We start from the raw sequence: 57,671 nt of genomic DNA on the forward strand, positions 1-57,671 counted from the left end.
TTATTTGTTTTTCACTTCAGAAGACATCATGACAACGAATCAACAAAATGCAGTTGTTTCACAACCACAAACTGTCGTTGTGAAACTGGGTACAAGTGTGCTGACAGGCGGCACTCTGGCACTCGACCGTGCTCACATGGTTGAGTTAGCGCGCCAGTGTGCTGAGCTTAAAAAACAAGGCCATTCAGTGGTAATGGTTTCGTCTGGTGCTATTGCAGCAGGCCGTGAGCATCTTGGTTACCCCGCATTGCCCAACGAGATGGCGAGTAAACAATTACTTGCGGCGGTGGGGCAAAGTCGCTTGATTCAAACATGGGAGTCTTTGTTTGGTATTTACGGCATCAAGATCGGCCAAATGCTACTAACTCGTGCTGATTTAGAAGATCGCGAGCGATTCCTAAACGCACGTGACACCATAAATGCGCTCGTTGCGAACGATATTATTCCTATCGTAAACGAAAATGATGCCGTTGCGACCAGTGAGATTAAAGTTGGCGATAACGACAACCTTTCCGCTTTGGTGGGCATTTTGTGTGGCGCAGATAAGCTCTTGCTTTTAACTGACCAAAAAGGTCTGTTTACTGCTGACCCTCGTAAAGACCCGAACGCAGAGCTGATCAAGGAAGTAAAAACCATCGACGATACGCTGCGTAAAATCGCAGGAGGAAGTGGTACAACATTGGGTACAGGCGGTATGGCAACGAAGCTGCAAGCCGCAGACATCGCTCGCCGCGCTGGTATCGAGGTTATTATTGCTGCCGGTAGTGCACCGAATGTTATCTTTGACTCTTTGAGCGCAGAGCCACAAGGCACACGCTTCCTACCTTGCGCTGAAGCTTTAGAAAACCGTAAACGCTGGATTCTGGCGGGACCTGCGGCATCGGGCGACATCATTATTGATGATGGTGCGGTAAATGCAGTGGTCGGTAAGGGCAGTAGCTTACTTGCTAAAGGGGTAATCAAAGTAAGTGGTGACTTTGCACGAGGCGAAGTGGCGCGTATAACAAATTCTCACGGTAAGTTGGTGGCTCGTGGCATTAGCGCCTACTCAAGTGATGACCTAACTAAAATTACTGGTAAGCACAGTAAAGATATCATCTCTATTTTGGGTCATGATTATGGCTCTGAGGTGATTCATCGCGATGATTTGGTTGTCATTCAGGAATAGAATTAGAGGGAAGCAAAGTGGATTTAACGAATATGGGTAAAGCTGCTAAAGATGCAGCTTTCGAATTAGCGACAGCGTCAACTGCGCAGAAGAACCAAGCATTAGCCATCATTGCTGATGAGCTAGAAGCAAACTCCGTTGCTATTTTGGCGGCAAACGCTAAAGACATCGAACTTGGCCGTGAAGCGGGTTTAACCGACGCACTGCTTGATCGCCTTTTGCTGAATGAAGAACGATTGACTGCAATTGCGAATGATGTTCGCAACGTCATTAGCTTGAACGATCCTGTGGGCAGCGAAATCGACAGTAAGGTACTGGAAAATGGGATGTCACTGTCTCGTCGCCGCGTACCACTGGGTGTTGTAGGCGTAATTTATGAAGCGCGTCCTAACGTGACTATTGATATTGCGGCGCTGTGCTTGAAAACCGGCAACGCAAGCATTTTGCGTGGTGGCAAAGAGACATTTTTCTCGAATATGGAATTGGTAAAGGTTATTCAGTCTGCGCTAGCAAAGGCGAACCTTCCTGCCGCTTCGGTTCAGTACATTGAAAAGCCAGATCGTGAGCTAGTCTCTCAACTGCTTAAACTGGACGATTACGTCGACATGATCATTCCACGCGGTGGTGCTGGCCTACACAAAATGTGTAAAGAAAACAGCACGATTCCGGTGATTATTGGCGGCTTTGGTATTAGCCATATCTTTGTCGACGAATCCGCTGATCTAGAGAAATCCCTGAATGTGGTTGAGAACTCTAAAGTTCAACGTCCATCTGCGTGTAACTCACTAGATACGCTGCTCGTGCATGAAAAAATTGCAGCACAATTCCTACCAATGATCGTAGAGCGCATGAACGATAAAGTGACGTTCGTGGCAGAGCCAAAAGCAAAAGAACTCATGGAGCAAGCGAAACAAGTTCGCGATGCTGTTGAAGGTGACTTTGATACGGAATGGTTGAGCTACACCTTTGGTGTAAAAGTTGTGTCTGATGTGAAAGATGCAATTGATCATATGCGTGTTCATAACGCGAGCCACTCAGATGCGATCATGACCAATAGTTTGGAAAACTCAGAACTGTTCATCAATTCTGTCGGTTCGGCGGCGGTTTATGTGAATGCTTCAACGCGCTTTACAGACGGTGCGCAATTTGGCCTTGGCGCAGAAGTCGCAGTATCCACGCAAAAGCTACATGCCCGTGGTCCAATGGGCTTAGAAGAGCTAACTAGCTACAAGTGGGTTGGTAAAGCGAATTACTTAGCACGCAGTTAACACATTCAACGAGATCTTGAGTGAAAAAGGGGCCTTTGGGCCCCTTTTTGTTTTGTCTAACATACCAATTCCGCTACACTACATGAGCTTTTATTTCGGTTTGAAAGCGTTATACCCAAATAGCTTTAATAGAGTCCGTATAACCATGAACGTGTGGTTATTCGTGATTGCTCATGAGGTTATTTTGGTATAGATATGGAGGTGATATGCATTGTCCTTTTTGTTCCGAGAACGATACCAAAGTTATTGATTCCCGATTAGTGGCTGATGGCCATCAAGTTCGACGTCGCCGTCAGTGCTTGGCGTGTAGCGAGCGTTTTACTACGTTTGAAAGCGCAGAGTTAGTGATGCCTAAAGTGATCAAATCGAATGGCAACCGTGAACCATTTGATGAAGATAAAATGGTTGGCGGTATTCAGCGCGCATTAGAGAAACGCCCAGTGAGTGCCGATTCTATAGAGTTAGCGATCAGCATGATCAAATCACAACTGCGTGCGACGGGTGAACGAGAGGTTCCGAGTGAAATGATTGGTAATTTAGTTATGGACCAACTCAAAGAGCTCGACAAGGTCGCTTATATCCGTTTCGCCTCAGTTTACCGCAGCTTTGAAGACATTCGCGAGTTTGGCGAAGAGATTGCCCGCCTAGAAGACTGAGTAGCTCATGACTCAACACACTCCTGAAAGAGCGTTTTCTGATTTAGATTTCGCCATGATGTCACGAGCTATTAAATTAGCGAGACGTGGCATTTATACCACCGCCCCAAATCCAAATGTGGGGTGCGTCATCGTTCGTGATGAAGAAATTGTTGGTGAGGGCTATCACCACCGCGCTGGTGAGCCGCATGCCGAAGTGCACGCGATGCGCATGGCGGGTGAAAAAGCAGTTGGTGCAACCGCTTATGTGACGCTCGAACCTTGCTCTCATTACGGCCGTACGCCGCCATGTGCTGAAGGGCTAATCAAAGCCAAAGTGGCACGTGTGGTTTGCGCAATGGTAGACCCAAACCCTAAAGTTGCGGGGCGGGGTATCCAGATGTTGCGTGATGCCGGAGTTGAAGTACAAATCGGCTTGTTAGAGCAAGATGCCCTTGCCCTTAACCCTGGTTTTATAAAGTACATGCGTACAGGCATGCCGTTTGTTCAATTAAAAATGGCAGCCAGCTTGGATGGGCAAAGCGCGCTCAGTAATGGGCAGAGCCAATGGATCACCTCCCCAGCGGCCCGCCAAGATGTACAGCGTTATCGAGCTATGAGTGGTGGCATTCTCTCTACCAGCAAAACGGTGATTGATGATAATGCATCACTCAATGTGCGTTGGGATGACTTACCTACCAGTGTTCAAGCGCAGTATTTACGAGAAGAACTTCGTCAACCAGTACGTGTAATCTTAGACCGTCAGAACCATTTAACGGATGCGCTCAAGCTGTTCCACACCGATGGAGAGCGAGTTATTGTTAGCCCAGATGGAGACTGTATCCCTCTATTGGACAGCGCTGACCAAATTGACTTATCAACAACATTAAAACGTATCTCGGATGAGCACCACATCAATCACTTATGGGTTGAAGCTGGAGCCACGCTAGCGAGTGCGATGATAAAGGCTAATCTTGTAGATGAGCTCATTGTTTACCTTGCGCCAAAACTCATGGGCAGCGATGGTCGGGGGCTTATCGGTGCTTTAGGATTAAGCGCTATGGCTGACGTCATTGATTTAAACATTACAGACGTTCGTATGGTCGGGGTAGACATTCGCATCACCGCCACCATCAAACGTAATGAACTTAGATAAGAAATAGTATGTTTACAGGAATAGTAGAAGCAGTTGGCAAGTTAGCTGCGATTACGCCGAAGGGCGAAGATATCACCGTCACGGTTGAAACTGGTACGCTTGATATGTCAGACGTTAAGTTAGGCGATAGCATCGCGACCAATGGTGTTTGCTTAACGGTAGTTGACTTCGGAAGCCACTATTACAGTGCTGATCTGTCATTAGAAACCTTGAAGAAAACTGGGTTTGCTGAATACCAAGTGGGCGATAAGGTGAATCTAGAAAAAGCCATGTTACCAACAACGCGATTGGGTGGACATATCGTTTCAGGCCATGTCGATGGGGTTGGTGAAATTGTCGAACGCAATTCAGTTGGCCGTGCGATAGAGTTTTGGGTTGCAATGCCAGCGGAAATTAGCAAGTACGTCGCAGAGAAAGGCTCGATTACTGTTGATGGTATTAGCCTAACCGTCAACGACTTACGTAAAAATGCTTTTAAACTGACGATCGTTCCTCATACGAGTGAAGAAACTACGATTGACCAGTTTCAAGTGGGGCGCAAAGTCAACTTAGAAGTTGATGTACTTGCGCGTTATATGGAGCGTTTACTGCAAGGACAGCAAGAAGATAAGGCCGAGTCTCGTATCACGATGGACTTTTTACAGCAAAACGGTTTTGCATAAGTCTGGGAGTGGCTGCGTGAGGCATGCGATAAAGAGCAGACTCACAGAACACCGCGAGATTCATTGACTTGCTTGGTGCAAAGCTCAAACTATTGACCTCACCAGCATTCACTGCAACATGATTTTTTCATTGCTGCCGCAATAATAAATTTAGAATAACGGGAAAACAGACTATGCCAATCAGTACGCCACAAGAAATTATTGATGATATTCGCGCAGGCAAAATGGTCATCCTAATGGATGATGAAGACCGCGAGAATGAAGGTGACTTGATCATGGCTGCCGAGCATATTACGCCGGAAGCCATCAACTTTATGGCAACCTATGGCCGTGGCCTGATTTGTTTAACCATGACCAAAGATCGTTGCGAAAGCCTAGGTCTGCCACCAATGGTGCAAGACAATAATGCGCAATACACAACCAACTTTACTGTTTCGATTGAGGCGGCAGAAGGGGTAACGACGGGTATTTCAGCCGCGGATCGCGCACGTACGGTTCAAGCGGCAGTCGCGCCAAACGCCAAAGCTGCGGATTTGGTGCAGCCTGGTCATATCTTCCCGCTCGCGGCCCAAGATGGCGGCGTACTGACTCGCGCTGGTCACACTGAAGCTGGCTGTGATTTGGCTCGCCTTGCTGGTTTAGAGCCTGCATCGGTGATTGTTGAGATCTTAAATGACGACGGCACCATGGCTCGTCGCCCTGATCTAGAGATCTTTGCAGAGAAGCACGGTATTAAATTGGGCACTATTGCCGACCTAATTGAGTACCGCAATAACACTGAGACAACGATTGAACGTGTGGCAGAGTGCAAGTTACCGACAGAGTTTGGCGAGTTCACGTTAGTCACGTACAAGGACACCATTGATAACCAAGTGCACTACGCAATGTGCAAGGGCGATTTGAAAGAAAAAGCGCCACTGGTTCGCGTACATCTTCAAGACGTTTTTACCGACTTACTACGTAGCGATCGTAATGCAGAGCGCAGCTGGACACTAGATAAGGCAATGAAACGCATTGGTGAAGAAGGCGGTGTGCTGGTTGTTCTTGGCCATGAAGAATCGACCGATCTACTTATTCATCGCGTGAAGATGTTTGAAGCGCAAGACAAAGGTGAAGCACCAACGCTTGCTAAAAAACAAGGCACGTCTCGCCGTGTTGGTGTGGGGTCACAGATTCTTGCGGATCTCGGTGTACATGATATGCGCCTTCTGTCATCGACCAACAAAAAGTACCACGCATTAGGTGGTTTTGGTCTGAACGTGGTTGAGTACGTCTGCGAGTAACAACCGAACAATAAGTTCCTAGTCTTTTACGTGCTTAACTCGTCAATGGCTAGGAACCGGTGATTTGCCTCCAATTTCCATTAGATATTGCTCACAAATTTGTGCTAGAATCCGGCGATTCTCACTTGATGAACATATTTCACTTATAAATAGAGTTAAAGGAAAGCTTATGAAAGTGATCGAGGGTGGCTTCCCAGCGCCAAATGCAAAAATTGCTATCGTTATTTCTCGTTTCAACAGTTTTATTAACGAAAGCCTACTTTCTGGTGCGATCGATACACTAAAGCGTCACGGACAAGTAAGCGAAGACAACATCACGGTTGTGCGTTGTCCTGGTGCCGTAGAACTACCTCTAGTAGCTCAGCGTGTTGCTAAAACTGGCAAATTCGACGCTATTGTTTCTCTAGGGTCTGTTATTCGCGGTGGAACGCCTCACTTTGACTATGTTTGTAGTGAAATGAACAAAGGTCTAGCACAAGTGTCTATGGAATTCAGCATTCCAGTAGCATTTGGTGTTTTGACTGTTGATACGATCGATCAAGCGATTGAACGCGCAGGAACCAAGGCTGGTAATAAAGGTGCAGAGGCTGCACTAAGCGCACTTGAAATGATTAATGTACTATCTGAAATTGATTCCTAATGGGGGCCAGTGTGAAACCAGCCGCACGTCGTAACGCACGTCAATTCGCTCTACAGGCGATCTACTCATGGCAAATTACTAAAGAGAATGTTGCCAAGATTGAAGAACAGTTTTTGTCTGGCGACAAATACGATGAAGAAGAACTTCATGCATCTGAGCCAGCGCTTGCTGCTCCAGAAACAGACGTAGCTTACTTCCGTGAACTACTAAGCGGTGTTGTACTTAGCCACGCTGAGCTAGATAGCAAAATTCGTCCATACATCTCTCGTCCTATGCAGGATTTAGATATGATGGAACTTGCTCTTCTTCGCCTTGCTATGTACGAGATGACTCGTCGCGAAGATGTTCCTTACAAAGTTGTTATCAATGAAGCGATTGAACTTGCAAAAGTCTTCGCAGCAGAAGATAGCCACAAGTTTGTGAACGGTGTACTTGATAAAGCAGCACCTCACATTCGTAAGAAATAACGATTTCTTCAATGAAAAGGTCAGCACATGCTGACCTTTTTTGTATCAAAAGCTTTTACATCAAAAAGTAAGTGAATTATGTCTGGTGAATTTAATCTGATAGACAAATACTTCGTCGGGCGTCAGAACCAACGTAAAGATGTCCACCTAGCGGCTGGTGATGATTGCGCACTCGTCAAAGCGCCGGCTAATGTTCAGATTGCGATTAGCACGGATACATTGGTGGCTGGAACGCATTTCTTATCCGACGCAAATCCGGCGTGGGTGGCGCACAAAGCATTGGCTTCTAACATCAGTGATTTGGCAGCGATGGGAGCAACGCCTGCGTGGGTGAGCTTTGCATTAACGATGCCCGAGCCAGATGAAGAATGGCTTGCACCTTTCTGTGATGCATTTTTCGAATTGGCTGATTACTATGGTATTCAGTTAATTGGCGGTGACACCACAAAAGGCCCATTGTGTCTGACTCTGACGGTGCAAGGTTTTGTTCCTGAAGGTAAAGCTCTCACACGTTCCGGAGCAAAGCCAGGGGACTGGGTGTATGTAACGGGGAACCTTGGCGATGCAAAAGCTGGCTTGGATGTGATTCTAGATGGCTCTCTACGTAGCAGAGCTGGCGCGGAAGTACTAGAGCGAGCTCATTACCTTAGTTCTCCGCGTGTGCTTGCTGGACAAGCTCTTGTTGGCTTAGCCTCGTCGGCGATAGATATTTCAGATGGTTTAATCTCTGATATTAAGCACATTTTACAGCGATCTCAGGTTGGGGTGAGTATTGATGTCTCTCAGCTACCGATCTCTTCAGAATTAGTCCAGTTTTTAGATGATAAGATCAGCGCGCAGCAGTATGCTTTAGCAAGTGGCGAAGAATACGAGTTGTGTTTTACCGTGCCGGAGCAAAATCGAGGCTCGTTACAAAGCGCTTTATCTCATACTGGCTGTAAGGTCACATGTATTGGTCAAATCCGACCAAATGGAACCTTCGAGCTGCATGATAACAATCAACCACTTGATTGGGACTTAAGTGGCTTCGACCACTTTAAATGATCTGAGCTAAGCTCTAGCCAAGAGCCTGTTACTATTGAGCCACTCACAGGCATGACGATTGAAACCAAACTAGCAGTATAGGTTTAAGGATATGACCAACCCTCTTTCTCTGATTTCATTAAAGAACCCGTGGCATCTATTGGCGACGGGTTTTGGCAGTGGATTATCCCCGTTTATTCCAGGAACAATGGGGACACTGGCGGCCGTGCCCTTCTTTTTGTTGTTGGCGCAATTGCCATTTACGGCGTATGTCATTGTTGTTCTGATTTCGTGTGTGATCGGCATTCAAATCTGCCAAGTGACGTCTGCAGACATGAAAGTACATGATCATGGTTCAATCGTATGGGATGAATTTGCGGGTTTTTGGATTACGATGGGTATCGTCCCTGCGTTAAATATTCCGTTGACCGAGTGGAAGTGGTTGCTCACTGGCTTCATCCTGTTCCGTTTTTTCGACATGGTAAAACCGTGGCCAATTGGGTGGCTAGATAAGCGAGTTCACGGTGGGCTGGGTATTATGGTTGATGATATCGTGGCGGGAATTATGGCCGGTGTTGCCCTGTTTCTAGTCGCAAAATACGCAGGCTGGATGAATTAAACGTTGGACATAAAAAAGGGATGCCATGAGCATCCCTTTTTAAATTCTATTTTGCTAAATAATCCAAGATGGATTGTTCAATCCCTTTTGCATCGAGACCAAGCTCTTCATGCAGTTCATCTTGTGTTCCCTGATGAATAAACTCATCTGGTAAACCTAGGTTCAACACAGGTTTAATGATTTTATCTTTCATCATGAACTCAACGACACCAGCACCTGCACCACCTGCGATAACATTTTCTTCTAACGTCACGAGCACATCATGATCTGCGGCTAATTGACGAATTAATGCTTCATCGAGCGGCTTCACAAAGCGCATATCAGCAACAGTGGCGTTAAGGTATTCTGCCGCTTCTAGCGCGTTACCCAAGAAAGTACCAAAGTTCAGAATAGCAACTTTTTCACCTTGGCGAACCATGCGTCCTTTACCGATTTCTAAAGCCGTAAACTCAGTTTCGATTTCTACGCCCATCCCGCTACCGCGAGGGTATCGAACCGCACTAGGGCCAGTATGTTTATGGCCAGTGTAAAGCATTTGTCGACATTCGTTTTCGTCACTTGGCGCCATGATCACCATGTTCGGAATACAGCGCATAAAGCTTAGATCGAATGCGCCTTGGTGAGTTTGGCCGTCTGCACCAACGAGACCTGCACGGTCGATAGCGAACATTACTGGTAAATCCATGATCGCGATATCGTGGATCAGTTGGTCATAACCACGTTGCAAGAAAGTCGAATAGATAGCTACGATTGGATGATCGCCAGCAATTGCCATACCTGTTGCAAGTGTCACAGCGTGTTGCTCAGCAATCGCCACGTCAAAGTATTGGTCTGGATATTCTTTTGAGAAACGTACCATACCAGAGCCTTCGCGCATTGCTGGCGTAATTGCCATTAGCTTAGGATCTTGGGCCGCCATATCACATAAAAAGTCACCAAAGATCTTTGAGTAAGTTGGCTTACCGCCACTGCTTTTCGGTAGACAGTTATGCGTTGGATCGAATTTAGGAACACCGTGGTAGCCGATAGGATCTTTCTCGGCAGGCTCATAACCTTTGCCTTTCTTGGTCATGATGTGCAGGAATTGAGGGCCTTTGAGCTCACGCATGTTTTTTAGCGTTTTGACGAGTTCATTGACGTCGTGTCCATCAATCGGGCCAATGTAATTAAAGCCGAACTCTTCAAACAGAGTGCCTGGCACTACCATGCCTTTTAGGTGCTCTTCCGTACGGCGAACCAACTCTTTAATAGGTGGAACACCAGACAACACTTTTTTACCGCCTTCACGGATAGAAGTGTACAAGCTGCCAGAAAGTACTTTCGCAAGGTGGTTATTCAGGGCGCCGACGTTTTCTGAAATAGACATTTCGTTGTCGTTCAAAATCACCAACATATCAGGATGAACGTCGCCAGCGTGGTTCATAGCTTCGAATGCCATGCCGGCTGTAATTGCGCCATCGCCAATCACACTGACAATTTTACGGCCTTTGCCTTCTTTTTGTGCGCTGATGGCCATGCCAAGACCAGCACTAATCGATGTCGAAGAGTGACCGACAGATAAGGTGTCATATTCACTTTCTTCACGCCAAGGGAAAGGGTGTAGACCATCCTTTTGGCGAATTGTTGGCATTTTATCGCGACGTCCGGTGAGGATTTTATGCGGGTAAGCCTGATGACCAACATCCCAGATCAGTTTGTCGATAGGGGTGTTGTAAACATAATGCAGAGCGACAGTTAGCTCCACGGTGCCTAAGCCAGACGCTAAGTGTCCGCTAGATTGGCTCACTGAATTTAGCAGATACGTTCGCAGTTCATCACACAGATTTGGTAATGTTTCTTTCGGAAGGAGACGTAATTCTTCCGGTGTATTTGCTAACGCCAGTGTTGGGTACTTTGAAATATCAAGAGTCATATAAATGCGCGCTTATAGTGTTAATTTTTGCGCTCGATGACATATCGGGCGAACTCTTCGAGTAACTGAGTATTGTATGGGATAGCTTCCAATGCTTGAAGTGCTTCCTGTAACAGAGTGTGAGCTTTCTCTATGGCTCCCTCTAAACCCAGCAGGGAAGGATAAGTGCTCTTATTCAGACCTTGGTCGGAACCTTGAGGCTTACCCAGTGTTTCTGTGTCACTGATGATATCAAGAATATCGTCTTGAACCTGAAACGCCAAACCAATTGCTTTTGAGTAGCGTTCCAAGTGAGGTAGAACCTCGATACCTTTCTCACCAGCAGCTAATGCACCTAATTTTACCGCACAATCAATCAGAGCTCCGGTTTTTTTACGGTGTATCTCTTCCATTTCTTCAAGAGAAACTTGGCGATTTTCTGCGCCTAAATCTAAGGCTTGCCCAACACACATGCCGTTGGCGCCAGAAGAATGCGCCAACGCTTTGATCATGTTGATGCGTTGAGTCTCGGCTGCCGGGTTTAATTGACCATCGGCAATAATGGTGAAGGCGAGAGTTTGTAGTGCATCACCTGTCAGTATTGCGGTTGCTTCATCAAACTTAATGTGACAAGTTGGTTGACCTCGACGCAGTTCATCATCGTCCATGGCTGGCAGATCATCATGAATGAGTGAGTAGGCATGTATACATTCGATAGCAGCGGCAGGAGTGTCTAAGTCTTCTGGTTTACAGCCGAGCATTTGACCTGTGATGTAAACAAGAAAAGGGCGAACGCGTTTTCCACCTAGCAAAAGGCCGTATTTCATTGCTTGAATCAATGGCTGCTCTTGATATGGAAGCTGATCGAGCCACAAATTCAATTGCTGATTGTTTCTTTGTTGAAAAGACGTCAATGTCTGTTGCATCACATTGCTCACTACTGATGGTTATTCTGAATCTGGTTTGAAGTCACTCAGTGGTGCTTCATCATCTTCGCTAAGAAGAATACTTACGCGCTGTTCGGCGTCGCTAAGTTTCGTTTGGCCAGCACGAGCTAAGGCAATGCCTCGTTCAAACTTACGTAGAGCATCATCTAGGGCAAGATCGCCATTTTCTAATTGATCAACCAAGCTATCAAGCTCTTCAATGGTTGCTTCGAAGGTCATGTTTTCTGGTTTCTTGACCGCCATCTTTTTTCTGCCTTAATCAAGCCTTGGAGAAGATGCACGAAAGTTACCTTAGCCTAGTAACTTGGTCAAATTTAACCTTATATAATTGTCACAAAATTAGCGTTAAACGAGCCTAAGCGCTGAAACCCCATATTTTGGTTAAGGTTGTTAAGTCTAATTTGTGATCCATTAGCTAAGATTTTTCTAAAAATTCTGCGCGAGTTGTCGATACAGGTAATAATCCGCCCAATGGCAGTATTTGAGTATAGCGTGAGGAGTGCTTTGTGGATTTAGCAACCCTATTAGGTTTGATTGGTGGTTTTGCATTCGTCATTATGGCGATGGTGCTTGGTGGCAGCATCGGCATGTTTGTCGATGTCACGTCGATCCTTATTGTCGTTGGTGGCTCAATATTTGTAGTACTGATGAAGTTCACAATGGGACAGTTCTTTGGTGCAACCAAGATCGCAGGTAAAGCCTTCATGTTTAAAGCGGATGAACCGGAAGACTTGATCGCAAAAATTGTGGAAATGGCCGATGCGGCACGTAAAGGTGGTTTTCTTGCTCTTGAAGAGATGGAAATTAATAACACTTTTATGCAAAAAGGCATTGATTTACTAGTTGATGGTCATGATGCCGACGTGGTAAGAGCGGCCTTAAAAAAAGACATCGCGCTTACGGATGAACGACATACTCAAGGCACTGGCGTATTTCGCGCCTTTGGTGACGTTGCCCCTGCAATGGGGATGATTGGTACCTTGGTTGGCTTAGTCGCGATGCTTTCAAATATGGATGATCCAAAAGCGATTGGACCAGCAATGGCGGTTGCACTCTTAACCACATTGTATGGCGCGATCCTGTCCAACATGGTGTTTTTCCCTATTGCGGATAAGCTTTCTCTGCGCCGTGACCAAGAAACGCTAAACCGCCGTTTGATCATGGATGGTGTATTAGCGATTCAAGATGGTCAAAACCCGCGAGTTATTGATAGTTACTTGAAGAACTACCTCAACGAAGGTAAACGTGCCCTTGAGATTGACGAGTAACTTGGAGAGTAGTGATGGATGATGAAGATAACAAATGCGATTGTCCGCCACCCGGTCTCCCGTTATGGATGGGGACATTCGCGGACTTAATGTCGCTACTGATGTGTTTCTTTGTTCTTCTGCTCTCGTTTTCTGAGATGGACGTGCTGAAGTTCAAACAGATTGCGGGATCAATGAAATTTGCCTTCGGTGTACAAAATCAACTTGAAGTGAAAGACATTCCCAAAGGTACTAGCATCATTGCTCAAGAGTTTCGACCGGGCCGACCGGAACCAACGCCGATAGATGTCATCATGCAGCAAACCATGGACATCACTCAGCAGACGCTCGAATTTCATGAAGGGGAGTCTGACCGAGCTGGTGGCACAAAGCGTGATGAAGGCAAGTTAACCGGTGGTCAATCGCCAGAAACGTCAACGCAAAACAATCAATCTGCAGAAGCGGACATGCAACAGCAGCAATCTGAAGAGATGTCGCAAGAGATGGAAACCTTGATGGAAAGCATCAAGAAAGCCTTAGAGCGAGAGATTGAACAAGGTGCCATTGAAGTTGAAAATCTCGGCCAACAGATTGTCATACGCATGCGTGAAAAAGGTGCATTCCCTGAAGGTTCGGCCTTCTTGCAGCCTAAATTCCGCCCTTTAGTTCGACAAATTGCAGAGTTAGTAAAAGACGTGCCAGGCATTGTGCGAGTATCTGGTCATACGGACAACCGACCGTTGGACTCAGAGCTTTATCGTTCTAACTGGGATCTCTCTTCTCAGCGCGCCGTATCGGTTGCACAAGAGATGGAGAAGGTGAGAGGCTTCTCTCATCAACGTTTGAGAGTGCGAGGCATGGCAGATACTGAACCATTGTTGCCGAATGATTCTGATGAAAATCGCGCGCTTAACCGACGGGTTGAAATCAGCATCATGCAAGGCGAGCCACTATACAGTGAAGAAGTGCCTGTAATTCAATAACTAGACTTTAGTTTCAAGTCAGTAGAGAGATAAGAAAGCGAGCAGATTGCTCGCTTTTTTTGTTTTTCCAATCCGCTTGGGTGTATAATCTTGCGCCTTAAAAGTGAGCTCAGACTACTTTTTGTGACTGAAACGCGGTTTTACTGCGTATGAAGTATTGAAGTTGAGTGTCACTCTTTGTTGATTGCGAAACTAACCTGCGAATTAGACTATGAAATTTATTGTAAAGCCCCATCCAGAAATTTTTGTAAAAAGTGAATCTGTGCGTAAGCGCTTCACAAAGATTTTAGAGTGCAACATTCGTAACATCATTAAGAGCCGCACGGAATCTGTCGCGGTATTCAACCGTCGTGATCACATTGAAGTGACCTCTGAGAGTAACGAATTCCACGCTGAAGTTCTTGAGGTTTTGACTCATACACCAGGCATTCACCACGTACTGGAAGTGAAGCAGACCGAATTTAAAGATTTGCACGATATCTTCGAACAAGTACTGGAGCTAAATCGCTCTGCACTCGAAAATAAAACCTTTGTTGTACGTGCGAAGCGTCGCGGTAAGCACGACTTTACCTCTATCGAACTAGAGCGTTATGTCGGCGGTGGTTTAAACCAAGCTATTGAGAGCGCAAGAGTTAAGCTGCAAAACCCAGACGTGACGATCAAGGTGGAAGTCTCGAATGATAAGCTAAACCAAGTGCTGGCTCGTCATAAAGGTTTAGGCGGCTTCCCACTGGGCACACAAGAAGACGTGTTGAGCTTGATCTCTGGTGGTTTTGACTCTGGTGTTTCTAGCTATCTGCACATCAAACGTGGCTCAAAAGTACACTACTGTTTCTTTAACCTAGGTGGTCCAGCACACGAAATCGGCGTTAAGCAGGTTTCTCACTACCTATGGAACAAATACGGTTCTTCTGCAAAAGTACGTTTCATTTCAGTTGATTTCGAACCTGTGGTTGCGGAAATCCTAGAGAAAGTCGATGACGGCCAAATGGGGGTTATCTTGAAGCGTATGTTCATGCGTGCAGCAGGCATGATCGCTCAGAAGATGAAGATAGAAGCATTGGTGACTGGCGAAGCGCTCGGTCAGGTATCGAGCCAAACGCTAACTAACCTCCGCCATATCGATAACGTAACGGACACGTTGATTCTGCGCCCACTTATCAACTGGGATAAAGAAGACATCATTAACCTAGCACGCGAAATCGGCACAGAAGACTTTGCGAAGACTATGCCAGAGTATTGTGGTGTTATTTCTAAGAAGCCGACAGTAAAAGCGATTAAAGCGAAGCTAGAAGCGGAAGAAGAGAAATTTGACTTTAGCATTCTTGAGCAAGTAGTTCGTGATGCACGCATGATGGACATTCGTGATATCGCGAAAGAGTCTGAGCAAGCAGCACCAGAAGTCGAGCAGGTTGAAGCGGTAGAAGAGCACGCGGTTGTGCTAGATATTCGTAGTCCTGAAGAGGAAGACGATAACCCGCTCGAAATCGAAGGTGTGGATGTGAAACATATCCCATTCTACAAGTTGGGTACACAGTTTGGTGATTTAGACCAATCTAAGACATATCTATTGTACTGTGACCGTGGTGTGATGAGCCGTCTGCAAGCACTTTACTTGCAAGAGCAAGGCTTCAATAACGTAAAAGTTTACCGCCCATAGTTGACTGATAAAAAGACGTTAAAAGGCGCAAATTGAGACATCAATTTGCGCCTTTTTTGTTTTTGATCGCGTTACAGCTAATCATTACTTAGCATAATGTTGAGGCTTATCGCAAAGCCATACACTTTGTGTTGATATAACGATAATTAATCCGAAAGAAGAGTAATAAAGTGATGTTGCTGCCAGATATACGGATGAGATTTTCGATAGATAAAAAAACACCGCCTAATTTAGGCGGTGTAACAAATTTGACAGACAGGTCAAAAATAAATACAGGAAGTATATGTTTTGTCACAGGGAGTGTGGACAAAACATTATGGTAGAAATCTACCTAACTCGAAATACGAGTTTGCAAACACAACATCGCAACAACGAAGCCAATTGATTTCCAAAGAAATCAAGCCGTTCAGGCTCGTGTTGCGGGGTGAAATATAGAATTTATCTGGCTGTTCGACAACGGACATTTTATAATGTTTCAGATTAAAAAAACTAATCCTATTTGAGGTCCCATATGTCTCGCAGATTGCCTCCATTAAATTCGCTTCGAGTCTTCGAAGCGGCTGCTCGCCATCTCAGTTTTACGCGAGCGGCAGAAGAGTTGTTTGTTACTCAAGCCGCGGTCAGTCACCAGATTAAAGCACTCGAAGAGTTCTTATCGTTGAAGCTCTTTCGTCGCCGTAATCGTTCGCTATTGTTGACAGAAGAAGGACAAAGTTACTTTCTCGACATCAAAGATATTTTCACCTCGATTGCCGAGGCGACAGATAAGGTATTGGAACGTAGTGAAAAAGGGGCATTGACGATCAGTCTACCACCGAGTTTTGCTATCCAATGGTTGGTGCCTCGTTTGGCCGACTTTAATGCTCAAGAGCCAGATATCGATGTACGTATTAAAGCTGTGGATATGGATGAAGGTTCACTGACTGATGATGTAGATGTCGCTATCTACTATGGCCGTGGGAATTGGCCGGGTTTGCGAGCGGATAAATTGTACCAAGAGTTTCTGATCCCACTTTGTTCACCTTCGTTACTTTTAGGCAACAAACCATTAGAATCTCTAAGTGACCTCAAATTACACACTTTGTTACATGATACTTCGCGTAAAGACTGGAAGCAGTTTGCGCGTCACTACAACATCGAAGGTATCAATGTAAACCACGGTCCTATTTTCAGTCACTCGACAATGGTGCTACAGGCTGCTGCGCATGGTCAGGGGGTTGCGCTTGGTAACAACGTACTCGCCAAGCCAGAAATGGAAGCTGGACGACTCATCGCGCCATTCGACGAGGTGTTGATCTCCAAGAATGCATTCTACGTGGTGTGTCATGAACAGCAGGCAGATATGGGCCGAATCGCAACGTTTAGAGACTGGATGTTGGCGACCGCGAGAAAAGAGCAAGAGGAAGTATTAGATGAGCCAATGGATAGTTGAGGGACCTGAGAGCGGTCCTCTATTTATCTTTGCCCATGGCGCAGGAGCGGGGATGGAACATGATTTCATGACCGCCGTTGCCAAAGGATTAGTTGAGCAAGGAATTCGCGTGGTGCGATTTAACTTCCCGTATATGATTAAGCGAGCGGAAGATGGGAAAAAGCGTCCACCAGATCGTGCGCCAAAGCTGCTTGAAGCCTATGAAGAAGTGATTGCTCACTTTACCTCTCAACCTATTGTCATTGGTGGTAAGTCAATGGGTGGCCGCATGTCGAGTTTACTGGCAGAAAATGAGCTGGTGGCGGGCATTGCCTGTTTAGGGTTTCCATTTCACCCACCGGGAAAGCCAGAAAAGTTCAAAGGCGATCACTTAGCGAATATCGAGAAACCTACGCTGATTCTACAAGGGGAGCGAGACACCTTTGGTAAGCGTGAGGAATTCGATGACTTTGTCCTTTCATCGCAAGTTAAGGTGAGTTTTTTACCCGATGGTGACCACAGCTTTAAACCGCGCAAGAGCTCAGGCCATACCGAGGCGGGTAACATCGAGCTCGCGGTAGAGCAGTTAGCGGCGTTTATCAAAGAGGTGTACCGTGAAAAGTAAGTGGTTACTCTCATTTTCTGGTTTGTCTGGGCTGGTTTCTGTCGCTCTAGGAGCCTTTGCTGCACATGGGCTAAAAGCTCAGTTGGCTCCGTATTTACTTGGCGTATTTGAGACTGGAGTGTTGTACCAATTTATTCACACGCTGGCGATTGTGTTTTGTGCGGTTTTATTGCTATTGAATTTGGGACAAAAAGCACAAAAATATTTTTTCATTGCAGCGATTTGCTTTATCATCGGCATCTTTTGTTTTAGCGGCAGTCTTTACGCGCTGGCGCTGACAGGCATTAAGTGGTTTGGGCCGATTACTCCAATGGGAGGATTGCTGTTCATGATTGGTTGGTGTCTGTTCTTTTTTGCTGCGTTCAATATCAAAGAGGTCTCCAAGTGAAACAACTAATGCTCTATTGCCGTTCTGGCTTTGAGAAAGAGTGTGCTGGTGAAATTCAGGACAAAGCGACACAGTTGGAAGTGTATGGCTTCCCTCGTGTGAAGAGAAACTCAGGTTATGTTGTCTTCGAGTGTTACCAAGATGGAGATGCGGACAAACTTGCGAGAGGTTTGGACTTTAAGTCGTTAATCTTCGCTCGCCAAATGTTTGCGGTAGCGGCTGAGTTTCAATCGCTGCCAAGTGATGACCGCATTAGCCCAATTTTGAATGAGCTAGCAGACATTGAAGCGTTTCCTCGCTGTGGGGATTTGAGAATTGAAACTCCGGATACGAATGAAGCGAAAGAACTACTGAAATTCTGCCGTAAATTTACTGTCCCAATGCGTCAAGCGTTGCGCGGTAAAGGTTTAATGTTGAACAAAGACAACGCGAAGAAGCCAGTACTGCACATTTGTTTTGTGGAGCCTGGCCACTGTTATGTCGGTTATTCTTACACTGACAATAACTCTCAGTTCTTCATGGGTATTCCTCGCCTTAAGTTCCCAGCAGACGCCCCAAGTCGTTCAACGCTTAAACTGGAAGAAGCATTTCACGTCTTTATTCCACGTGAAGAGTGGGATGAGCGTTTGGCTCCAGGAATGTGGGGGGTCGATTTAGGCGCATGTCCAGGCGGTTGGACGTACCAATTGGTGAAGCGCTCGATGTTCGTTCACTGTGTCGATAACGGCATGATGGCAGACAGCTTGATGGAAACCGGCCAGATCAAGCATCATATGGTGGATGGTTTTAAATTCGAACCAGACCGTAAGAACGTAACATGGATTGTTTGTGACATGGTAGAAAAGCCAGCTCGTGTTGCTCACCTTATGGGCCAGTGGCTGTTAAAAGGTTGGGCGAAAGAGGCAATCTTTAACCTTAAGCTGCCAATGAAAGGCCGCTATGACGAGGTGCTGCAAGACCTTGAAAACCTGAAGCAGTTCCTGATTGATAATAAGGTAAAGTTCAGACTACAAGCTAAGCATTTGTATCATGATCGTGAAGAAATCACGATTCATATCCAGTGTCTATCGAACATTTCGCCGTACTAATTCTATCTCCGAGTCATTTGGGGATAGTCCCGAGAATAGAAAAAAGCGCCTTCAAATGGCGCTTTTTTATTGTCTGAGAACTTTATGGTTTGAAATCATCATCAGACACTATTCCGCTTTATTTGGTCCTGTAAAGCGAATGTCCTGTAAGTTAAAGCCGAGTTCAATGTCGCACTTTAAAGCCGCGACGCGTTTACATAGGCGTGCAGACTCAATGTGCTCGTCTAATTTTTTACGGTATTTCGGTGCGAGGTCTTCACTGGCGTAGGCTGCTTCAATATTCTCAAACTGAGTAAGAATCTCTTTCGCCGCTTTCGGTCCAATGCCCGGAACCCCTGGCACTTGGCTAGAGCTGATCCCCGTTAACCCCCAATAATCGGCCAGTTGGCTCGGTTTTACGCCGAACTCTTTTTCGATAAACGGTTCATCTAACCAACGATGTTGGAAGTAATCACGGATCTGTAGGGTAGGAGAAAGCAGCTGACAGTAGCCTTTATCCGTAGAAACGATGGTGACCTTTTCACCATGACTGGCCACTTTCGTCGCGAGAGTAGCAACCAAGTCGTCCGCTTCGTCGCCTTCAGAAAGCAATGAGTCAATACCTTGTTCCCACCATGCTTGCTGAATCGCATCTAGACCTTGCATCAGTGGCTCCGGCATTGGTTTTCGATTTTGCTTATAGTCTGGGAGAATCTCAGCTCGCCATCCTCTGTCTTGTTCATGGTGATCGAAAACCGCGATGATGTGTGTCGGGTTGGCTTCTGACAGAATGCGAGTGAGGGTTCTTTGTGTCGTGGTGATGGTTCTTGCTATATCGGTTGGATCCGGTTGTGCAGAGTGCACACGGCGGATCAGGTTTAGGGCATCAATAATAACAAGGTGAATAGACATAATGACTTAGCAATAAAAAAGGGGCGTAATGCCCCTAGTGTAACGAATGCTAGCCTGACTATCGACCACCAATTTCTGGGTGAGCGATGCGATAACACGGTTCGTAGTCTGACCCGCCAGGTAATTTCATTCGGTGTTGTTCGACAAAGTCTTGTAGTAACTTATCGAGCTTTTTCATTAGCACAGGATCACCGTGAATGGTGAAAGGGCCTCGACGTTCGATTTCTCGAATGCCTTCGGCTTTTACGTTACCAGCCACGATACCGGAGAAGGCTTGACGCAGGTTGGCCGCTAAGACTTGAGGTTCTTGATCTAAGCTTAAATCCAATTGCTCCATCGACTCATGAGTTGGATCGAATGGTAACTGGAAGTTAGGCTCGATTTTTAATGACCAGTTAAAGCTATAAGCATCGCCTTTTTCTTTTCGGTGAAGGCGTACAGAGTCCATGGAGCGCTTCATGATACGTGCCACTTCTGCCGGATCGTCAATGACGATCTCGTAATGCTTTTGACCTTCTTCGCCAAGTGTATCGCGAACAAACTCGTCGATAGAGCGGAAGTACTCTTCACTCTCTTTTGGTCCTGTTAACACGATAGGCATTGGCTGATCGGCGTTGTCTGGGTGCATCATAATGCCAAGAATATACAGCAACTCTTCTGCAGTGCCCGGACCACCAGGGAAAATCACAATGCCATGCGCCATACGTACAAAGGCTTCCAAACGCTTTTCGATGTCCGGCATGATAACCAGCTCATTCACGATTGGGTTTGGTGGCTCGGCTGCAATAATCGAAGGTTCGGTTAAACCAAGATAACGTTGCTGAGTATAACGCTGCTTCGCATGTCCGATAGCGGCACCTTTCATTGGCCCTTCCATCGCACCAGGGCCACAACCCGTGCAGATATTAAGTTCACGCAAGCCAAGCTCGTTACCGACTTCACGTGTATATTGATATTCCACGCCATTGATAGAGTGACCACCCCAACACACGACGAGGTTTGGCTCGATACCTGGTGTGAGTGCTCTGGCATTACGCAGAATACCGAACACGAGGTTAGTGATGTGAATCGGGTTCGTCAGGTTGAGTCGTTGTGCGTCTGCTAAATGCATATTGACATAAACAATATCGCGTAACACGGAGAACAGATGCTCTTGGATACCTTTAATTATCTCGCCATCGACAAAGGCGTGCTCAGGTGGGTTAGTCAGCTCAAGCTTAATACCACGCTCGCGGCGCACTACGTTGACATCAAACGACTGGTGTTTATCGAGCAGCTCTTTCGAGTTATCGGTATGACTGCCGGAGTTCAACACCGCTAACGTGCAGTTGCGGTACAGTTGATAAAGTTCACTCGAGGCCGTGTTTTTTAAGCGCTCTACTTCTAATTGAGATAGCAAGTCCATGCTACCAGCGGGGCTTATATGGGTAATCATAACGCCTCCTTGTGTTGCATTATTTTGAGGGAAAGTACCAACTCACCTTTTTGGGTTATACGTATGGTTTGATGAAAGGCAGTTGGCCGATTTGGTTTTATGGTTATTGACTCCCAAGCAACCTCAAGATGGTACATTCGCGTTCTGTAAATGCATCATCTTGAAGTGACTTGGGTTTTTACAGCTTAGCAGACTGAAAGGGAAGAAATGTGATAACTCGTTGAAAATGGGTGGTTATAAAGCGTAAATTGCGCCAATTCTGGTTTGTTTGTTCGCTTTTTGTACGAAATCTAGCTCCAGTTAAGTTGATTTGTTCCACGTTTTTTAGCGTCCGCAAGCATCTTGCCGAGTCGATCGAGTACATACTCTGGTGTATCGGACTCTTTAAAAGAGGTCGACACAGCCGCTAGGGTGATCATGATATTTTGCTCACGGAACTTAAATGGTAATTGGCTAATATCACGCTGGATATGTTTAATGAGATCCAGTGTGTATTCTTCAGATTGTTCTGGAACGAGTAAAATAAACTCTTCACCACCAAAGCGAGCTACCGTCTCAGTTTCTGATACGCGTTTATTAATGGTGCGAGCGATGATCTTCAACGCTTTGTCACCAGCCGTATAGCCATAGCTGTCATTCACCGCTTTGAAGTTATCAACGTCAAACAACACTACACGCAGGTTCTGTTGAGAGCGAATCCAACGGCGATACTCTAGCTCTAGTCGATCATTAAATGCGGTGCGGTTATAGACTTTAGTCAGAGGGTCTAGCAACATGCGCTGAGCTTGGTCATCTAAGCGTCGACGATGATCTTGGGTGGTTTCAAACACGGCTTCGAGCTGGTTCTTACTGTAATTCAAACGCTCTTGCAGCGCTTGTTCTCGTTCTTCCGTCATTTTAAGTCGCTCTGTCAGCGACGCCATTTTCGCAAGTAACGGGGCGATTTCTTTTTTTACATCCGCTAGATCTTGAGCTTGGTCGAGCGAAAGTTGACTCAATTCAACCAGACTGTTCATTTCTGTGTTGAGCTCTTGGCGGTGCTCAAAGTAGGTATGATGTTGGTCGACGTTCTGATGAACGGTTTTTAGGTTACTTGCGAGAGAAGTGTTCAGCTGATCAAGAAATTGGCTAGACGCTTCGCGCTCGAACTTTGTTGCTTCGACAACCAATTTCAGCGTTGAGAGCGTAAGCTCAATGAGAGACTCTGCACTCACGCCAAGAAGCAGCTTAGCCCGAATATCGAGCAATCGATCTCCCGTTTCTCCCTCAAAATCCAGCTCGGTGATGGTATGTTGTAGATCGCTGGCTAAGCACTCAAGTTGAGACTTATCAGGATTATTCTCAAACTCACTGAGATGCAAACGCGAGTTGGAAGTGATGATTTTCAGAGCGCGTTCGTAAATGCTCAGTAGCTTAGTGGCTTGATCGGCTTTATTGCTGGCATGAGCTTCTGAGAAACTCATTAAGTTCCGTAGTTCACGTTTTAACTGCGCAGGTAAACCTGTGACACGTTGGAGTGTTTCACCACTGTGTTTGATTTGTTCGTCTAGGTAGCCGTTCTGTTTGTCCATCGTCTTCGACTGCTGTTTGAGCATTCTCTCTAATACCGCTAAACGTGGGATAAGAGTACTGATATCTTTTTGATGTTGCAGCTCTTGTTGGATTTCAAACAGGTAATTGGATACCTGGGTATTCGAACCCTGGCAAGCTGAAGACAATGATGCCACAACGCGTTTAAGAACTTGTTGTTCACGTTTGAATTTGAGTGAAGTATCACGATGTGTCAGTCTGAGTTGGTCAAGTTGACAACTCAGCTGATGAAGCTGCGACTGAATATCGGATTCCAAGATTCCCATGAAGTGACTACGGTTAAGTCCATGTACTACTGACAATTATCCGATAATAACAAAAAACGTTATAGCGTCATTAGTTATTATGTCTAACAGGCGTTTAATTATCCATTTTTTAATATTTTCTTGATGTCGTCCTCATTCTTGTAGGACGAATGGATCTTAATCAGGCCTTGGCTAATGGCATGCTGACAGGCAGTTCTTATGTTACCCGTTGCAAAGCTTGCGGCGGGTGCGTTATCGATGGCTTTCAAGAAAACCCAGTGGCTTTGCTTATCCTTCAAGCTGACTTCTCGCGCAATGTGAGTCGCAAGCAGCAACAGATCGAGTAATTCCTCATCGTTAATTGCAGTGTAGGCTCGTGGTAAGAACGGATAATCGCTGATACCCATGCGAATAATACGGTTGACGTTGTGCTGCTGAGCGAACTCATCCACCCAAGTCTGGAATTTCTCGAACATGACTTCGGCAGAAGCATCACGGTCAGCATTCGGTTCTATATAGAGTAGGTTTGCATCTGAGAAATGGTAAAGGCGCGACGGTTTTTCTATCTTTTCCGCTAGGAAGTCACCAAATGCGCGCTCCAGCTCCAAGCCCGCTTTATAACCGTTGTGGACGTACATGCTTCGTAGGAATGGCAAGTCGATCATGACAAAGCGCAGGCGATCGTTAAGTGGCTCGTGGATCAATTCGCCCATTTGCCATTGCTCGAAAGTTTCGCTCGACTTTTTCAATGAGCGAGACAGTTTCACGTTCAGCATACGCAAGTTACGCAAACGGGAACGAGAGTGAGTGAAGAGATCATTACGCAGTTTTTCGATTTCACTTGCTTGGCGTTGCATGATCACGCCGCGGCGCATAATGAACAAAAACATCACCAACACAGTAATAAACAATGCGAATGAGATTTTCTGGAATTTGCGGTGTTCCCTTTCCACTTGTTCAAGGCGTTCCGATTGGCCGATATAGTGGATGGTTTGTTCAGCAAACTCTTTTTGTTGGCGGAATGCATCCTCACTGATTTGGTTGAGCTGCTTTTGCTCTAAACGCACAAGGTTGGTGTATTTCTTATAAGCCTGCAGAGAAAGTTGGTATTCGCCTGCCTGCTCGTAACCAAGCCCGAGTAAGCGGTAAGACTGCTGCTTAATGAAGTTGTTATTTTCTGGTGACTTTTCAGCAAGAGCTAACGCCAGCTTTGCATTGGTAATGACGTTTTTACTGTCGTTTTGATGATAAGCCAGGCCTGACTGAAGCAACGCTGCCTTTGCTTCAAGCTTAGGAATGTCAGTGTATTCTAAAAGCTCTTTAGAACGGTCTAGGTATTGTTCAGCTAGCGCGTAGTTATAGAGTTGTAGATAGGTAGCCGCCAAGCTTAAGCGAATCTTAATGATCCGATTAATGTTCTTACTGGTGCTTTCATGGTCCAGCACGTTGAAGTAGTGCACTAAGGCAAGGTTAAACTTGCCTTGGTAAAAATAAATGTCACCCATTTGCTCAAGGACATCCGCTAGGATGGGAGAGCTAGGGTAGGAGTCATAGAAGTCTGCGGCTTGAGATAAGTATTCGATCGCTTTGTCGTAAACTCGGCGCTCTTGGAAGAGTCTTGCCAATAGGCGATTAACTTTTGCTAACCTTGCGCCACTGTCACTCTCAATAGATTGCCAATAACCATAAAGCAGTTCCGACAAAGCCAAATTGTATTTCTTGCTATTCAGATAAAACTCGCCGACGGCTGTGTAATAGTCGATCAAGGCTAAGTCAGATCGGCTGTCGTCAAGCATGGTCTTTGCTTCAGAGTACAAGTTTTCCGCTTTAATGATATCGCCACTGTGTGAAGCGAGGAGTGCTCTTTGCATCACTAATCGATAGCGAACGCTGTCGGTACGTTGCAATACCGCATCAGCTTCATCGAGTTGCTGCTCAATTTGGTTAAGCGTGTCTTCCGCTTTTGAGTAGTTTTTGTCGTACATCCAAATCATTTGGTTGCGCATCAGCTGGAGATCTAAATCCATGTACGGCAATTGATATTCTTGCGCTAAGCGCTCGGCTTTGTTTAGGTGTTCGATAGCCGAACGAACGTTACCCATGGCGTAGTCTGCCTGAGCGATAATCTTGTGTGCTTCGATGGTGCTGCTTGGTGTGCGAACGCTACGATCGGTCTCGTCACGAGACATCGCAGAAGGGCTGTCACTCTCTTTGCGTTCCGTTAGCTCACGTTGTGACAAGTAGTTGGTTGCCGCTTGTTTTGCTTGTGATGGCTCTATTTCCGCCAATTGTTGTGCTTCGTTGAGTAACGCGGACGATAAAATAGTCGCATGAAGCGGCTGTACAAACAGCAAGCAAAGAAAGCCAATCAACTTGAATAGACGCGAACTGTCCCAAAACATCCTTTCGTTCCCTCGAACTGTTTTTAGATATGGCGGATAACGGTAAAAGACCTCAACAAGCCCCTTAAATGCAGGTTGAAGCCATTTGATATAGTAACATGCTTGGACAATAAAAACGTCCGGTAACCCTTTAGATTACCGAACTTATTTCTGTCACTAACGTGATTACTGACGAGCCATGCGGTGGTTGTGATCTGGCTTGTCTTGTTCCGTTGAGCGGTACGGGTTGATGTCCAAGCCACCACGGCGCGTGTAGCGGGCGAATACGGTCAGTTTGCTTGGTTGGCAGTATTTCATTAGATCCGTAAAAATACGCTCAACACATTGTTCGTGAAATTCGTTGTGCTCGCGGAAAGATACCAAGTAACGCAGCAGTTTCTCGCGATCTATTTTCGCACCTTGGTAGCGAATTTCTACACTGCCCCAGTCGGGTTGATTGGTGATCAAACAGTTTGACTTCAATAGGTGGCTATGTAGGATTTCTTCCACTTGCTCTTCACCTGCTGCGCCTTCAAGCAAATCGGCATCAAAATCGTAACTGGTGATGTCAATGTCTTGGTCATCAATGCATTCGCCTTCCATTGTCACAATAGGCTGATTGGTGTAGTGAGTAACTGGGTTCACCTCGACCAACACCTTTTCACCGGCACATTCAGATAGGTCTTGCGTTAAACGTTCTTCAACTTCTTCCCAGCTTGCAAAGCGGGTTTGGTTGTAGCTGTTTAAGTACAGTTTGAAAGACTTCGACTCAATCAAGTTTGCACTGGTGGCTGGAATGTATACTTCGCCAACGGCCACTTGTGGTAAGCCTTTACTATTTAACCAAGAGAGCTCGTACAGCGTCCAAATGTCGTGGCCCATAAAAGGAAGGCTGTCGCCTAACTGAAGGTCATCTCGGTTTAGGCTACGAGGAACTGGTTGCAGCAAGCTTGGGTCGTATTGGTTCGCATACTCGGTCTTTTTACCTAGTGTTAGGCCAGCAAGCTCTTTAGCGTCAGAATATTTGCTCATACTTTGTGGTCGTTTTCGATTAGAATGGCGAGAATTTTACTGAATCCGCTGGTCAATTGCCATCCGGCAAACACGGCTATCTGATAAATAAGGAATGAGGAGACCTTCATGACCCAAAACGTTACTCAGGCGCTACAAGAGTTCAGCCTGCGCTACCAACAAGCTTGGCAAGCTAAATATAATGAGTTGCCAAGCAGTGAAGAGCTTGCAGATCTTGTTTCTCCTTGTGTCGAAGAGAAGCGTGATGGAAAGGTGCTTTGGAAAGCGGTCGCACGTGATGAAATGGCCGATTTCACTAATGTGGAAAATGCGATTGAGTTGTCACTGCAAGATGATGTAAAAGCCTTTTATGGTTCTCAATACAGCGCCGATATGGAGGCAACTTGGCAAGGTAATTCGTTGACGCTGCTGCAAGTGTGGAGCGATGATGATTTTGTGCGCCTACAAGAAAATATTCTTGGTCATTTGGTGACGCAACGTCGCCTGAAACTTAAACCAACGGTATTTATCGCGGCGACAGATGAGGAAATGGATGTGATCTCGATTTGTAACCTCACTGGTAATGTGATTTTAGAGCGTTTAGGTACGTCTAAACGCGATGTGCTGGCGGATTCATTGGCTGAGTTCTTGAGCAAGTTAGAGGCCGCTGTCTAAATATGTACGTTGTTGAGTTGCAGTTTGAGTGTTTTGATAACACCACCGTCAGCGCGGTAGACAAAGCCATTAATGGCTTGATGGATGCGTTGCGTTATAACGGCCAAGTACTAGGCCGAGAATTCCCGATAGTGATGGGAGATGGCGAGTTTTATGTTCGTGTCGTTTGCCCAGAGCAAGACAGTTTGCATCCACGCTATCACTCAGATTTTGTCAAAGTGTGCATGAACCGTTTGTCAGACGCGTCTTTGCTTGCACCGAAAATGCGTATGCTTGGCCGTGATTTAAATTCAGAACAAGCGGCCGAAGAAGATACACCTAGCTGGCAAGTGTTGTACACGACTTATGTTCATACGTGTTCGCCATTGCGCAGTGGGGAAACGTTGTTGCCGATTCCTTTGTATCGCAATGAGCCGACGCTAAATGGTGACCATAAAGCCGTCATCAAATGGCAGACAGAATGGCAAGCGTGCGATGAAATCCAAATGGCTGGCGGGTGCCGTGCAGAGCATGCGGCGCTGCACGAGATTTGCGATGTAGACAGCGTGTTGTTCCGCCGCGGTTGGGATTTGCGAGGTCGTATCGAATACATCACCAAGGTTCCTACGTACTATTACCAATATCGTGTCGGTGGTCAGTCGCTGGAGAGTGAGAAAGCGCGCAAGTGCCCAAAATGCGGTGGAGAGTGGCTACTCGATGAGCCACTACATGACATATTTCACTTTAAGTGTGATGACTGCCGAATCGTGTCGAATATCTCTTGGGACCACCTTAAGTAACTAATTGAGGTTACTTAAATGGTTAGATAGAGAAATAAAAGGGCTGATGTTTTCACATCAGCCCTTTTATGTTCAGACTATTATTTTCAGTACGGTTTAGAAAAGTGGGATTACCAACCTTTCACTACGCCGCCTTTGAATAGCTCTTTTGCCGCTTCGTAAACTTCTTCCGTTTGGTAAGCTTTTACGAAGTTTTGTACGTTTTGCGCATTAACATTTTCTTCGCGAGCAACAATTAGGTTTACGTATGGTGAGTCTTTATCTTCAACAAACACACCGTCACGCTCTGGCGATAGGTCGATAGAGCTTGCGTAAGTGGTGTTGATGATAGATAGCGTTACGTCATCCAATGAACGTGGAAGTTGTGGCGCTTCTAACTCAATGATTTCGATATTTTTAGGGTTGCCTACGATGTCACGTACTGTAGCGAGTAGACCAACGCCATCACGCAGCGTAATCAAACCTTGTTGCTCAAGAAGCAGTAGTGAGCGACCTAGGTTCGTTGGATCGTTTGGAACTGCGATGCGTGCGCCATCTTGGATTTCATCGATTGACTTCACTTGCTTAGAGTAACCAGCAATAGGGTAAACGAATGAGTTACCCGCGATAGCCAGTTTGTAGCCGCGGTCTTTCACTTGTTGGTCTAGGTATGGTTTATGTTGGAACGCATTCGCGTCTACTGAACCATCATCCAGAGCGGCATTTGGCGTTACGTAATCGGTAAATGTTACTAACTCAACGTCTAGGTTGTACTTTTCTTTTGCTACTTTAGCTGCCACTTCGGCAACTTGTGCTTCAGCACCAGCAATAACGCCAACTTTTACTTTATTTACGTCTACTTCTTTGTCGCCACAACCCGCTAGAACAAGAGCAGAAGCGGCTGTTGCTACAGTCAAAAGACCTTTAAGGCTAAATTTCATCTTTATCTCCTTATAATTTGTATTTTCAATGCTTATCTGTGGTCTACACGGCGCACCACTGCGTCACCGATAGACTGAATAATCTGTACTAGAACAATCAGCATCACGACAGTCACAGCCATGATAGTTACATCGTAGCGGTGGAAACCGTAACGGATGGCTACGTCGCCGAGGCCGCCGCCGCCTACCGTTCCCGCCATGGCCGAGTAGCTAACGAGAGTGACTAAGGTGATCGTTACTGAGTTAACAATAGTCGGCATTGCTTCAGGTAGTAGAACTTTTGTGATGATCTGTGTTGGTGTCGCCCCCATTGACTGCGCCGCTTCCACCAAGCCTGTTGGTACTTCTAACAAAGCACCTTCAATAAGACGTGCAACAAACGGAATGGCGCCAATAGTCAGTGGGACGATTGCTGCGGTTGTACCGATAAAGGTTCCAACTAGCATTTTTGTCACTGGAATAATCGCAACCATCAGGACGAGGAATGGCACAGAACGACCAATGTTAACGACAGCGCCTAAGCTGCTATTTAGTTTGGTGTTTTCAAGTAGGCCGCCTTTCTTAGTAATGTGGAGGATTACGCCTAATGGAATACCCACGGCAAAGCCGACTAATCCGGCAACCGCAACCATGTAAAGCGTTTCCCACGTTGCACCTAAAAGTAGTTTGCTGTTTAAACTCAGCCATTCAGAAATCGTATTAAAGGACATAACCAAGTACCTCTACTTTTACGTTGTGCTTACGCAGGTATTCCAGTGCTGCGTTGTCATCTTCTTCATTACCAAATAGCTCTGCGACCATCATGCCGAATTTCACGCCGCCAGCGTAATCGAGATCGGAGCTTAAAATACTCACATCAATATTGTATTTACGAGAAATTTGCGACATTAACGGTGCATCGACGGTTGCGCCAGTAAACTCTAAGCGAACCAACGGGTAGCTGCCATCAACACGCTCTGCTTGCAGACGTGCTTGGTAATCTTCAGGAATGGATAGATCCAGCGTTGAGCGAATGAATTGGTGCGCCAGCTCCGTTTTAGGGTGCGCGAAAATATCGCCAACGGTGCCTTTCTCCACCAACTCACCACCACCGATGATCGCCACTTCGTGACAGATGCTTTTTACCACTTCCATTTCGTGGGTAATCAGTAGAATCGTGATGTTGAGTTTGCGGTTGATCTCTTTCAATAGCTCAAGGATAGATTGAGTCGTTGCAGGATCCAGTGCGCTAGTGGCTTCGTCACACAGTAGTACGCTTGGATCGGATGCCAATGCGCGAGCAATCGCCACACGTTGTTTTTGACCGCCACTTAGGTTGGACGGATAGCTTTCGTGTTTGTCGGCTAAGCCAACAAGTTTTAGTAACTCAGTGACTTTTGTTGTGATTTGCGATTTGTCTTTGCCTGCCAGTTCCAGTGGTAGCGCCACGTTATCAAACACAGTACGAGACGAGAGCAGATTAAAATGCTGGAAGATCATGCCGATGTTACGGCGCGTTTCGACCAACTGCTTTTTGCTGAGCTTTGTTAAATCAATGCCATCAACGATGATGGAGCCAGATGTTGGTGCTTCTAACATGTTTACGCAGCGGATCAGCGTACTTTTACCAGCACCAGATGAACCGATAACACCGAAGATGGTGCCCTTGGCGATGTGTAGGTTAATGTCTTTCAGGGCAAGGATTTCCTTACTGCCTTGGTAGAACACTTTATTGACGTTTTTTATTTCTATCATGTTTCAACCTGCCCAAAGATACGGGGAACTTCGCTGTCAAAAACGGCCTTTGACAGAACTTAATGTTGAGCTTTATCTCACTTCTCAGTTGATGCTATGGGTTAACCAGAATGAAGTCAATAGATATTTTTACGTCTAGACGTCTAAATGTATGGATGTTCTGTTTTGAAGAGAATGAGGAGTAAGTTACGAGGAGAAGATAAGTGGAGAGCCCCCTCAGAATTACCGATTCTTGCCCAACAAATCAACTGTTTTGTCGAGGCCTAGAATGAATTAGATAGTGTTGAAGTTTATAAGGTATGTAATAATCTGATTAAACCGAGTTAATAGAGAAATACGTTTTGGCAAAACCTGCTGTTTTTATCGATCGTGATGGCGTGATAAACGTTGACCACGGCTACGTTCATGACGAACATGATTTTGAGTACATTGATGGTGTGTTTGAAGCGACGAAAGCGCTGAAAGATCAAGGTTACCTCTTAGTGCTAGTGACGAATCAATCGGGCATCGCACGTGGTAAATTCAGTGAAGACCGTTTCTTGTCTCTGACTCAATGGATGGACTGGAACTTTGTTGATCATGGTGTTGAGTTTGATGGTATCTACTACTGTCCACATCACCCTGAACATGGCATTGGGGATTACAAGCAAGATTGTGATTGCCGCAAGCCTAAACCTGGTATGTTTATCTCTGCTCGCGACTTCTTGAAAATCGACATGGAAAAATCAGTGATGATTGGTGATAAAGCCGAAGACATGATGGCAGCAGAAGCCGCAGGTGTTGGCACTAAGATTCTGGTTCGCACAGGTAAGCCAATCACCGAGCAAGGTGAAGCATTAGCAACGGTTGTGCTTGATAGTGTTGCTGACGTGCCTGCATATCTAAAGAAATAATCTGCACAATTCGCATATTTAAGGGAAGCGTTTGCTTCCCTTTTCTCTTGTTACTGTTAAAGTTCAGTCACCTAAGCATTCATCCATTCTAGTTTGATCACTTATGAGCAAAAAACTCACCATTCTTGATATCGCGAAATTGGCAGGCGTTGGCAAATCAACAGTAAGCCGTGTGCTTACCAACGATCCAAAAGTGAAACCTCAAACGCGAGAGAAAGTAGAGCAAATCATTCGTGAATCTGGTTATGTACCGTCCAAATCTGCGCAATCAATGCGTGGCGGTAGCCAAAAAGTTATTGGTGTTATCATCTCCCGTCTAGACTCACCATCAGAAAATCGCGCCGTTGGTACAATGCTCAATGCATTGTATTCCGCTGGTTATGATGCGGTGATCATGGAGAGTCAGTTTGACCGAGACAAAACCAATGAGCACTTGAGTGTGCTTAAGCGTCGCAATGTGGATGGCGTGATTGTATTTGGCTTTACTGGATGCGATGAGCAAGCCTTAGCTGAGTGGGGCAATCGCATTGTGGTGATTGCGATGGATACCGATAACGTCTCTTCCATCAATTATGATAACCAAGGCGTGATAGACATGGCTTTGTCTCACCTTGAGCAGCAATCTTTATCTCGCATTGCTTATATTGGTGTTGATCCCGAAGATAAAACCACAGGCTTGGCTCGTTTAAATGCTTACAAAGCTTGGTGTCAGCGCAAGCAACTTATGCCTTGCTTCCAAACCGGTAAGCTTAGCCATGAAAGTGCTTATCAGCTGGTGGACCACGTTCTCAATGCAGACACGCAAGCCATTGTGTGTGCCAGCGATACCATTGCATTGGGCGTAATCAAGCGTCTTCAAGAGTTAGGTCGTGAAGACGTGGTCGTGACAGGCGTGGGTGGTAACGAGTTGCTTTCTTTCCTTTTCCCTAAAGTATTTAGTGTCGATCCTGGTTATACCCTTGCGGGTGAAAAGTCCGCTAAAATGCTGATTAATCAATTAAATGGCGATGAAGAAGTCGTCCACTTCACTCAACAACCTATTTGCCGCTAATCCACACTACAACGATTTGCTCTAAAATTATACTGTGATCATTCTCAATTAATGGGACTGTTCCCATTTTGTTTTTTGTCTTTGAGTGGCAATATTAAAATTAAGAGATGGGAATGTTCCCATTCATAAAAAAATAAAATGATGAATCGAATGTATCCAATACAGGGTGGACAAAGTTATGAGTAAGATTGCGCGTAAAGACGTGGAGCGTCTTATTGAGCTGGTCGGGGGGCCGGACAATATTGCCAGTGTAAGCCACTGTTTAACTCGCTTGCGTTTTGTTCTAAACGATACGGACAAAGCAGACACAAAACAGTTAGAAGCATTACCGATGGTGAAGGGCTGCTTTACCAACGCAGGTCAATTCCAAGTCGTCATCGGCACTGAAGTTGATGAGGTTTACAAAGTACTGATCGAGCTAAGCGGTAAAAGTGAAGCGAGCAAAGACGAATCCAAGAATGCTGCTCGTCAAAATATGAATATCGTTGAGCGTGGTATTTCCCACCTTGCAGAAATCTTTGTACCACTGTTGCCTGCGATCATCACTGGTGGTCTGATCCTTGGTTTCCGTAATGTGATTGGCGACATCAAAATGTTTGATGGTCAAACCCTAACGGAAATTAGTCAGTTTTGGGCGACTGTTCATTCATTCCTATGGTTAATTGGTGAAGCAATTTTCTTCTTCCTACCCGTTGGTGTGTGTTGGTCGACCGTGAAAAAGCTCGGCGGTACACCGATTCTGGGTATCACGTTGGGTGTGACGTTGGTTTCGCCGCAGTTAATGAACGCGTACTTGATCGGTAAACAAGCACCAGAAGTCTGGGATTTCGGATTGTTTGTGATTGAGAAAGTGGGCTATCAGGCGCAGGTGATTCCCGCGATGTTAGCGGGTATGGCACTGGCGTTTATCGAAACGCACTTAAAACGCATCATCCCATCTTATCTATACCTTGTGGTCGTGCCGTTTGTTTCTCTCATTGCCTCGGTGATTTTAGCGCACTCGATCATTGGTCCATTTGGTCGCATGTTGGGTGATGGCGTGGCATTCGCAGCAAAAGCAGCCATGACGGGTGACTTCGCGATGATTGGTTCAACTATCTTCGGCTTCTTATACGCGCCACTTGTGATCACTGGTATCCACCACACAACCAACGCCGTTGACTTGCAGTTGATGCAAGAATTGGGTGGCACGCCGATTTGGCCTTTGATTGCACTATCGAACATTGCTCAAGCATCGGCAGTGGTTGGCATCATTATCATCAGTAAAAAGCAGGATGAGCGTGAAATCTCAGTGCCTGCGGCGATTTCCGCCTACCTTGGTGTAACAGAGCCAGCCATGTACGGCATCAACTTGAAATACAAGTTCCCAATGTTGAGCGCGATGATCGGTAGTGCATGTGCTGCTGCTATCTGTGGTAGTGCGGGCGTAATGGCGAACGGCATCGGCGTAGGCGGCTTGCCGGGTATCTTATCTATCCAGCCGCAGTTTTGGGGCATCTTTGCTCTGGCGATGCTAGTCGCGATGGTGGTACCTGCCGCATTAACATTAATTCTTTATAAGCGTGCACAAGCGAAAGGTGAGCTTGAGGCGGAAAACGCGTAATTCAATTTGAGGCAGTGACTTGGCTGCCTCCTCCTGTTTTTCTTTTCAAATTTTAAGTTTCCGATTACTGGTAAGTGAGTGTTAGAAATGGCTATGACCAAGCATGATGAGAGCTGGTGGAAAACCGCAACCATCTACCAAATTTACCCAAAAAGCTTTTGTGACAGTGGCAGTAAAGGCACGGGCGACATTCAAGGGATCATTTCTAAACTGGATTATCTAAAACATCTCGGTGTGGATGCGATTTGGCTGACGCCAGTGTATCAGTCTCCAATGGTTGATAACGGTTATGACATCTCCGATTACTACGCGATCAACCCCGAGTTCGGCACGATGCAAGATTTCGATACCCTGTTGGCAGAGGCTCATCAGCTGGGCATTCGAATCATCATGGACATCGTGGTCAACCATACTTCGACAGAACACAAGTGGTTCCAATCGGCGTTAGGGGACAAAAACAGCCCTTACCGTGATTACTACATCTGGAAAGATCCGGTTGATGGCGCAGAGCCCAACAACTGGCAATCGAAGTTTGGAGGCAATGCTTGGGAATTGGATGAAGCGACAGGGCAGTACTACTTGCACCTTTTTGCTAAAGAGCAGGCGGATTTGAACTGGGAAAACCCAGTGGTGCGCGAAGAAGTCAAAGAAGTCATCAGCTTCTGGGCAGACAAAGGCGTGGATGGTTTCCGTCTTGATGTCATCAACCTGATTTCTAAACAACAAGATTTCCCAAGCGATGATATTGGCGATGGCCGTCGTTTCTATACTGATGGTCCTCGCGTGCACGAATATCTGCAAGAAATCAGCGAAGCCGTGTTCCAAAAGTACGGCAGCGTGACGGTGGGTGAAATGTCTTCGACCACGCTAGATCACTGCCAGCAATACTCTTCGCTAGACGGCAAAGAGCTATCCATGGTGTTCAACTTTCATCATCTGAAAGTCGATTATCCGAATGGTGAAAAATGGACCAAAGCGCCATTTGATTTCATTCAGTTAAAGCAGATCTTCAACCATTGGCAAACGGGCTTAAATGGCAAAGGGTGGGGCGCGCTGTTCTGGTGTAACCACGATCAACCTCGTGTGGTAAGCCGCTTAGGCGATGATAAACAATACCGCGTTGAATCTGCCAAGATGCTGGCGGCGTCTGTACACATGATGCAAGGCACACCTTATGTTTACCAAGGGGAAGAGATTGGCATGACCAATCCAGGTTACACGGAGATCAGCCAGTACCGCGACGTAGAAAGCACCAACATGTACGACATCATGGTCAACCGCGATGGCGTATCACACGAGGAGATGATGGCGATTTTGGCGCAGAAGTCGCGTGATAACTCACGTACGCCAATGCAATGGAATAGCCAAAAGCACGCCGGTTTTACCGAAGGCACACCGTGGCTTGAAGTGGCGCAGAATTACTCTGAAATCAACGCAGAAGCAGCGGTTGCTGATTTGAACTCGGTGTTCTACTTCTACAAACGTTTGATTGAGCTACGTAAACAGGTTTCGGTGATCACCGATGGCCGTTATGAAGATTTATTGCCAGAGCATCAACGCATTTTTGCTTACGCTCGCCAGAACGACAAACAAACGCTGCTGTGTATCAACAACTACTACGCTGAAGAGGTGGAATGCGTTCTGCCAGAGCGTTTTGATATGAGTAAAGCGAAAAACTTGCTATCTAACTATCAAAACTCAGCGAGTGCAGTCGCGTCAAACCATCAAGTATTACGACCTTACGAAACTCGTATTTTATTGATAGAAGAATAAACTCGGGTGTCACCCCCTAAGATTGATGTTCGAGATAAAGGCTTTGGTGTGCTCCCCAAAGCCTTTTTTATTGAGATGCGAGATACTTGTGGAGTACAGGCTTATTTTGCTTCAATTGCTGTTAGCAGCACTTTCTCTTCATTGATTTGTACTTGTTGTACTTTTAGCAGTTCGATTTGCTCAATCAGACCTAAGCTCGGGTTAAACCAACGTTCTGCCGAAGTGGCGAACTCCATTGAGTCCATATCATCGCAGTTTAGGTTGTAAGTATTCTCTTCCGTCAGGTACGCCGCTTCAATTTTCTTGCTTGAAATTGAGAACGTTTTACGTACGCCAGTCTCTCGGATTTGCTGCTGCCAAACCACTTGGCAAGATGCTGTCATTGGCAGGTTTTGCACCCACTCATGCTCTTCAAAACTGTCTAGTAGGTTGTGAACTGCGTAGCCTGTTAGAGTGGTTTGCAGAGATATGGTCTCTTCACCGATATCAATGTTCGGGCTTTTCTCTTTTACGTCGTCACCGTTGAGACGAAAAATAGGGCTGCTGTGCATCAGCATGGCAACAAACTGCTGGTTAATGGAATAAGCGTCGGTGACTTCATGAAGTGCGCCATCAGAGCCTGCAAAATAAAGCGTATTGCTCTCTTCATCGTCGTTGTACTGTTCGTCAGAATAGTAGAACTGTTTGGCGCCGTAGTTCACCAAGTCATTAACCAACTGGACCATTGCTTCGCTGTTTGGGATTTGTGCCAATGCTGCCAACAATTGCTCGTTATCCATCGCTTGGAAACTCAGTTTCATCTCGCCTTCAGGTTGGCCATCCAGGCTAAACGCGTAGTTTAGTTGTGTGCTTGGCGTGGGAGCGAAGATTGAGTTTTGAATCGCGATGTCGAAACTTTCTTGAGGCACTTTGTTTGGATTAGCACTGCCAGAAGATAAACCGCCGCCACAGCCGTAAAGAGCCAGAGTTGCTGCTGCGATAAGCGTCATTTTGTTTAGCATGGTTTACATTCCTGATTGATTAGGCCGTTTCATGTTGGGCCGTTGCTTGAATGCGAGCATGCTAAGTTTAGTGAGCTAAAAAGGGCAAAAAACAAAAGCTAATAGGGCTTAACGAAAGCTTAATTTTATATTTAGGTCTTTGTTTTATTTGGGTTTATTTCGTTAGCTACGTTGGTGCAATACTCGTTGATGAGCGCTTTCCATCGGCTGATAATTTCTTGATCGGTCAAACTGACATGCAACGTTTTCCATGGTTGAAGGCAAGTTTCTTTCGATTCAGATTGAGAAAGACGTTCAAACAATGTCTCGGAAGGTAAAACGCGCAGCAGTGCCACCAGTGATTCCATGTAGTTGAGACGGAACTGTTCGAGTTTGTTTTGTTTATAAGCGATGTGAGACACAAACGTATAAATCAGCGCGTTTTGAATACGTGAGTCGCCATCTGGAGTGGTCAGCAGAACTTTTGCTCGGTCTAGGTTACCTAGTTTGAAATGCAATACGCCTAACCAGAGGCTTAGCTCATCTGGCAAAACATCGAACGACGACTGCACTTGCGTCAAATACGCCTCCAGCTTTTGAGGTTCTTGCTCGTACAAAGCGAGATGCCTTGCGGTTGTGATAGCTGCAAACTCATCAGCTTGTTGGAGAGGCTGGTTAGAAAAGACATTCTCAAACTGCATTTTTTGGTGAACGTCTGACAGTTGCCATGTACTGGCTGAAGGTGCAGGCAAGTTGAAGTACTGCGCGACATCTGAGTGAATTTGGAAGATATCCGATTGTAGGTCGGATAAGCGCAGTGTGTATTCGTTGCGAAACGCCAGTTTCCCTGTCGCAGGATAAATAAGGTTCATCTGAGCTTTCAAGGTGCCTTGCTCTGCGCCGTCTTTTAACTCTATGTTGAGTTCGTAATCACTGGTCTGCATGTTTCGCGCGCCAGGGAAATACGGCGTATGACCGATAGGATCAAGAAAGTAACTGGGAGCGTCTTGGTTGGCGATGTCGGTGTATGGATATTCGACTTGTTGTTGCAGTAAGACGGCTTTGACTAGTATGCGGTATTTTCGCGCCTGAGAGCCGATTGCATCGACACGGTTGAGCAGCAACTCGACTTTGGGGATAAGTAACTGATGACGTGTTTGTTGTGTTGAAATCTCTTGGCGTTGCCATAACAAGCTTGCGAGCGTCACGCTACAAACCGTAAGTACGGCACATAAGCTATAAGCAAAAATCAGCTTGATGTTCTTACGGTTCGTAACTTGAGATGTAATAGCACGTCGATGGTTTTTCGCTGGTGGCACTAAACGGATATTCGCAGGGTTTAGAAAGTAACCTTTGCGAGGGTAGGTGACCAAGAGCTTAGTCGCATCGTACTCGGGGAGATGCTGTTGTAGCAGCGCACGTAAGGTGCTAATGCGGTTAGTGAGTACATTCTTAGAGATGAATTTGCTCTGCCAAATGGTTTCGATAATGGTATCGGCAGAGAGCGGATGTCCCACGCTTGTTAGCAGCAGCTCTAATAACTCAATGGTACGAGGTTCGAGATCAATCGCGACAGTGTCTTGATGAAGAGTTTGTGTCTTCGGATTATAGACCAACTCGCCAATCGCAATACAACTGTGAGTTTGTTTGGCTTGTTGCAAAAAATCGCGCATACCGCACCGCGTTATTTGGAAATGGCGAAATATTATATAGCGATTGGAGCGCGAAATCTTATAAATTGCGCTCCAATTATCATCAAAAGTTTATGAACCGTAGGTCACGGAATAGCGATGAGGCTTATGGTTCATCGCTAACACGACATTCAGTGCAAACGCGCCCAAAATCGAAAGACCAATTACTTCTGGAGTGACAAAGAAGAATGACGCAAACAGGATGCACGCATCGATTGCCATTTGGCTTTTGCCAACTGAAATGCCAAATTTGTCCTGAATAAATAAACACAGCACGTTAAAGCCACCTAAGCTGGAGCGATGTCGGAACAAGATCAGCATACCGAGTCCCATTAAAAGCCCACCTGCGACGGCACAATAAACTTCATTTACCGATTCGAGCGAGATTAGCAAATAAAGATGATCGGCAAAGATAGAAACCAAAGCGCCAGAAATGGCACTATTAATGGCGAAATGACGGCCGAAGCGTTTCCATGCTAGCAAGTAAAAAGGACTGTTTGCTAAAAAGTACAGCACACCAAACGTAAAAGGTGTAAATTGGCTAATAAGCAGAGCCAATCCTGTCGTCCCCCCTGTTAGGAGGTTTGCGGATTGGAGAAAGAAAACGCCTTGAGCTACCAAAAAGGTACCCGTGAGAATCGCTATCCAGTCTTCTTTTAATGAGTGTTTTTCCATCAACATTGCAGTCATTAGTGATAAATAAGGCGTGCATAGTAGTAAAAAGATGATCTTTTCGGTAGCTAGAGGGTAAAATTTACGGTAAACCTATGTAATTGCTGTTTTACAGGGTGTAAAGCACAAAATTGACAGGCAATAGAGCGTCGTTATGCAATTGCAATGCGGGCGTGATACAGATTGCTTGTCATCATGAAAAAACTGCATGAGAAAAATTGTAAATTTCTCTTTATGACCCAGATCAAATTATGTAGAATGCGCGCCATTAGGGTGACGAAAACGTTTGCGCGGGGTCATTCGACAGTTTTTTTGCAACTTTCAGTACTAATCTGAGTCAGGAGATACAGATGCTTAAGCGTGATATGAACATCGCAGATTACGATGCGGAACTGTTCGCAGCTATCCAGGAAGAAACTCTTCGCCAGGAAGAACACATTGAACTTATCGCTTCTGAAAACTACACAAGCCCACGTGTAATGGAAGCGCAAGGTTCTCAGCTAACGAACAAATACGCTGAAGGCTACCCAGGCAAGCGTTACTACGGCGGTTGTGAGTACGTAGATAAAGCGGAACAACTTGCTATCGACCGTGCATGCAAACTGTTCGGTTGTGAATACGCGAACGTACAGCCTCACTCAGGTTCTCAAGCAAACAGCGCGGTTTACATGGCGCTTCTTAACCCAGGCGATACAGTTCTAGGCATGAGCCTAGCGCATGGTGGTCACCTGACTCACGGTTCTCCAGTAAACTTCTCTGGTAAGCACTACAACGTTATCCCTTACGGTATCGATGAAGCGGGTCAAATCAACTACGACGAGATGGAACAGCTAGCGCTTGAGCACAAGCCTAAGATGATCATCGGTGGTTTCTCTGCTTACTCGCAAATCGTTGATTGGAAGCGCATGCGTGAAATCGCTGACAAAGTAGATGCTTACCTTTTCGTTGATATGGCGCACGTAGCGGGTCTTATCGCAGCAGGCGAATACCCAACACCTGTTCCACACGCTCACGTGGTAACAACAACGACGCACAAAACACTAGCAGGTCCTCGCGGTGGTCTTATCTTGTCAAATGCTGGCGAAGATATGTACAAGAAATTGAACTCAGCAGTGTTCCCTGGTGGTCAAGGTGGCCCTCTAATGCACGTTATCGCTGGTAAAGCAGTAGCGTTCAAAGAAGCGATGGAGCCAGAGTTCAAAGCTTACCAAGCTCGCGTAGTGAAAAACGCAAAAGCAATGGTTGGTCAATTCCAAGAGCGTGGCTACAAAATCGTATCTAACGGCACAGAAAACCACTTGTTCCTTGTGGACCTGATCGACAAAGACATCACTGGTAAAGATGCAGACGCGGCACTAGGTGCAGCAAACATCACAGTGAACAAAAACTCGGTACCAAATGACCCACGCAGCCCATTCGTAACGTCTGGTATCCGTGTAGGTACGCCAGCGATCACTCGCCGTGGCTTCACTGAAGAAGACGCAAAAGAGCTAGCAAACTGGATGTGTGACGTTCTAGATAACATCGGCAACGAAGAAGTTATCGAAGCGACTAAACAGAAAGTGCTCGAAATTTGTAAGCGTCTACCGGTTTACGCCTAACTGTTCTTCATAGAATGAGTCAATTTCGGTGTCGAACATACTCACTTGCTCGCGCAAACTCCGTGTGTTCTCCTAGAACTCGACTCGTCTATTTTGAACATTGATATACTAAAGGTCCTCAATTGAGGGCCTTTTTGTTTGTCTGGCGTTTGGAATGAGATATAGCGAAGAGTGTGTGATAAGGAGATGGCTACCAACACTTGTCCCTTTCAATATATCCAAACCGCGTCATTCCGACGAGCCTAGGCGAGATCAGGAATCTTGTTGAGGCACACTCTTTTACTCAGCGTTTCCCAAAAAATCATCAGTACGTTGGAAACTGATTCTCAATCACGCTCGTTCCTCGCTGTTCAGAATGACGGAGGTAGAATGGCTTTTTATCACCATTTGACTGATACAAAAAAGGTTGGCACTGAGCCAACCTTTTCTCTTCAAAATAAGCGAGTGCTTATTTAATCTCGATGCCTTGAGCCTGCATATCGGCATGGTAAGAAGAGCGAACAAATGGACCACACGCTGCGTGCGTGAAGCCAAGCTCTAGTGCAACTTCTTTTAGCTCGTCAAACTCTGATGGCGGAACGTAACGCTCTACTGGCAAGTGGTGACGGCTTGGCGCTAGGTACTGACCTAGAGTCAGCATCGTTACGCCGTGTGCGCGTAGATCTTTCAGTACTTCGATGATTTCTTCTTTGGTTTCACCAAGACCCATCATCAAACCAGATTTGGTCGGTACATCTGGATGCTGCTCTTTGAACTTCTTAAGAAGCTCAAGTGACCATTTGTAGTTCGCACCTGGGCGAGCTTTACGGTAAAGACGTGGTGCTGTTTCTAAGTTGTGGTTGAAGACATCTGGCGGATTATCTTTCATTAGATCAAGCGCTACGTCCATACGACCACGGAAGTCAGGAACCAGAGTTTCAATCTTAATATGCGGGTTCAACGCACGGATCTCGCGGTTACAGTCGGCAAAGTGCTGTGCACCACCATCACGCAGATCGTCACGGTCTACAGAAGTGATTACTACGTATTTCAGCTTCATATCGGCGATGGTTTTCGCCAGTTTTTGAGGCTCTTCTGCTTCCGGTGGTAATGGGCGGCCATGAGCAACGTCACAGAAAGGACAACGACGAGTACAAATAGCACCTAGGATCATGAAGGTAGCTGTACCGTGGTTAAAACATTCCGCTAGGTTAGGGCAAGATGCTTCTTCACATACGGAGTGAAGTTTATTCTTGCGCATCGCCGCCTTGATGTCTTGAATTCGTTGGCTGTCGGCTGGTAGCTTGATCTTCATCCAAGCAGGCTTACGTAGCACTTCTTTCTGCTCTGTAGGCATGTTCTTTACGGGAATCAATGCCATTTTATCGGCGTCACGATATTTAACGCCTTTTTCCATCTGGATTGGTTTGCTCATGCTTTATTACCTTGAGAAGGTGCTTCTGTGCTGAATTCTACTTGCTCATAGTCGAGCAAAGTAACGAGTTCTTCTATTAATTGTTTTTCTACGGCTTCTACATTGTCTGGGCCGCCAAATTGGCTGACCTGAACCATTTCCATACCTTCATAACCACAAGGGTTAATACGCAGAAACGGTGTTAAATCCATATTTACGTTCAAGGCTAAGCCATGAAACGAGCATCCTTTACGAATGCGTAAACCGAGAGAGCATATTTTTTTACCGTCAACGTAAACGCCTGGTGCGTCAGGTCGCGCGGCCGAATCGATATTGTATGCTTTTAGCGTGTTGATCACGAGGTTCTCGATAGTGGTAACGAGATCTCGTACACCTAATTTTTTGCGGCGTAAGTTGATCAAGAAATAGGCGACCAACTGACCAGGGCCATGATACGTAACCTGGCCTCCGCGATCACTTTGTACAACAGGAATGTCACCAGTGTTAATAAGGTGCTCAGCTTTACCTGCCTGACCTTGCGTAAATACTGGGTTATGTTCTACCAACCAGACTTCATCAGGGGTTTCTTCTGTGCGTTGGTCGGTGAACTCATGCATCGCCTTCCATACAGGCTCATAGTCTTGGCGGCCAAGTCGTTTTACAACAAGTTGGTGTTGCATGGGAATTCCTGTTGCTAATATATAAAGTTTTTGGATTATAAACCGGATAACCCTGATGCTCTACCGCTGAGTAACAGATTTTTAACTGAAAGCGATGTAAAGTTTTGTTATCTGGTTGATAAATAAAAAGAAAGCAGCCGAAGCTGCTTTCAAAAAAAATTTAATCTATCAAAAAATTATAGAACCATGCGCACGATGTCAATTTCACCTAACTCTTTGTATAGCGTCTCAACTTGCTCGATAGACGTCGCAGTGATGTTGATTGATACCGAGTGGTAGTTGCCCTTAGCACTTGGTTTAACGGTCGGGCTGTAGTCACCTGGAGCATGGCGCTGAATAACTTCAAGAACAAGCTCTGGAAGTTCAGGCTTTGCATGACCCATTACCTTGTAAGTAAATGAACAAGGGAACTCAAGCAGGTCTTTTAATTTTGCATCAGAGTTGATGGTTAGCATATCGATAACTCCAGTAGATATTCGTTGCGGTGCGAAATAGTACAGTCAAATTAGGGGGAACTCAAGACGAGGATCTCAAACTTAAAAAGCCGCCCTTTCAGGCGGCTTTGCGAATAAGTTTGCTACTCTAACGTCCTTCTTAGAAGAAGCTCTTGAATAACAATACGATGTAATCCCACATGCGGCTAAATAGACTACCTTGCTCTACGGTTTCTAGTGCCATTAGTGGGTATTCGGCAATATCTTCACCATCGATCTGATAGTATAGCTTACCAACTACATCACCTTTATTAATTGGGGCTTCTAGCTCTTTTTCAAGGACGAAGCTGGCTTTTAGGTTTTTCGCTTCACCACGTGGTAGTGTTACGTAAGTATCTTGGTCAAGGCCCAACGCTACAGTGTCTTTGTTACCCATCCACACTTTTTCTTCAACGAACGTTTCACCTGCTTTGTGCGGTGCTACTGTTTCGAAGAAACGGAAGCCGTAGCTTAGTAGCTTTTTGCTTTCTGACTTACGAGCATTGGCATCTTTCGTGCCCATAACGACCGCAACCAAACGCATTTGGCCTTCAGTTGCTGAACTTACTAGGCTGTAACCCGCATTGCTTGTGTGACCCGTTTTGATGCCGTCAACGTTCATGCTCTTATCCCAAAGTAGACCGTTACGGTTGTATTGGGTGATGCCGTTGTAAGTGAATTTCTTCTCTGAGTACACGCGGTACTCATTTGGTACGTCACGGATCAGGGCTTTACCTAGCAATGCCATGTCGTATGGTGTCGAGTACAGCTCGGCGTTATCTAGACCATGAACGTTGGCAAAGTGCGAGTTCGTCATACCTAGTGTGTTGGCCCAAGCGTTCATTAGGTCAACAAACGCATCTTCTGAGCCTGCAATGTGTTCAGCCATCGCTACACAGGCATCGTTACCAGACTGGACAATGATACCGCGGTTTAGGTCACGTACTTTTACAGTTGTGCCTACTTCAATGAACATTTTTGATGATTCAGGGAAGTTTTTCGCCCATGCATTTTTACTGATGGTGACATCGTCATCTTCTGAGATATTACCACGCGCTAGTTCTTGGCCGATTACGTAGCTGGTCATCATCTTAGTCAGACTAGCTGGAGACAATTTTGTGTTCATCTCTTTCTCTGCCAGTACTTTACCTGAATGGTAATCCATCAGTACGTAGCCCTTCGCCGCGATTTGAGGGGCATCTGGAACAACGATAGGTGATGCAAGAGCAGATTGAGCGAAAGTTGCAGAAAGGGCAACCGAAGAAACGAGAATAGATTTCACAAACTTATTTTTATTCATGGTAATTCAAATTTTTGGGTTAACTGCGGACATCTTATCAGAATCCCCAGCTATGTAAGAGGGGATCGAGGAGAAATTCATGACACTAGGTCATTTGGCAGTGTTGTGTTTTTTAATAAATGCAGACGAATAGCCGAGCAACTTTACTTTATCTAGAGTGGCTTGCGTCAGGGAATAGTCAGTAAATGGCCCTAACAACAAGCGATAAGACTCTTTCGCATTTTCTAGGAAAGTTTCTGTATCCAGTTTTTGACCAAGCTCTGTCCCTAAAGTTCGTGCGCGTTCTTCATTTTTTGATGATGCCACCTGAATAACGTACTTAGGGTGCGCTTCTAATGATTTTTTATCCGTGGGCTGATTGATACTGATTACTTCAATTTCCACGTTCGCTGTACCTGTTTTTATCACATCTAACTTATGTGCTGCGGCATAGCTTAAATCGATAATACGGCCATCGTGAAACGGACCTCGGTCATTAACTCGTACTACGGTAGTTTTGCCGTTGTCAGTGTTGGTGACTTTTACGTAACTCGGTAACGGTAGCGTTTTATGAGCCGCTGTCATTGAGTACATGTCATAGATTTCGCCATTAGAAGTCAAATGACCTTGGAACTTCTTCCCATACCAAGATGCGCGGCCTTTTTCTTTAAAGCCTTTGGCATCGCGAACTATTTTGTAGTCTTTGCCACGCAAGTGGTAATCTTTGTTCCCACCTAGGCTGTACGGTTCATATTTAGGGTGCGCATCCTCGATGTGTTCGACTGAAAGCGGTGTATCCGGTGCAACATCGGATTCGAGTTCGTAACGGCCTTCTTGTTCTTTTTGGCTAGTTGATGAACAGCCTGCCAAAATAAGAGCAGAGAAAACCAAGGAATATAAAGCGCGTTTTTGCATGTCTAGGTCGCCTTAGAGAATGCTTTTCGGTGCGTATGAATTGACATCAGAATACCAAAGCCAGCCATCAAGGTTACCATTGATGTGCCGCCATAACTAATGAGTGGCAACGGTACACCTACTACAGGTAGGATGCCACTTACCATGCCAATATTTACAAAAATATACACGAAGAAGCTGAGTACAATACTGCCTGCCATCATTCGTCCAAATGCAGTTTGCGCTTGGCTGGCGAGGTATAAACCTCGTCCAATAATAAATAGATAGATGGCTAAAAGGCAAAGGAAGCCAATCATACCCCATTCTTCAGCAATTACTGCAAAGATAAAGTCAGTGTGTCGTTCAGGAAGAAATTCCAGTTGTGATTGAGTGCCTTGCAACCAACCTTTGCCGGAAATACCACCAGAGCCAATCGCGATTTTACTCTGAATAATGTGGTATCCCGCACCAAGCGGATCTGACTCTGGGTTAAACAGAGTACGTACGCGAACTTTTTGGTATTCGCGCATCAAGAAGAACCACAAAATCGGAATGAAACCACCGAGTGCGATGGCGGCACCAGCGATGATTTTCCAACTAATGCCCGCGAGGAAGATAACAAAAATACCGGAAGCGGCGATTAGGATAGAGGTCCCTAAGTCAGGCTGTTTTGCAATGAGGATGGTTGGTAAGCAGACCATAATCAGTGCAACGATGAGTGTTTTTAGTGTTGGCGGAAGGGGCTGTCGACCAACATAGCGTGCCACCATTAATGGCACCGCGAGCTTCAATAACTCAGAAGGTTGAAAGCGCACAAAACCGAGGTTAAGCCAACGCTGTGCGCCTTTCGAGGCTTCACCGAAAAACAGCACGCCAAAGAGCAGTATGACGCCGCCGACGAACATCAAAGGTGCCAAGCTCTCGTAGGTTCGTGGAGAAAGCTGCGCAAGAACGATCATCACAACGAGTGAAAGCACCATCCGCATAGCTTGGCGATCCATCATTAGTAAACTTTGGCCACTAGCGCTGTACATGATCACCAGGCCAAACCCCATCAGGGCCAGTATGCCAAGTAGGAGTGGTAAGTCGATATGGAAGCGTTCAAACAGGGCGCGATTTTTACCTGTAGAGGGATCCATCTTCATTACTGTTTTACCTCTTTCTTCGCATTGTTTTCAGGCTCAATTTCTTCTGGGCCTAGAACGACTCGGTCAAAAATTTTCCTTACTACTGGGGCACCGTTGCTAGAACCACCGCCGGCGTTTTCTAGTACTACAGTGACGACCACTTTAGGATCATCAAATGGTGCAAAGCCAGTAAATAACGCATGGTCACGTAAGTGCTCGGCGATCTCATCGGCGTTGTACTCTTCGTTTTCACCCAGACCGAAGACCTGTGCAGTACCTGATTTACCCGCTGTTTGATAACTCATTTTGTAGAATGAGCGGCGAGCTGTTCCGCGCGTGCCATGGTTTACCCGACGCATGCCTTCTTTCGCCATATCCCAGTACTTTTTCGGTACATTCTTGATTGGCGGGTAAGTCACGTATTCTGTTGTTTGTTGTTCTTCGAAGTCGTTGCCGTTCTCTATCGTCGCTTTGAGCAAGTGAGGTGCGATAACTTCTCCCTCATTTACTAATACGGAGGTCGCTTTGGCGATTTGCATTGGTGTTGCTGTCCAATAACCTTGGCCGATACCCACAGGGATCGTATCGCCTTTGTACCACGGGGTTTTATGGCGAGACATTTTCCAGTCACGAGTCGGCATATTCGCCTTACTTTCTTCGTAGATATCGATGCCAGTGTAATCACCAAAACCGAACATCATCATCCAATTTGAAATACGGTCAATGCCCATGTCATAAGCGATTTGATAGTAGAAGGTATCAACAGACTCTTCGATCGACTTAATGATATCGACGCGTCCGTGTCCCCAACGCAACCAGTCACGGAATGGGCGTGTGTTGGAATTTGGTATGCGCCAATAACCTGGATCATTTCGCGTAGTGTTCGGTGTGACGACACCTTCTTGTAGCGCGGCTACCGCCATAAATGGTTTGATGGTAGACGCGGGTGGATAAATGCCAAGTGTAGTACGGTTGACCAAAGGACGGTTTTTATCGTTCAAAAGGGCGCGGTAGTCTTTACCCGAGATTCCGTGCACGAACGAGTTAGGGTCGTAGCTAGGGCTTGAAACCATAGCCAGTACGCCGTTGTCTCTAGGATCGATCACTACAGCACTGCCTCGGCGGCCATCCAATAATTGGTGTACGTACAGCTGCAAGTTGATATCAAGGTTTAAAACGATGTCTTTTCCGGGTACAGGTGGAACGTACTTTAACGTACGAATTACTCGGCCGCGGCTGTTTACCTCGACTTCTTGATATCCGGCCGTACCGTGTAAGAGGTCTTCGTAGTATTTTTCGATACCCAGCTTACCAATGTCGCGAGTGGCTTGATAGTTTGCGTCTTTTTCTTCACGGATCAGGCGCTGCATGTCGCGATCATTGATTCGAGAAACGTAACCAATCACGTGGGTTAAGACTTCGCTGAAAGGGTAATAGCGCTTTAAGGTCGCACTTATTTCTACACCAGGAAAGCGGTACTGATTGACGGAGAATACCGCTACTTGTTTTTCGTTCAGTTGGGTAAGCAGTGGGACTGACTTAAATCGACGAGTCCGTTTACGCTCTTGGTGGAAACGTTCAATCTGATCTGGGGTAATTTCCAGAATGGTTTGTAGTTCTTGGATGGTTGCATCAATGTCTTTAATTTTTTCTGGAGTCAGTTCTAAGTTAAAGACGGGACGGTTCTCTGCCAGTAAAACACCATTTCGGTCATAAATCAGACCTCGGTTGGGCGCGATAGGAACCACTTTGATACGGTTATCGTTCGAGCGGGTTTGATAATCTTGAAACTGGTTCACCTGAATGTTGTACATATTGGCGACCAGAGCTCCCATCAAGAGAACAATGCCGATAAAAGCGACAATAGCGCGGCTGGCAAACAGACGCGCTTCGGCTTGATAATCTCGGATTTGACTGCGGCGCTTACGAATCATTAACGCTTGGCTCTAAAGTTAAACAACGATTATTCGCGGTGGTAAGGATGGTTCGCGGTGATGCTCCACGCTCGGTATAAGCTTTCTGCCATTACGATACGCACTAAAGGGTGGGGTAGCGTTAAGGCAGACAATGACCAGCTTTGGTCTGCTGCAGCTTTGCATGCAGGAGCGAGTCCTTCAGGACCGCCGATTAAGATTGATACATCACGGCCATCTAATTTCCAAGCTTCTAACTGCTCAGCGAGTTGAGGAGTGTCCCATTTTTTACCTGGGATATCTAACGTGACGATACGGTTGCCTTTTGGTACCGCAGCGAGCATCGCTTCCCCTTCTTTTTGCAGGATACGAGCGATATCGGCATTTTTTCCACGTTTGCCAGCAGAGATTTCAATCAACTCCAATGGCATATCATGTGGGAAACGGCGACGATATTCTTGAAAGCCTTCCTCAACCCATTTTGGCATTTTTGTGCCAACAGCAATTAGTTGAATTTTCAAAAGATTAACCCCAGAGTTTTTCTAGCTGGTAGAGTTCGCGGTGCTCTTCTTGCATCACGTGAAGCATGGCGTCGCCCATATCTAGGACTACCCATTCACCTTCGTTTTCACCTTCCATTCCTAGTGGCTCAAGACCGGCTTTTTTCACTTCTGTTGCAACGTGGTCAGCGATGGATGAAACGTGGCGTTTGGATGTGCCAGTACAGATGATCATGTAATCTGTAACGCTTGATTTATCTTCCACATTTAGGACGATAATGTCTTCCGCTTTCATGTCGTCGGCTTTATCAGCTAAAAAGTCTTTCAGTTCTTCGCGAAGCACTCGGTTTTCCTCGGTTTGTCTCTTATCTCTACAGTGTTTTACATTCTTGCTTGCAAAACAGGTCGCGCACTATATCACGCTTTGATTTTTAAATTGCCAGCTTAATATCAGGAGAGCAGGTTTCTAAGCTCAACTGATGAATAGTTGGCCATACAGACTCGTCATATTGAGTTTTGGCTTTTATCTCTGCTTGAGCCAACAAGGAGAGCAATGCACAAATACGACTCGCCGATAAGCGGGTCAGTGCTGCGTTATAGAGTGGACGCTTGTTTTGCCAAACTCGATATTTCTCAAATACCTGGTTCATTCCCATTTGAGTTAAGTCTTGATGCATATTTAAAAGTTGGCTCAACTCTTTTTGTACACTTCGAATCAAGATCACGGTCTCGACCCCTTCCGCCTCAAGTTGGCGAAGAATACGTTGTGCACGGTTTGCTTTACCTGCCAGTAAGGCGTCGATCCAGTTAAAGGTAGTGAAGTGGTTATGGCGACTTAGGGCTTCCTCTAAACGTATGATGGTCAGCTCACCATCCGGGTATAGTAGGGCCAATTTCTCTAAGCTTTGTGACAATGCAAATAGGTTACCTTCATGCCATTGAGCCAACATTTGCAGTGATTGTTGATCGGGTTTTAGGCCCAACGTGCGGCAACGTGCCTGAATGAACATAGGTAAGCGTTGTAGATCTGGCGACAAACAGCTTACCCAGTCGCCTTTTGAGCTTAATGCTTTGAACCATTTCGCATTTTCTTGGGCTTTGGTCAGTTTGCTACCAACAATGACGAGCATGATGTCATCATGCAGCATATCACACAGTGTTTGCAGCTCTTTGCTGACGGCGGTTGTCACGCCACTTTCTGGAATTTCAAGCTCGATCAATTGACGGTTTGAGAACAGGCTCATCGCTTGGAAGCAATCGTAAACTTGATTCCAGTCGATGCTTGCGTCTACCGCAAAACGGTGTTTTTCCTCAAAACCTTGTTGAAACGCTGCCTTTTGGATTGCTTGGCGGCTCTCTTGAATCAGTAACGGCTCATTACCAAAGATTAGGTAAACTTGTTTAACGTGTTTAGTTAAATGATCCGTTAATTTATCGGCATAAATTCGCATAGTGATTAAGAGTTTGTGTTCGCTGGCTCAGAGATTTGTCCTGCTTCATATTCGGCACGAATACGGCCCAACTGGCGCATCATCTGTTTTGCAGCTTGCAAGCGCATCTCGTCTTCAATTACGTCACGTTCAACAGATTTTGCAAGTGCGGTCAACGGGTTGTCTAGGTAGTTGCGGTTTACTGTTGTCGTAAAGTTTTTAGAACCATAGCCAGGAATTGTCACACGGTATTTTACTACGTATGTCAGCTCTTTTTCTGCTGCACGGCTATTTTGATAAAGTGATAGTGTACGCTCATCGATTGTCGCTTCCGTCAAATGAAGGTTGGGTACAGTCGATGATGGTTGAACAAGTTCAACTTTGTTCAGTTCGAGTTGAGAGCGTACATAGCGAGTCAATTCACTGTATTCATCGTAGCTGGAGAAAGACATAGTGTGCAGCTCTTCCGGTACGGAATACTCGCCGCGAAGGTGAAAACCACAGGCAGAAAGAAGCCCCGCTAATACCAATACCACTGGTAGTTTAATCAAAGAGAAAAAGCGCATTGATTGTATTCATCCTAAATTGAAGGGGTTATTTACCTTAAACCACTCATGTGAATGGTTTGAGGTAAATAAACAGGGTAGCGAACTACCCTGTTTAATGACTCTTGGTTAACAAATAAGTTCGCTAAACAGAGACAAATTGCAAGCTGTGATTAGTTTGCAACGATGTTCAGCAGTTTACCTGGAACGTAAATGACTTTACGAATAGTCAGGCCATCAGTGAACTTAACCACGTTTTCGTCGTTTAGACCAAGCTGTTCGATATCGTCTTTAGAGATATCCGCTGGGACTGTTAGCTTCGCACGTAGCTTACCGTTAACTTGAACAACGATAGTTTTTTCGTCTTCAACTAGCGCTTTTTCGTCAAACGTCGGCCATGCCGCGTTATCAATGTCTGTTTCACCTAGTGCTGCCCATAGCTCGTATGAGATATGCGGAGTGATAGGGTAAAGCATGACAACAATAGCTTTCAGTGCTTCGTCAAGGATTGCACGATCTTGTGCAGATTCTTGAGGCGCTTTCGCTAGTTTGTTCATCAGCTCCATGATCGCTGCGATCGCGGTGTTGAATGTTTGACGACGAGCGATATCGTCCGTCACTTTCGCGATAGTTTTGTGAACGTCACGGCGAAGTGCTTTTTGACCACCAGAAAGCGCTGCGGTATCTACTGCTTCTGCTGCGCCTTTCGCTGTGTGCTCTTTCACTAGTTTCCAAACACGTTTCAGGAAGCGATTCGCACCTTCTACGCCAGACTCTTGCCATTCAAGCGTCATGTCTGCTGGAGACGCGAACATCATGAATAGACGTACTGTGTCAGCGCCGTACTTGTCTACCATTTCTTGAGGGTCGATACCGTTGTTCTTAGACTTAGACATCTTGATCATGCCTGAGTGCGTTACATCGCGACCTTCAGTGTCTTTAGCAGAAGTAATGCGGCCTTTACCATCACGTTCAACGGCTACGTCTGTTGGAGCTACCCACTCTTTACCGCCTTTCTCGTTCTCGAAGTAGAACGCGTCTGCCAGTACCATGCCTTGACACAGTAGCTGCTTGAACGGTTCGTCAGACGTTACGTAGCCCGCGTCACGTAGCAACTTGTGGAAGAAGCGAGAGTACAGTAGGTGCATACAAGCGTGCTCGATACCGCCGATGTACTGGTCTACTGGTAGCCAGTAGTTTGCTTTTTCTGGATCTAGGATGTCGTCTGCTTGCGGTGAACAGTAACGCGCGTAGTACCAAGAAGATTCCATGAACGTATCGAACGTATCTGTCTCACGTAGAGCAGGTTCGCCGTTGAATGTGGTCTTCGCCCATTCTTTATCTGCTTTGATTGGGCTGGTTACGCCGTCCATTACCACGTCTTCTGGAAGAATCACTGGTAGTTGGTCAGCAGGTACTGGGTGAACTTCACCGTCTTCAGTCGTTACCATTGGGATTGGTGCGCCCCAGTAACGTTGACGAGATACACCCCAGTCGCGTAGACGGAAGTTTACAGTCTTAGTGCCTTTGCCTTCTGCTTCTAGCTTCGCTGCAATTGCATCGAACGCCGCTTGGAATTCTAGGCCGTCGAATTCACCTGAATCGAACAGTACGCCTTTCTCAGTGTATGCTGCTTCAGAGATGTCTAGCTCGCTGCCATCAGCAGGCTTGATAACTGGCACGATGTCTAGACCGTACTTCGTTGCGAACTCGTAGTCACGTTGGTCGTGTGCAGGTACTGCCATTACCGCGCCTGTACCGTAGTCCATCAGTACGAAGTTTGCTACGTAAACAGGAACTTCACGGCCGTTCAATGGATGAATAGCAGTAAGGCCAGTAGCCATACCTTTCTTCTCCATTGTCGCTAGCTCAGCTTCTGCAACCTTGTTGTTCTTACATTCGTCGATAAACGCTGCAAGCTCTGGATTGTTCTCTGCAGCAAGAGCTGCAAGAGGGTGGCCGGCTGCGATGCCCACGTAAGTCACACCCATTAGCGTATCTGGACGTGTTGTGTAAACTTCTAGGTCTTGTTGACCCTTAACTTCAAACTTCAGCTCAACGCCTTCAGAGCGGCCAATCCAGTTGCGCTGCATGGTTTTCACCATTTCAGGCCAACCTTCAAGCTTGTCTAGGTCGTCTAGTAGCTCTTGAGCGTACTCAGTGATTTTGATGAACCATTGAGGGATTTCTTTTTGCTCTACAGGCGTATCACAACGCCAGCAACAACCGTCTTCAACCTGCTCGTTTGCAAGAACAGTTTGGTCGTTAGGACACCAGTTAACAGAAGAAGTCTTCTTGTAAACTAAACCTTTCTCGTAAAGCTTAGTGAAGAACTCTTGCTCCCAGCGGTAGTACTCCGGTGTACAAGTTGCGAATTCACGGTTCCAATCGTAACCAAAGCCTAGAAGCTTAAGTTGGTTCTTCATGTATTCGATGTTTTCGTAAGTCCAAGGTGCTGGCGCAGTTTTGTTTTTTACTGCTGCGTTTTCTGCTGGTAGACCGAATGCGTCCCAACCGATTGGTTGCATCACGTTTTTGCCTTGTAGGCGTTGGAAACGAGATACTACATCACCGATAGTGTAGTTGCGCACGTGACCCATGTGCAGTCGACCACTTGGGTATGGGAACATGGATAGACAGTAGAATTTTTCTTTATTTGGGTCTTCACTTACAACAAAGGTTTTGTTGTCATCCCAGTGCTTTTGAACTTTTTGTTCAATATCTTGTGGGTTGTATTGTTCTTGCATCGATGGTATCCGTTATCTTGGAATTTGTGAGTTCGGTTAGAACAGACTTAAATAGATCGTCATAGAATACCTAAAGCTAGGGATCACAACAATAGCCAATCTGTACCCATGCGCCCTTAAGTGACGCAGGTAGGAGAAAGATGGAGGTCAGTTATGCCTAAACGTAAAACAGGTTATGAGGAAATGCTCGAGGATGTGATTGAAACCTTGAAGCACAGTCCGGAAGAAGTTAACAAAGCGATTGAGACGTCGGGCAAAGTGGTGGATGCTGCTAATGACTTGACCAAAGATGAATTGGCTTTAATCAAAGCGTACCTTAAAGCAGACTTAAAAGAGTTTTCAGAGAGTTACGAGGACAGTAAAAGCGGCCCGTTTTACTTAACGATTGCGGACTCGATATGGCAAGGGTTGTTAGAGATTACAGACCGAACTAAAGTTGAGTGGGTTGAGTTGTTCGATGACTTAGAGCATCAAGGGCTATATGAAGCAGGAGAGGTGATAGGCTTAGGCACTTTAGTCTGTGATGAGTGTGGGCACAAGACAACGTATAACCACCCAACTGTAATCATTCCGTGTATTAAATGTGGTCACAAAGGCTTCACTCGTCAGTCATTAAAGCCATAAATGGCGAGTAACGACTGTATAATGCAATGAAGAAAAAAGAGGCTTAGTCGCCTCTTTTTGTCTTTTCTACTTTCAAGCTGTTATCAGCTCTGTTTTCTTCTTAAACCGAAAGTCAGCGCTAAACTTAACCCAACCCAAATATACAATGGCCAAGTACCAACGATTCGATATGGCGTTTGTCCATTGGTTGGGGTGAGCTCTGCGCGCAGTACTGCAGTTTCAAACTGCGGTACTTGCTCAACGATTTTACCCTTGTGATCGGTTACCGCTGTTAATCCGTTGTTAGTCGAGCGGATGAGCGGTTTACCTAATTCTAAGGCACGCATACGGGCGATCTCCATATGCTGAAGAGGACCGATAGAGTGACCAAACCATGCATCGTTCGAAAGCGTTAGAATGAAGTCTGTTTCGTCAGTCACATTTTGACGCACTTGCTCATTAAAGATGATCTCATAGCAAAGCGCTGGTGCCATGTGCATGCCATTCGCAACGATGTTGGGCTGCACAAAAGCCCCACGGCTAAACGACGACATCGGCAAGTTAAAGAATGGCGCTAATGGGCGCAGAATATCCTCAAATGGAACAAACTCACCAAACGGTAATAGGTGATGCTTATGGTAGCGTTCGCTCAAGTCGAAACTGTAGTCACCGTATGGTGTGATGCCAAGGGACAGAATACTGTTGTAGAACTGTCGATCCTCAGCTTGGTTGACGACACCAGTGATGATTGCGCTATTATTCATTTTTGCTGCGCTGTCAATATTGCTCAAAAATGAAGGCACTTCAATTTCAAAAGCAGGAATTGCAGCTTCTGGCCAGACGATAATATCAGCGTCCCAGTTTTCACGAGTGAGATCGGCGTATTTCATGATGGTTGGCCAACGTTGGCTTGGCAGCCACTTAAGGTTTTGGTCAACGTTACCTTGAATCAGCGCGAGCTTAGTCGTGTCTTCTGGCCGAGGTGTTACCCAATCGTAGTTTCGAATCCCAAAGCCTGTGCTGAGTAATACCGCAGGAATAATCACCATCAGCCACTGTTTATGAACCCAAGCATAGGCTAATGCCCCCGCACTAATAAGGATAAACAGAGTGAGCAGTTCCACGCCACCGATAGGCGCAAAGCTTGCTAGTGGAGCATCAATCTGGCTGTAGCCTAGCCATAGCCACGGGAAGCCGGTCATCACCCAACCACGCAACCAATCACTGATTAGCCATAAAGCGGGCGCAGCGAGAAGCGCTTTTGTGAGTGTGAATTGAGGAAATAGCTTGTTGTTAAGCCAAGCAAATAAGCCTGAATAAACAGCCAAGTAGGCGACAAGCAAGCCCATTAAAAATAAATTGGCAATCAGTGGCATGCCACCAAAGCCGGAGATACTGACGTACACCCAGCTAACGCCAGTTGCAAATTGACCCAACCCCCAAGCATAGCCAATCCACAGTGCACGTTTCGGAGTTTGGTTAGCAAGAAGAATCAGTAGAATAGCTGGGCTAAGAATGGCAACAGGCCACAACTGGTAAGGTGCAAAAGCGAGCGTAGTAGAGGCGCCAACAAAAGCGGCCACTAAGGGCCGCTTGAGGCGATGAAAGAGTTCATTCATCATTATAATTTTCTGAGATTCCCAATGGGTATCGCGTTACTCTTGAGTGGCTTCAACCAGGGTTTCTTCGTCTGGGATCGTCACTTGGAGTTGAATGACACGACGGTTATCGGCAGCGGTGACTTTGAAGTTGTAACCTTCAATTTCAACCAGTTCACCACGAGAAGGTAAGTGACCAAAGGCAGTCATGACCATGCCACCAACGGTATCTACTTCCTCATCGCTGAAGTTAGTTCCAAATGTCTCATTAAACTCTTCGATGGTTGTCAGCGCTCTGACAGCAAACGTATGCTTGCTAAGCTTACGAATGTCTGTCTCTTCGCTTTCATCGAATTCATCTTCGATATCCCCGACGATTTCTTCAAGGATATCTTCAATGGTCACAAGACCAGAAACACCACCGAATTCATCGACAACAATGGCCATATGATAACGTTCTTCACGGAACTCTTTCAGCAGTCGATCAACGCGTTTACTTTCCGGTACCACAACGGCTGGTCGAATAACTTCTTCGATATCAAATGGATTACTGCCTGAGCCTAAGTATTTAAGTAAGTCCTTCGCAAGAAGAATGCCTTCCACATGGTCTTTATCTTCGCTGATCACAGGGTAGCGAGAGTGTTGAGCATCGGTAATCAAGGCAACCAAGGTATCAAGGTCGTGAGTACGCTCAACCGTAACCATTTGCGAACGCGGGATCATAATGTCACGCACGCGCATTTCGGAGATTTCCATAACACCTTCAAGCATATCGCGGGTGTCATGGTCAATCAGGTCATTGACTTCAGAGTCACGGATAACATCCACAAGCTCTTGGCGATCTTTTGGTTCGCCCTGAAATAATTGACCTAGACGCTCAAAGAAGGACTTTCTACTCGGACCTTCTGCCTTTTCTTTCTTATCTTCGTTAGAAGAGGGAGAATTATCTTCGTTCATTGTTTCTCAATTAAGTAACGCTATCAGAAGTGTGATAGCACACATAGAGAGGCGAACACGAGAATCATTTTGGTGGTTCGCCTTTCCCTGCTGAATAGCCAATGGCTACTCTTTTTCAGCAATGTAAGGGTCTTCATAGCCCATACCTTGCATGATTTCGGTTTCGAGGGACTCCATCTCTTCGGCTTCGTCATCCTCAATATGATCATAACCTAGCAGATGCAAGCTGCCATGTACAACCATATGCGCCCAATGTGCTAACAGAGGCTTGTTCTGTTCAATTGCCTCTTTTTCAACGACTTGGCGGCAAATAATTAAGTCGCCAAGTAAATCTATTTCCATACCTGGAGGGGCTTCAAATGGAAAAGACAACACATTGGTCGGTTTATCTTTACCACGATACTCATGGTTAAGCGTGTGACTTTCTTGTTCATCCACAATGCGAA

At 45.9% G+C, this 57,671-nt stretch carries 54 protein-coding genes (1 of these 54 running past the window's edge); 25 read left to right on the forward strand and 29 right to left on the reverse strand.

The window, feature by feature from the left end; all coding sequences use genetic code 11:
• The first annotated feature begins 28 nt into the window (after positions 1–28).
• The 10 genes from proB (at position 29) to pgpA (ending at position 8,921) form a co-directional block, all read left to right on the forward strand.
• The gene (gene proB, locus J8Z23_RS03425) at positions 29–1,168 is read left to right on the forward strand and encodes a glutamate 5-kinase (RefSeq protein ID WP_145474374.1); all 1,140 of its coding nucleotides are present in this window, start codon (positions 29–31) and stop codon (positions 1,166–1,168) included.
• A 17-nt stretch (positions 1,169–1,185) separates the two neighbouring features.
• On the forward strand, positions 1,186–2,436 hold the full coding sequence (locus J8Z23_RS03430) for a glutamate-5-semialdehyde dehydrogenase (RefSeq protein ID WP_395185615.1): 1,251 nt from the start codon (positions 1,186–1,188) through the stop codon (positions 2,434–2,436).
• 206 nt (positions 2,437–2,642) lie between these two features.
• Complete coding sequence (gene nrdR, locus J8Z23_RS03435; RefSeq protein ID WP_005381578.1) at positions 2,643–3,092, forward strand: transcriptional regulator NrdR; 450 nt, start codon at positions 2,643–2,645, stop codon at positions 3,090–3,092.
• Between the two features lie 7 nt (positions 3,093–3,099).
• On the forward strand, positions 3,100–4,227 hold the full coding sequence (gene ribD / locus J8Z23_RS03440) for a bifunctional diaminohydroxyphosphoribosylaminopyrimidine deaminase/5-amino-6-(5-phosphoribosylamino)uracil reductase RibD (RefSeq protein WP_167426834.1): 1,128 nt from the start codon (positions 3,100–3,102) through the stop codon (positions 4,225–4,227).
• Positions 4,228–4,235: 8 nt separating this feature from the next.
• Positions 4,236–4,889 (forward strand): riboflavin synthase, encoded by a 654-nt coding sequence (locus J8Z23_RS03445; protein ID WP_005381574.1) that lies wholly within the window; start codon positions 4,236–4,238, stop codon positions 4,887–4,889.
• Positions 4,890–5,062: 173 nt separating this feature from the next.
• Positions 5,063–6,172, forward strand: a complete 1,110-nt coding sequence (gene ribBA / locus J8Z23_RS03450) for a bifunctional 3,4-dihydroxy-2-butanone-4-phosphate synthase/GTP cyclohydrolase II (protein ID WP_005381573.1) — start codon at positions 5,063–5,065, stop codon at positions 6,170–6,172.
• Between the two features lie 169 nt (positions 6,173–6,341).
• The gene (gene ribH / locus J8Z23_RS03455) at positions 6,342–6,812 is read left to right on the forward strand and encodes a 6,7-dimethyl-8-ribityllumazine synthase (protein WP_005381572.1); all 471 of its coding nucleotides are present in this window, start codon (positions 6,342–6,344) and stop codon (positions 6,810–6,812) included.
• Entirely contained in the window at positions 6,812–7,279 is a 468-nt protein-coding gene (nusB, locus tag J8Z23_RS03460; RefSeq protein ID WP_005381571.1) for a transcription antitermination factor NusB, read from the forward strand. The genes ribH and nusB overlap by 1 nt, the downstream gene beginning before the upstream one ends.
• Positions 7,280–7,357: 78 nt before the next feature.
• Positions 7,358–8,323 (forward strand): thiamine-phosphate kinase, encoded by a 966-nt coding sequence (thiL, locus tag J8Z23_RS03465; RefSeq protein WP_074190971.1) that lies wholly within the window; start codon positions 7,358–7,360, stop codon positions 8,321–8,323.
• A gap of 91 nt (positions 8,324–8,414) precedes the next feature.
• Positions 8,415–8,921: a phosphatidylglycerophosphatase A gene (pgpA, locus tag J8Z23_RS03470; RefSeq protein ID WP_046874310.1), complete on the forward strand. Its 507-nt coding sequence runs from the start codon at positions 8,415–8,417 to the stop codon at positions 8,919–8,921.
• 46 nt (positions 8,922–8,967) lie between these two features.
• Here the strand turns inward: pgpA and dxs are convergent, their stop codons facing one another.
• From dxs to xseB, 3 genes are read right to left on the reverse strand one after another with little or no spacing between them, the layout of a single operon-like run.
• Complete coding sequence (gene dxs / locus J8Z23_RS03475) at positions 8,968–10,833, reverse strand: 1-deoxy-D-xylulose-5-phosphate synthase (protein WP_048626092.1); 1,866 nt, start codon at positions 10,831–10,833, stop codon at positions 8,968–8,970.
• Between the two features lie 20 nt (positions 10,834–10,853).
• Entirely contained in the window at positions 10,854–11,738 is an 885-nt protein-coding gene (gene ispA / locus J8Z23_RS03480; protein WP_005391389.1) for a (2E,6E)-farnesyl diphosphate synthase, read from the reverse strand.
• Between the two features lie 21 nt (positions 11,739–11,759).
• Positions 11,760–12,002, reverse strand: coding sequence for an exodeoxyribonuclease VII small subunit (gene xseB, locus J8Z23_RS03485; RefSeq protein WP_005381566.1), 243 nt, complete (start codon positions 12,000–12,002; stop codon positions 11,760–11,762).
• A gap of 263 nt (positions 12,003–12,265) precedes the next feature.
• Here xseB and pomA point away from each other — a divergent pair, with 263 nt between their 5' ends.
• The 7 genes from pomA (at position 12,266) to rlmM (ending at position 19,161) form a co-directional block, all read left to right on the forward strand.
• A complete protein-coding gene (pomA, locus tag J8Z23_RS03490; protein WP_005381564.1) occupies positions 12,266–13,027 on the forward strand; it encodes a flagellar motor protein PomA in 762 nt (253 codons plus the stop codon).
• Positions 13,028–13,041: 14 nt separating this feature from the next.
• Complete coding sequence (locus J8Z23_RS03495; protein WP_006741833.1) at positions 13,042–13,989, forward strand: flagellar motor protein MotB; 948 nt, start codon at positions 13,042–13,044, stop codon at positions 13,987–13,989.
• 211 nt (positions 13,990–14,200) lie between these two features.
• Positions 14,201–15,649, forward strand: a complete 1,449-nt coding sequence (thiI, locus tag J8Z23_RS03500; RefSeq protein ID WP_031780206.1) for a tRNA uracil 4-sulfurtransferase ThiI — start codon at positions 14,201–14,203, stop codon at positions 15,647–15,649.
• Between the two features lie 511 nt (positions 15,650–16,160).
• Entirely contained in the window at positions 16,161–17,081 is a 921-nt protein-coding gene (locus tag J8Z23_RS03505; RefSeq protein WP_005391378.1) for a transcriptional regulator GcvA, read from the forward strand.
• Complete coding sequence (locus J8Z23_RS03510) at positions 17,062–17,685, forward strand: alpha/beta fold hydrolase (RefSeq protein ID WP_182033338.1); 624 nt, start codon at positions 17,062–17,064, stop codon at positions 17,683–17,685. The genes J8Z23_RS03505 and J8Z23_RS03510 overlap by 20 nt, the downstream gene beginning before the upstream one ends.
• Positions 17,675–18,073 carry a DUF423 domain-containing protein gene (locus J8Z23_RS03515; RefSeq protein WP_005391376.1) on the forward strand — a complete coding sequence of 133 codons (399 nt, stop codon included), beginning with the start codon at positions 17,675–17,677 and terminating at the stop codon, positions 18,071–18,073. The genes J8Z23_RS03510 and J8Z23_RS03515 overlap by 11 nt, the downstream gene beginning before the upstream one ends.
• Positions 18,070–19,161: a 23S rRNA (cytidine(2498)-2'-O)-methyltransferase RlmM gene (gene rlmM, locus J8Z23_RS03520; protein ID WP_005391375.1), complete on the forward strand. Its 1,092-nt coding sequence runs from the start codon at positions 18,070–18,072 to the stop codon at positions 19,159–19,161. The genes J8Z23_RS03515 and rlmM overlap by 4 nt, the downstream gene beginning before the upstream one ends.
• Before the next feature lie 108 nt (positions 19,162–19,269).
• Here rlmM and xni read toward each other — a convergent pair whose 3' ends face one another.
• The 5 genes from xni to queF all read right to left on the reverse strand — a co-directional run bounded on the left by xni (position 19,270) and on the right by queF (position 26,735).
• Positions 19,270–20,052, reverse strand: coding sequence for a flap endonuclease Xni (xni, locus tag J8Z23_RS03525; protein WP_005391374.1), 783 nt, complete (start codon positions 20,050–20,052; stop codon positions 19,270–19,272).
• Positions 20,053–20,110: 58 nt separating this feature from the next.
• Positions 20,111–21,487 (reverse strand): nucleotide 5'-monophosphate nucleosidase PpnN, encoded by a 1,377-nt coding sequence (ppnN, locus tag J8Z23_RS03530; RefSeq protein ID WP_005391372.1) that lies wholly within the window; start codon positions 21,485–21,487, stop codon positions 20,111–20,113.
• A gap of 290 nt (positions 21,488–21,777) precedes the next feature.
• The gene (locus tag J8Z23_RS03535) at positions 21,778–23,343 is read right to left on the reverse strand and encodes a GGDEF domain-containing protein (protein WP_053808743.1); all 1,566 of its coding nucleotides are present in this window, start codon (positions 23,341–23,343) and stop codon (positions 21,778–21,780) included.
• 98 nt (positions 23,344–23,441) lie between these two features.
• The gene (locus J8Z23_RS03540) at positions 23,442–25,724 is read right to left on the reverse strand and encodes a tetratricopeptide repeat protein (protein ID WP_434635008.1); all 2,283 of its coding nucleotides are present in this window, start codon (positions 25,722–25,724) and stop codon (positions 23,442–23,444) included.
• 165 nt (positions 25,725–25,889) lie between these two features.
• Entirely contained in the window at positions 25,890–26,735 is an 846-nt protein-coding gene (gene queF / locus J8Z23_RS03545; RefSeq protein WP_005391365.1) for an NADPH-dependent 7-cyano-7-deazaguanine reductase QueF, read from the reverse strand.
• Positions 26,736–26,843: 108 nt separating this feature from the next.
• Here queF and syd point away from each other — a divergent pair, with 108 nt between their 5' ends.
• Together syd and J8Z23_RS03555 are read left to right on the forward strand one after the other, a co-directional pair.
• Positions 26,844–27,389, forward strand: a complete 546-nt coding sequence (gene syd / locus J8Z23_RS03550; protein ID WP_053808745.1) for a SecY-interacting protein — start codon at positions 26,844–26,846, stop codon at positions 27,387–27,389.
• Between the two features lie 2 nt (positions 27,390–27,391).
• Positions 27,392–28,168, forward strand: coding sequence for a Zn-ribbon-containing protein (locus tag J8Z23_RS03555; protein WP_434635013.1), 777 nt, complete (start codon positions 27,392–27,394; stop codon positions 28,166–28,168).
• A 110-nt stretch (positions 28,169–28,278) separates the two neighbouring features.
• On the opposite strand, the gene J8Z23_RS03560 is transcribed toward J8Z23_RS03555, so the two are convergent.
• The 3 genes from J8Z23_RS03560 to metN are packed head-to-tail and all read right to left on the reverse strand — an operon-like array spanning position 28,279 to position 30,822.
• Positions 28,279–29,088, reverse strand: coding sequence for a MetQ/NlpA family lipoprotein (locus tag J8Z23_RS03560; RefSeq protein ID WP_005391357.1), 810 nt, complete (start codon positions 29,086–29,088; stop codon positions 28,279–28,281).
• A gap of 32 nt (positions 29,089–29,120) precedes the next feature.
• Entirely contained in the window at positions 29,121–29,798 is a 678-nt protein-coding gene (locus J8Z23_RS03565) for a methionine ABC transporter permease (RefSeq protein WP_005391355.1), read from the reverse strand.
• Positions 29,788–30,822, reverse strand: a complete 1,035-nt coding sequence (gene metN / locus J8Z23_RS03570; protein ID WP_005391353.1) for a methionine ABC transporter ATP-binding protein MetN — start codon at positions 30,820–30,822, stop codon at positions 29,788–29,790. Before metN ends, J8Z23_RS03565 begins: the two co-directional genes overlap by 11 nt.
• 341 nt (positions 30,823–31,163) lie before the next feature.
• Between metN and gmhB the strand changes: the two genes are divergently transcribed.
• The 4 genes from gmhB (at position 31,164) to treC (ending at position 36,142) form a co-directional block, all read left to right on the forward strand.
• The gene (gene gmhB, locus J8Z23_RS03575; RefSeq protein WP_005391350.1) at positions 31,164–31,715 is read left to right on the forward strand and encodes a D-glycero-beta-D-manno-heptose 1,7-bisphosphate 7-phosphatase; all 552 of its coding nucleotides are present in this window, start codon (positions 31,164–31,166) and stop codon (positions 31,713–31,715) included.
• A 103-nt stretch (positions 31,716–31,818) separates the two neighbouring features.
• Positions 31,819–32,766 (forward strand): trehalose operon repressor TreR, encoded by a 948-nt coding sequence (treR, locus tag J8Z23_RS03580; protein ID WP_434635018.1) that lies wholly within the window; start codon positions 31,819–31,821, stop codon positions 32,764–32,766.
• A 178-nt stretch (positions 32,767–32,944) separates the two neighbouring features.
• Positions 32,945–34,369, forward strand: coding sequence for a PTS trehalose transporter subunit IIBC (treB, locus tag J8Z23_RS03585; protein WP_434635021.1), 1,425 nt, complete (start codon positions 32,945–32,947; stop codon positions 34,367–34,369).
• An 87-nt stretch (positions 34,370–34,456) separates the two neighbouring features.
• Positions 34,457–36,142, forward strand: a complete 1,686-nt coding sequence (gene treC, locus J8Z23_RS03590; protein WP_434635287.1) for an alpha,alpha-phosphotrehalase — start codon at positions 34,457–34,459, stop codon at positions 36,140–36,142.
• A gap of 101 nt (positions 36,143–36,243) precedes the next feature.
• Here treC and J8Z23_RS03595 read toward each other — a convergent pair whose 3' ends face one another.
• The 3 genes from J8Z23_RS03595 to J8Z23_RS03605 all read right to left on the reverse strand — a co-directional run bounded on the left by J8Z23_RS03595 (position 36,244) and on the right by J8Z23_RS03605 (position 39,488).
• The gene (locus J8Z23_RS03595; RefSeq protein WP_301658702.1) at positions 36,244–37,143 is read right to left on the reverse strand and encodes a hypothetical protein; all 900 of its coding nucleotides are present in this window, start codon (positions 37,141–37,143) and stop codon (positions 36,244–36,246) included.
• 131 nt (positions 37,144–37,274) lie between these two features.
• The gene (locus tag J8Z23_RS03600) at positions 37,275–38,795 is read right to left on the reverse strand and encodes a winged helix-turn-helix domain-containing protein (RefSeq protein ID WP_301658703.1); all 1,521 of its coding nucleotides are present in this window, start codon (positions 38,793–38,795) and stop codon (positions 37,275–37,277) included.
• Positions 38,796–38,885: 90 nt separating this feature from the next.
• Complete coding sequence (locus J8Z23_RS03605; RefSeq protein ID WP_031780204.1) at positions 38,886–39,488, reverse strand: YitT family protein; 603 nt, start codon at positions 39,486–39,488, stop codon at positions 38,886–38,888.
• A 347-nt stretch (positions 39,489–39,835) separates the two neighbouring features.
• Here J8Z23_RS03605 and glyA point away from each other — a divergent pair, with 347 nt between their 5' ends.
• Entirely contained in the window at positions 39,836–41,086 is a 1,251-nt protein-coding gene (gene glyA / locus J8Z23_RS03610) for a serine hydroxymethyltransferase (protein WP_005391333.1), read from the forward strand.
• A 448-nt stretch (positions 41,087–41,534) separates the two neighbouring features.
• Here glyA and lipA read toward each other — a convergent pair whose 3' ends face one another.
• From lipA to leuS, 12 genes are all read right to left on the reverse strand, one after another.
• Positions 41,535–42,500, reverse strand: a complete 966-nt coding sequence (gene lipA, locus J8Z23_RS03615) for a lipoyl synthase (RefSeq protein ID WP_301658704.1) — start codon at positions 42,498–42,500, stop codon at positions 41,535–41,537.
• The gene (gene lipB, locus J8Z23_RS03620) at positions 42,497–43,159 is read right to left on the reverse strand and encodes a lipoyl(octanoyl) transferase LipB (RefSeq protein WP_005391320.1); all 663 of its coding nucleotides are present in this window, start codon (positions 43,157–43,159) and stop codon (positions 42,497–42,499) included. The genes lipA and lipB overlap by 4 nt, the downstream gene beginning before the upstream one ends.
• A 176-nt stretch (positions 43,160–43,335) precedes the next feature.
• Positions 43,336–43,614 carry a DUF493 family protein YbeD gene (ybeD, locus tag J8Z23_RS03625; protein ID WP_005384135.1) on the reverse strand — a complete coding sequence of 93 codons (279 nt, stop codon included), beginning with the start codon at positions 43,612–43,614 and terminating at the stop codon, positions 43,336–43,338.
• A gap of 139 nt (positions 43,615–43,753) precedes the next feature.
• Positions 43,754–44,932, reverse strand: coding sequence for a serine hydrolase (locus J8Z23_RS03630; protein ID WP_012842069.1), 1,179 nt, complete (start codon positions 44,930–44,932; stop codon positions 43,754–43,756).
• Between the two features lie 90 nt (positions 44,933–45,022).
• Positions 45,023–45,826, reverse strand: coding sequence for a septal ring lytic transglycosylase RlpA family protein (locus tag J8Z23_RS03635; protein WP_046874297.1), 804 nt, complete (start codon positions 45,824–45,826; stop codon positions 45,023–45,025).
• 2 nt (positions 45,827–45,828) lie between these two features.
• Positions 45,829–46,950 (reverse strand): rod shape-determining protein RodA, encoded by a 1,122-nt coding sequence (gene rodA / locus J8Z23_RS03640; RefSeq protein WP_005391317.1) that lies wholly within the window; start codon positions 46,948–46,950, stop codon positions 45,829–45,831.
• Entirely contained in the window at positions 46,950–48,866 is a 1,917-nt protein-coding gene (mrdA, locus tag J8Z23_RS03645) for a penicillin-binding protein 2 (RefSeq protein WP_005391316.1), read from the reverse strand. The genes rodA and mrdA overlap by 1 nt, the downstream gene beginning before the upstream one ends.
• A gap of 29 nt (positions 48,867–48,895) precedes the next feature.
• On the reverse strand, positions 48,896–49,366 hold the full coding sequence (gene rlmH / locus J8Z23_RS03650) for a 23S rRNA (pseudouridine(1915)-N(3))-methyltransferase RlmH (protein WP_017821762.1): 471 nt from the start codon (positions 49,364–49,366) through the stop codon (positions 48,896–48,898).
• Between the two features lie 4 nt (positions 49,367–49,370).
• Positions 49,371–49,688, reverse strand: coding sequence for a ribosome silencing factor (gene rsfS, locus J8Z23_RS03655; RefSeq protein ID WP_005373015.1), 318 nt, complete (start codon positions 49,686–49,688; stop codon positions 49,371–49,373).
• Positions 49,689–49,776: 88 nt separating this feature from the next.
• On the reverse strand, positions 49,777–50,796 hold the full coding sequence (gene holA / locus J8Z23_RS03660; RefSeq protein WP_012842066.1) for a DNA polymerase III subunit delta: 1,020 nt from the start codon (positions 50,794–50,796) through the stop codon (positions 49,777–49,779).
• 5 nt (positions 50,797–50,801) lie between these two features.
• Positions 50,802–51,341 carry an LPS assembly lipoprotein LptE gene (gene lptE, locus J8Z23_RS03665; RefSeq protein ID WP_005373019.1) on the reverse strand — a complete coding sequence of 180 codons (540 nt, stop codon included), beginning with the start codon at positions 51,339–51,341 and terminating at the stop codon, positions 50,802–50,804.
• 152 nt (positions 51,342–51,493) lie between these two features.
• Positions 51,494–54,067, reverse strand: a complete 2,574-nt coding sequence (leuS, locus tag J8Z23_RS03670; protein WP_301658705.1) for a leucine--tRNA ligase — start codon at positions 54,065–54,067, stop codon at positions 51,494–51,496.
• 153 nt (positions 54,068–54,220) lie between these two features.
• On the opposite strand from leuS, the gene J8Z23_RS03675 reads away from it, so the two are divergent.
• On the forward strand, positions 54,221–54,691 hold the full coding sequence (locus J8Z23_RS03675; protein ID WP_005373024.1) for a zinc ribbon-containing protein: 471 nt from the start codon (positions 54,221–54,223) through the stop codon (positions 54,689–54,691).
• 83 nt (positions 54,692–54,774) lie between these two features.
• Here the strand turns inward: J8Z23_RS03675 and lnt are convergent, their stop codons facing one another.
• The 3 genes from lnt to ybeY form a co-directional block, all read right to left on the reverse strand.
• Positions 54,775–56,292, reverse strand: coding sequence for an apolipoprotein N-acyltransferase (gene lnt, locus J8Z23_RS03680; RefSeq protein WP_301658706.1), 1,518 nt, complete (start codon positions 56,290–56,292; stop codon positions 54,775–54,777).
• Positions 56,293–56,325: 33 nt separating this feature from the next.
• On the reverse strand, positions 56,326–57,225 hold the full coding sequence (gene corC / locus J8Z23_RS03685) for a CNNM family magnesium/cobalt transport protein CorC (RefSeq protein WP_005384118.1): 900 nt from the start codon (positions 57,223–57,225) through the stop codon (positions 56,326–56,328).
• A gap of 105 nt (positions 57,226–57,330) precedes the next feature.
• Positions 57,331–57,671: the 3' portion of an rRNA maturation RNase YbeY gene (ybeY, locus tag J8Z23_RS03690; protein WP_005391311.1), read on the reverse strand. 124 nt of this gene lie beyond the right edge of the window; only the last 341 of its 465 coding nucleotides appear in the window; its start codon lies beyond the right edge, outside the window; its stop codon occupies positions 57,331–57,333.

Origin of the sequence: Vibrio sp. SCSIO 43086 (assembly GCF_051132235.1) — a bacterium.
GTDB lineage: Bacteria > Pseudomonadota > Gammaproteobacteria > Enterobacterales > Vibrionaceae > Vibrio > Vibrio diabolicus.

Bases quoted from the DNA above. Each gene is read 5' to 3' on its own strand.
- J8Z23_RS03555 (WP_434635013.1), top strand. From the start codon at position 27,392: ATGTACGTTGTTGAGTTGCAGTTTGAGTGTTTTGATAACACCACCGTC.
- ribH (WP_005381572.1), top strand. From the start codon at position 6,342: ATGAAAGTGATCGAGGGTGGCTTCCCAGCGCCAAATGCAAAAATTGCT.
- ybeD (WP_005384135.1), bottom strand. From the start codon at position 43,614: ATGCTAACCATCAACTCTGATGCAAAATTAAAAGACCTGCTTGAGTTC.
- thiL (WP_074190971.1), top strand. From the start codon at position 7,358: ATGTCTGGTGAATTTAATCTGATAGACAAATACTTCGTCGGGCGTCAG.
- treB (WP_434635021.1), top strand. From the start codon at position 32,945: ATGAGTAAGATTGCGCGTAAAGACGTGGAGCGTCTTATTGAGCTGGTC.
- J8Z23_RS03595 (WP_301658702.1), bottom strand. From the start codon at position 37,143: ATGCTAAACAAAATGACGCTTATCGCAGCAGCAACTCTGGCTCTTTAC.
- mrdA (WP_005391316.1), bottom strand. From the start codon at position 48,866: ATGATTCGTAAGCGCCGCAGTCAAATCCGAGATTATCAAGCCGAAGCG.
- J8Z23_RS03560 (WP_005391357.1), bottom strand. From the start codon at position 29,088: ATGAAATTTAGCCTTAAAGGTCTTTTGACTGTAGCAACAGCCGCTTCT.
- thiI (WP_031780206.1), top strand. From the start codon at position 14,201: ATGAAATTTATTGTAAAGCCCCATCCAGAAATTTTTGTAAAAAGTGAA.
- treC (WP_434635287.1), top strand. From the start codon at position 34,457: ATGGCTATGACCAAGCATGATGAGAGCTGGTGGAAAACCGCAACCATC.
- lipB (WP_005391320.1), bottom strand. From the start codon at position 43,159: ATGCAACACCAACTTGTTGTAAAACGACTTGGCCGCCAAGACTATGAG.
- J8Z23_RS03510 (WP_182033338.1), top strand. From the start codon at position 17,062: ATGAGCCAATGGATAGTTGAGGGACCTGAGAGCGGTCCTCTATTTATC.
- J8Z23_RS03495 (WP_006741833.1), top strand. From the start codon at position 13,042: ATGGATGATGAAGATAACAAATGCGATTGTCCGCCACCCGGTCTCCCG.
- glyA (WP_005391333.1), top strand. From the start codon at position 39,836: ATGCTTAAGCGTGATATGAACATCGCAGATTACGATGCGGAACTGTTC.
- xni (WP_005391374.1), bottom strand. From the start codon at position 20,052: ATGTCTATTCACCTTGTTATTATTGATGCCCTAAACCTGATCCGCCGT.
- J8Z23_RS03605 (WP_031780204.1), bottom strand. From the start codon at position 39,488: ATGGAAAAACACTCATTAAAAGAAGACTGGATAGCGATTCTCACGGGT.
- metN (WP_005391353.1), bottom strand. From the start codon at position 30,822: ATGATAGAAATAAAAAACGTCAATAAAGTGTTCTACCAAGGCAGTAAG.
- syd (WP_053808745.1), top strand. From the start codon at position 26,844: ATGACCCAAAACGTTACTCAGGCGCTACAAGAGTTCAGCCTGCGCTAC.
- lptE (WP_005373019.1), bottom strand. From the start codon at position 51,341: ATGCGCTTTTTCTCTTTGATTAAACTACCAGTGGTATTGGTATTAGCG.
- ispA (WP_005391389.1), bottom strand. From the start codon at position 11,738: ATGCAACAGACATTGACGTCTTTTCAACAAAGAAACAATCAGCAATTG.
- leuS (WP_301658705.1), bottom strand. From the start codon at position 54,067: ATGCAAGAACAATACAACCCACAAGATATTGAACAAAAAGTTCAAAAG.
- J8Z23_RS03445 (WP_005381574.1), top strand. From the start codon at position 4,236: ATGTTTACAGGAATAGTAGAAGCAGTTGGCAAGTTAGCTGCGATTACG.
- J8Z23_RS03600 (WP_301658703.1), bottom strand. From the start codon at position 38,795: ATGCGCGATTTTTTGCAACAAGCCAAACAAACTCACAGTTGTATTGCG.
- pgpA (WP_046874310.1), top strand. From the start codon at position 8,415: ATGACCAACCCTCTTTCTCTGATTTCATTAAAGAACCCGTGGCATCTA.
- J8Z23_RS03565 (WP_005391355.1), bottom strand. From the start codon at position 29,798: ATGTCCTTTAATACGATTTCTGAATGGCTGAGTTTAAACAGCAAACTA.
- treR (WP_434635018.1), top strand. From the start codon at position 31,819: ATGAGCAAAAAACTCACCATTCTTGATATCGCGAAATTGGCAGGCGTT.
- lnt (WP_301658706.1), bottom strand. From the start codon at position 56,292: ATGATGAATGAACTCTTTCATCGCCTCAAGCGGCCCTTAGTGGCCGCT.
- J8Z23_RS03540 (WP_434635008.1), bottom strand. From the start codon at position 25,724: ATGTTTTGGGACAGTTCGCGTCTATTCAAGTTGATTGGCTTTCTTTGC.
- nusB (WP_005381571.1), top strand. From the start codon at position 6,812: ATGGGGGCCAGTGTGAAACCAGCCGCACGTCGTAACGCACGTCAATTC.
- corC (WP_005384118.1), bottom strand. From the start codon at position 57,225: ATGAACGAAGATAATTCTCCCTCTTCTAACGAAGATAAGAAAGAAAAG.
- J8Z23_RS03535 (WP_053808743.1), bottom strand. From the start codon at position 23,343: ATGGGAATCTTGGAATCCGATATTCAGTCGCAGCTTCATCAGCTGAGT.
- queF (WP_005391365.1), bottom strand. From the start codon at position 26,735: ATGAGCAAATATTCTGACGCTAAAGAGCTTGCTGGCCTAACACTAGGT.
- nrdR (WP_005381578.1), top strand. From the start codon at position 2,643: ATGCATTGTCCTTTTTGTTCCGAGAACGATACCAAAGTTATTGATTCC.
- proB (WP_145474374.1), top strand. From the start codon at position 29: ATGACAACGAATCAACAAAATGCAGTTGTTTCACAACCACAAACTGTC.
- J8Z23_RS03675 (WP_005373024.1), top strand. From the start codon at position 54,221: ATGCCTAAACGTAAAACAGGTTATGAGGAAATGCTCGAGGATGTGATT.
- xseB (WP_005381566.1), bottom strand. From the start codon at position 12,002: ATGGCGGTCAAGAAACCAGAAAACATGACCTTCGAAGCAACCATTGAA.
- J8Z23_RS03630 (WP_012842069.1), bottom strand. From the start codon at position 44,932: ATGAATAAAAATAAGTTTGTGAAATCTATTCTCGTTTCTTCGGTTGCC.
- rodA (WP_005391317.1), bottom strand. From the start codon at position 46,950: ATGAAGATGGATCCCTCTACAGGTAAAAATCGCGCCCTGTTTGAACGC.
- ppnN (WP_005391372.1), bottom strand. From the start codon at position 21,487: ATGATTACCCATATAAGCCCCGCTGGTAGCATGGACTTGCTATCTCAA.
- ribBA (WP_005381573.1), top strand. From the start codon at position 5,063: ATGCCAATCAGTACGCCACAAGAAATTATTGATGATATTCGCGCAGGC.
- ribD (WP_167426834.1), top strand. From the start codon at position 3,100: ATGACTCAACACACTCCTGAAAGAGCGTTTTCTGATTTAGATTTCGCC.
- J8Z23_RS03635 (WP_046874297.1), bottom strand. From the start codon at position 45,826: ATGCAAAAACGCGCTTTATATTCCTTGGTTTTCTCTGCTCTTATTTTG.
- J8Z23_RS03505 (WP_005391378.1), top strand. From the start codon at position 16,161: ATGTCTCGCAGATTGCCTCCATTAAATTCGCTTCGAGTCTTCGAAGCG.
- holA (WP_012842066.1), bottom strand. From the start codon at position 50,796: ATGCGAATTTATGCCGATAAATTAACGGATCATTTAACTAAACACGTT.
- lipA (WP_301658704.1), bottom strand. From the start codon at position 42,500: ATGAGCAAACCAATCCAGATGGAAAAAGGCGTTAAATATCGTGACGCC.
- dxs (WP_048626092.1), bottom strand. From the start codon at position 10,833: ATGACTCTTGATATTTCAAAGTACCCAACACTGGCGTTAGCAAATACA.